At 61.5% G+C, this 57,671-nt stretch carries 47 protein-coding genes and 1 pseudogene (2 of these 48 cut by a window edge); 31 read left to right on the plus strand and 17 right to left on the minus strand.

Annotated elements, in window-relative coordinates:
* The 3 genes from M3484_RS11205 to M3484_RS11215 form a co-directional block, all read right to left on the minus strand.
* Window positions 1-1,997, minus strand: partial view of a type I secretion system permease/ATPase gene (locus M3484_RS11205; protein ID WP_249496924.1) — the 5' portion only. Its footprint begins 133 nt before the window's first position; only the first 1,997 of its 2,130 coding nucleotides appear in the window; it begins with the start codon at window positions 1,995-1,997; its stop codon lies off the left edge, out of view.
* 38 nt (window positions 1,998-2,035) lie between these two features.
* A complete protein-coding gene (locus M3484_RS11210; protein ID WP_171909646.1) occupies window positions 2,036-3,211 on the minus strand; it encodes a TolC family protein in 1,176 nt (391 codons plus the stop codon).
* A gap of 96 nt (window positions 3,212-3,307) precedes the next feature.
* Window positions 3,308-4,192, minus strand: a complete 885-nt coding sequence (locus M3484_RS11215; RefSeq protein WP_092902992.1) for a hypothetical protein — start codon at window positions 4,190-4,192, stop codon at window positions 3,308-3,310.
* Between the two features lie 427 nt (window positions 4,193-4,619).
* On the opposite strand from M3484_RS11215, the gene M3484_RS11220 reads away from it, so the two are divergent.
* The 14 genes from M3484_RS11220 to M3484_RS11285 all read left to right on the plus strand — a co-directional run bounded on the left by M3484_RS11220 (window position 4,620) and on the right by M3484_RS11285 (window position 19,791).
* Window positions 4,620-5,402 carry a tetratricopeptide repeat protein gene (locus M3484_RS11220; protein WP_249496925.1) on the plus strand — a complete coding sequence of 261 codons (783 nt, stop codon included), beginning with the start codon at window positions 4,620-4,622 and terminating at the stop codon, window positions 5,400-5,402.
* A gap of 103 nt (window positions 5,403-5,505) precedes the next feature.
* Entirely contained in the window at window positions 5,506-5,754 is a 249-nt protein-coding gene (locus M3484_RS11225) for a hypothetical protein (protein ID WP_249496926.1), read from the plus strand.
* Window positions 5,755-5,891: 137 nt separating this feature from the next.
* Window positions 5,892-6,617 (plus strand): CpaB family protein, encoded by a 726-nt coding sequence (locus M3484_RS11230; RefSeq protein ID WP_143040557.1) that lies wholly within the window; start codon window positions 5,892-5,894, stop codon window positions 6,615-6,617.
* Window positions 6,618-6,739: 122 nt separating this feature from the next.
* The gene (locus M3484_RS11235) at window positions 6,740-7,942 is read left to right on the plus strand and encodes a CpaE/TadZ family protein (protein WP_249496927.1); all 1,203 of its coding nucleotides are present in this window, start codon (window positions 6,740-6,742) and stop codon (window positions 7,940-7,942) included.
* Entirely contained in the window at window positions 7,942-9,339 is a 1,398-nt protein-coding gene (locus tag M3484_RS11240; RefSeq protein WP_092902982.1) for a TadA family conjugal transfer-associated ATPase, read from the plus strand. Before M3484_RS11235 ends, M3484_RS11240 begins: the two co-directional genes overlap by 1 nt.
* 2 nt (window positions 9,340-9,341) lie before the next feature.
* Window positions 9,342-10,301: a type II secretion system F family protein gene (locus tag M3484_RS11245; RefSeq protein WP_249496928.1), complete on the plus strand. Its 960-nt coding sequence runs from the start codon at window positions 9,342-9,344 to the stop codon at window positions 10,299-10,301.
* A 31-nt stretch (window positions 10,302-10,332) separates the two neighbouring features.
* Window positions 10,333-11,196 (plus strand): type II secretion system F family protein, encoded by an 864-nt coding sequence (locus tag M3484_RS11250; protein ID WP_249496929.1) that lies wholly within the window; start codon window positions 10,333-10,335, stop codon window positions 11,194-11,196.
* A 135-nt stretch (window positions 11,197-11,331) separates the two neighbouring features.
* On the plus strand, window positions 11,332-13,710 hold the full coding sequence (locus M3484_RS11255; protein ID WP_249496930.1) for a response regulator: 2,379 nt from the start codon (window positions 11,332-11,334) through the stop codon (window positions 13,708-13,710).
* Between the two features lie 133 nt (window positions 13,711-13,843).
* The gene (locus M3484_RS11260; RefSeq protein WP_249496931.1) at window positions 13,844-15,508 is read left to right on the plus strand and encodes a pilus assembly protein TadG-related protein; all 1,665 of its coding nucleotides are present in this window, start codon (window positions 13,844-13,846) and stop codon (window positions 15,506-15,508) included.
* Window positions 15,509-15,714: 206 nt separating this feature from the next.
* Window positions 15,715-16,257: a hypothetical protein gene (locus M3484_RS11265; RefSeq protein ID WP_092902972.1), complete on the plus strand. Its 543-nt coding sequence runs from the start codon at window positions 15,715-15,717 to the stop codon at window positions 16,255-16,257.
* A 702-nt stretch (window positions 16,258-16,959) separates the two neighbouring features.
* Window positions 16,960-17,514 carry a sigma-70 family RNA polymerase sigma factor gene (locus M3484_RS11270; RefSeq protein WP_249496932.1) on the plus strand — a complete coding sequence of 185 codons (555 nt, stop codon included), beginning with the start codon at window positions 16,960-16,962 and terminating at the stop codon, window positions 17,512-17,514.
* Window positions 17,511-18,215, plus strand: coding sequence for an anti-sigma factor (locus M3484_RS11275; protein WP_249496933.1), 705 nt, complete (start codon window positions 17,511-17,513; stop codon window positions 18,213-18,215). The genes M3484_RS11270 and M3484_RS11275 overlap by 4 nt, the downstream gene beginning before the upstream one ends.
* Before the next feature lie 145 nt (window positions 18,216-18,360).
* Window positions 18,361-18,918, plus strand: coding sequence for a fasciclin domain-containing protein (locus M3484_RS11280; RefSeq protein WP_092902964.1), 558 nt, complete (start codon window positions 18,361-18,363; stop codon window positions 18,916-18,918).
* Between the two features lie 111 nt (window positions 18,919-19,029).
* Complete coding sequence (locus tag M3484_RS11285; protein ID WP_249496934.1) at window positions 19,030-19,791, plus strand: DUF4394 domain-containing protein; 762 nt, start codon at window positions 19,030-19,032, stop codon at window positions 19,789-19,791.
* A gap of 265 nt (window positions 19,792-20,056) precedes the next feature.
* Here the strand turns inward: M3484_RS11285 and M3484_RS11290 are convergent, their stop codons facing one another.
* The 7 genes from M3484_RS11290 to M3484_RS11320 form a co-directional block, all read right to left on the minus strand.
* Window positions 20,057-21,685 carry a purine-cytosine permease family protein gene (locus M3484_RS11290; RefSeq protein WP_249496935.1) on the minus strand — a complete coding sequence of 543 codons (1,629 nt, stop codon included), beginning with the start codon at window positions 21,683-21,685 and terminating at the stop codon, window positions 20,057-20,059.
* Window positions 21,686-21,959: 274 nt separating this feature from the next.
* Window positions 21,960-24,047, minus strand: a complete 2,088-nt coding sequence (locus M3484_RS11295) for a hydantoinase B/oxoprolinase family protein (protein ID WP_249496936.1) — start codon at window positions 24,045-24,047, stop codon at window positions 21,960-21,962.
* A 31-nt stretch (window positions 24,048-24,078) separates the two neighbouring features.
* Entirely contained in the window at window positions 24,079-26,151 is a 2,073-nt protein-coding gene (locus tag M3484_RS11300; protein ID WP_249496937.1) for a hydantoinase/oxoprolinase family protein, read from the minus strand.
* Between the two features lie 373 nt (window positions 26,152-26,524).
* Window positions 26,525-27,250: an ANTAR domain-containing response regulator gene (locus M3484_RS11305; protein ID WP_249496938.1), complete on the minus strand. Its 726-nt coding sequence runs from the start codon at window positions 27,248-27,250 to the stop codon at window positions 26,525-26,527.
* 76 nt (window positions 27,251-27,326) lie between these two features.
* On the minus strand, window positions 27,327-28,517 hold the full coding sequence (locus tag M3484_RS11310) for a transporter substrate-binding domain-containing protein (protein WP_283258397.1): 1,191 nt from the start codon (window positions 28,515-28,517) through the stop codon (window positions 27,327-27,329).
* Window positions 28,518-29,087: 570 nt separating this feature from the next.
* Window positions 29,088-30,149, minus strand: coding sequence for a ParB N-terminal domain-containing protein (locus tag M3484_RS11315; RefSeq protein ID WP_249496940.1), 1,062 nt, complete (start codon window positions 30,147-30,149; stop codon window positions 29,088-29,090).
* A gap of 4 nt (window positions 30,150-30,153) precedes the next feature.
* Entirely contained in the window at window positions 30,154-31,554 is a 1,401-nt protein-coding gene (locus M3484_RS11320) for an AAA family ATPase (RefSeq protein ID WP_249496941.1), read from the minus strand.
* A 730-nt stretch (window positions 31,555-32,284) separates the two neighbouring features.
* Between M3484_RS11320 and M3484_RS11325 the strand changes: the two genes are divergently transcribed.
* From M3484_RS11325 to M3484_RS11345, 5 genes are all read left to right on the plus strand, one after another.
* Window positions 32,285-33,427: a replication initiation protein gene (locus tag M3484_RS11325; protein WP_249496942.1), complete on the plus strand. Its 1,143-nt coding sequence runs from the start codon at window positions 32,285-32,287 to the stop codon at window positions 33,425-33,427.
* Window positions 33,424-34,452 carry a GlxA family transcriptional regulator gene (locus M3484_RS11330; RefSeq protein WP_249496943.1) on the plus strand — a complete coding sequence of 343 codons (1,029 nt, stop codon included), beginning with the start codon at window positions 33,424-33,426 and terminating at the stop codon, window positions 34,450-34,452. The genes M3484_RS11325 and M3484_RS11330 overlap by 4 nt, the downstream gene beginning before the upstream one ends.
* Window positions 34,453-34,735: 283 nt before the next feature.
* Window positions 34,736-35,728 carry an ABC transporter substrate-binding protein gene (locus M3484_RS11335; RefSeq protein ID WP_249496944.1) on the plus strand — a complete coding sequence of 331 codons (993 nt, stop codon included), beginning with the start codon at window positions 34,736-34,738 and terminating at the stop codon, window positions 35,726-35,728.
* Between the two features lie 142 nt (window positions 35,729-35,870).
* Window positions 35,871-36,758 carry an ABC transporter permease gene (locus M3484_RS11340; RefSeq protein WP_249496945.1) on the plus strand — a complete coding sequence of 296 codons (888 nt, stop codon included), beginning with the start codon at window positions 35,871-35,873 and terminating at the stop codon, window positions 36,756-36,758.
* On the plus strand, window positions 36,751-37,791 hold the full coding sequence (locus M3484_RS11345; RefSeq protein WP_249496946.1) for a quaternary amine ABC transporter ATP-binding protein: 1,041 nt from the start codon (window positions 36,751-36,753) through the stop codon (window positions 37,789-37,791). The genes M3484_RS11340 and M3484_RS11345 overlap by 8 nt, the downstream gene beginning before the upstream one ends.
* A 93-nt stretch (window positions 37,792-37,884) precedes the next feature.
* On the opposite strand, the gene M3484_RS11350 is transcribed toward M3484_RS11345, so the two are convergent.
* The 5 genes from M3484_RS11350 to M3484_RS11370 all read right to left on the minus strand — a co-directional run bounded on the left by M3484_RS11350 (window position 37,885) and on the right by M3484_RS11370 (window position 41,838).
* Window positions 37,885-38,274: a hypothetical protein gene (locus M3484_RS11350; protein ID WP_092902945.1), complete on the minus strand. Its 390-nt coding sequence runs from the start codon at window positions 38,272-38,274 to the stop codon at window positions 37,885-37,887.
* A gap of 21 nt (window positions 38,275-38,295) precedes the next feature.
* Window positions 38,296-39,129: a M15 family metallopeptidase gene (locus M3484_RS11355; protein WP_249496947.1), complete on the minus strand. Its 834-nt coding sequence runs from the start codon at window positions 39,127-39,129 to the stop codon at window positions 38,296-38,298.
* A gap of 87 nt (window positions 39,130-39,216) precedes the next feature.
* On the minus strand, window positions 39,217-40,299 hold the full coding sequence (locus tag M3484_RS11360) for a DUF475 domain-containing protein (protein ID WP_249496948.1): 1,083 nt from the start codon (window positions 40,297-40,299) through the stop codon (window positions 39,217-39,219).
* Between the two features lie 199 nt (window positions 40,300-40,498).
* Window positions 40,499-41,131, minus strand: coding sequence for a 3-oxoacid CoA-transferase subunit B (locus tag M3484_RS11365; protein WP_092902939.1), 633 nt, complete (start codon window positions 41,129-41,131; stop codon window positions 40,499-40,501).
* Window positions 41,131-41,838 carry a CoA transferase subunit A gene (locus tag M3484_RS11370; RefSeq protein WP_092902937.1) on the minus strand — a complete coding sequence of 236 codons (708 nt, stop codon included), beginning with the start codon at window positions 41,836-41,838 and terminating at the stop codon, window positions 41,131-41,133. The genes M3484_RS11365 and M3484_RS11370 overlap by 1 nt, the downstream gene beginning before the upstream one ends.
* Before the next feature lie 104 nt (window positions 41,839-41,942).
* On the opposite strand from M3484_RS11370, the gene M3484_RS11375 reads away from it, so the two are divergent.
* The 9 genes and pseudogenes from M3484_RS11375 to M3484_RS11415 all read left to right on the plus strand — a co-directional run bounded on the left by M3484_RS11375 (window position 41,943) and on the right by M3484_RS11415 (window position 53,337).
* A complete protein-coding gene (locus M3484_RS11375) occupies window positions 41,943-42,542 on the plus strand; it encodes a LuxR C-terminal-related transcriptional regulator (protein ID WP_249496949.1) in 600 nt (199 codons plus the stop codon).
* 289 nt (window positions 42,543-42,831) lie between these two features.
* Window positions 42,832-43,890: an agmatine deiminase family protein gene (locus M3484_RS11380; RefSeq protein ID WP_249496950.1), complete on the plus strand. Its 1,059-nt coding sequence runs from the start codon at window positions 42,832-42,834 to the stop codon at window positions 43,888-43,890.
* Window positions 43,887-45,569, plus strand: a pseudogene (locus tag M3484_RS11385) (amidase); the annotation flags it as partial. The gene M3484_RS11380 and the pseudogene M3484_RS11385, both read left to right, overlap by 4 nt.
* 483 nt (window positions 45,570-46,052) lie before the next feature.
* A complete protein-coding gene (locus M3484_RS11390; RefSeq protein WP_092902931.1) occupies window positions 46,053-47,048 on the plus strand; it encodes an iron ABC transporter substrate-binding protein in 996 nt (331 codons plus the stop codon).
* 14 nt (window positions 47,049-47,062) lie between these two features.
* The gene (locus M3484_RS11395; protein ID WP_249496951.1) at window positions 47,063-48,661 is read left to right on the plus strand and encodes an ABC transporter permease; all 1,599 of its coding nucleotides are present in this window, start codon (window positions 47,063-47,065) and stop codon (window positions 48,659-48,661) included.
* Window positions 48,658-49,671 carry an ABC transporter ATP-binding protein gene (locus tag M3484_RS11400; protein WP_249496952.1) on the plus strand — a complete coding sequence of 338 codons (1,014 nt, stop codon included), beginning with the start codon at window positions 48,658-48,660 and terminating at the stop codon, window positions 49,669-49,671. The genes M3484_RS11395 and M3484_RS11400 overlap by 4 nt, the downstream gene beginning before the upstream one ends.
* A gap of 68 nt (window positions 49,672-49,739) precedes the next feature.
* Window positions 49,740-51,443, plus strand: a complete 1,704-nt coding sequence (locus M3484_RS11405; protein ID WP_249496953.1) for an ABC transporter ATP-binding protein — start codon at window positions 49,740-49,742, stop codon at window positions 51,441-51,443.
* Between the two features lie 82 nt (window positions 51,444-51,525).
* Window positions 51,526-52,233: a GntR family transcriptional regulator gene (locus tag M3484_RS11410; RefSeq protein WP_092902925.1), complete on the plus strand. Its 708-nt coding sequence runs from the start codon at window positions 51,526-51,528 to the stop codon at window positions 52,231-52,233.
* A 147-nt stretch (window positions 52,234-52,380) separates the two neighbouring features.
* Window positions 52,381-53,337, plus strand: coding sequence for a dihydrodipicolinate synthase family protein (locus M3484_RS11415; protein WP_249496954.1), 957 nt, complete (start codon window positions 52,381-52,383; stop codon window positions 53,335-53,337).
* Window positions 53,338-53,456: 119 nt separating this feature from the next.
* Here M3484_RS11415 and purU read toward each other — a convergent pair whose 3' ends face one another.
* Together purU and M3484_RS11425 are read right to left on the minus strand one after the other, a co-directional pair.
* A complete protein-coding gene (gene purU / locus M3484_RS11420; RefSeq protein WP_092902921.1) occupies window positions 53,457-54,341 on the minus strand; it encodes a formyltetrahydrofolate deformylase in 885 nt (294 codons plus the stop codon).
* A 277-nt stretch (window positions 54,342-54,618) separates the two neighbouring features.
* The gene (locus tag M3484_RS11425) at window positions 54,619-55,650 is read right to left on the minus strand and encodes an Ldh family oxidoreductase (RefSeq protein ID WP_249496955.1); all 1,032 of its coding nucleotides are present in this window, start codon (window positions 55,648-55,650) and stop codon (window positions 54,619-54,621) included.
* A 348-nt stretch (window positions 55,651-55,998) separates the two neighbouring features.
* On the opposite strand from M3484_RS11425, the gene M3484_RS11430 reads away from it, so the two are divergent.
* The 3 genes from M3484_RS11430 to M3484_RS11440 form a co-directional block, all read left to right on the plus strand.
* Window positions 55,999-56,808, plus strand: a complete 810-nt coding sequence (locus M3484_RS11430) for a transporter substrate-binding domain-containing protein (RefSeq protein WP_092902917.1) — start codon at window positions 55,999-56,001, stop codon at window positions 56,806-56,808.
* An 87-nt stretch (window positions 56,809-56,895) separates the two neighbouring features.
* The gene (locus M3484_RS11435) at window positions 56,896-57,609 is read left to right on the plus strand and encodes an amino acid ABC transporter permease (protein ID WP_092902915.1); all 714 of its coding nucleotides are present in this window, start codon (window positions 56,896-56,898) and stop codon (window positions 57,607-57,609) included.
* A 12-nt stretch (window positions 57,610-57,621) separates the two neighbouring features.
* A protein-coding gene (locus M3484_RS11440) for an amino acid ABC transporter permease (protein ID WP_092902913.1) crosses the window boundary here: on the plus strand, window positions 57,622-57,671 show its beginning. It continues 604 nt past the right edge of the window; only the first 50 of its 654 coding nucleotides appear in the window; it begins with the start codon at window positions 57,622-57,624; the stop codon falls past the right edge of the window.

The following is a 57,671-nucleotide window of genomic DNA, read 5'->3' on the forward strand; positions in this document are numbered from 1 at the left end:
TTATGCGTTGCGATGATCGCAGTGCGGCCTGCCAGCCAGGTTTTCAGGAATTGCACGACATGCTGTTCGGTCATGTGATCGAATGCCGCCGTTGGTTCGTCCAGGATCACCACCCTCGGATCCTGCAAAATGATCCTGGCAAGGCCGATGGCCTGACGCTGCCCGCCCGAGACATTGGCATTGCTGTAAAGCGCCATATCAAGACCGCGGACATGACGGCGGACATGGCGTCCCAGCCCGACGGCATCCAGCGCCTCGAACAGCTCTTCGTCACTGTGGAGCCCGTGATCAAGCTGCAGGTTCTCGCGCAGCGTGCCCTGAAAGAGCGCCGCGCTTTGCGGCAGATAGCCGATCTGGCGACGGCGGTCGATCGGATCGATCTGCGCCAGTGACAGGTTATCAAGCAGAACCGAGCCCGATGCCGGATCTGTCAGACCGGCGATCAGCCGCAGGAAGGTCGATTTGCCTGCCCCGTTTCCTCCCAGAAGCGCAATATGTTCGCCGCCCCTGATGGTGAGGCTTTTGATGTTCAGAACCTCGCCGCTTTCCTTGTCATGGGCATAGGTGGCATCCGTCACCTGATAGCTGCCGCCAATCTGCTGGGCGCGCAGATAATGGCGGTCCGCCGGGCGTTCCACCGGCATTTCCATAATCTTGTCCAGGTTGTCCATTGCGGCCCGAACCTGCTGCCAGCGGGTCAGAAGCCCGGCAACCTGACCGAGCGGCGCCAGCGTCCGGCTGGTCAGAAGCGTACAGGCGATCAGACTGCCGGTGGTCATATTACCGGCCGCGATCTGATAGACCCCAACCACCACGACCAGCCCGTAGCAGAGCTGCTGCGTGGAAGAGGCAATCTGCATCAGGAATGTGGTCTGCTCGCGCGCCTTCACGCCGGTTTCGGCCATGGTCGCTGTCAGCTGCACGTAAGCGCGGTGAAGCCGCCCCTCGGCCCGCGCCGCCTTCACCGTTTCCAGATTGGAAACCGCTTCCAACAGAAGGCCGTTCAGGGCAGCGCTTTCCCGGGTATTCTGGCGGGAGAGCGTTGCCAGCTTGCGCTGCATCAGCAGCCCCGGCCCTACCATCAGCACGCCGCCGAACAATACGACAAAGGCAACCGGGCCGCCGATATAGGCGATGATGCCGATAAAGATCAGCACGAAAGGAATGTCACAGATCGCCGACGCCGTACCCGAGGTGAAAAACTCGCGGACGGTCGAGAAATCCCGCACCTGGTTGGCAAAAACCCCGGTCGAACGCGGCTGATGCGACAGGCGAAGATTTGCGACCTGTTCAAACAGCCGTGCCGAAAGGGTCAGGTCAAGATCACGCCCCGACAGGTCGATCAGCCGCGAGCGCATCATCCGCAGGACAAATTCCAGCAGAATGGCAAGACCGACACCGCTGGCCAGAATCCACAGCGTATCGAACACCTGGTTCGGTACAACACGGTCATAGACCTGCATCGAGAACATCGCGGTCGAGACCGCCAGCAGCGAGGCCACAAAGCTCGCAAGGAAAACATCCCGATAGATCGACATGTTTCCAAGCACCGCACCGATGATCCAGTGCCGCCTGTCCGGATCGGTCTCGCCAAGCCGCTGCGACACAACATCGACCGGTTTAGAGGCAAGGAATCGGCCACCATAGGCCTCTTCCAGCTCTGCCCGGCTTTTATGCACGCGCCCGCCACCCGTCTCCGGCAGCACAAGAACAGCGCTGGTCTCATCCAGCTGTTCAAGCAGGGCGACTTCATCATCCTTGCCAAAGACAAGAACCGGCAGCGCTTCGGGCGGGATCGAGGAAAGCGGGCCGGCGGCAATCCGGCAGCTCAGGTTTACGCGGCGCAGCGCCCGCGCACTTGCGGTGATGCTGAGGCCGCCATGCGCCTCCCGCGGCAGGCCATCGCTCAGTCGTTCGACCGAGGCCGCAATACCATGTGCCCGACAAAGCTCTATCAGGCCGAGAACGAGCGCGTCCCTGTTGTCGCTGGCAGCCATAATGTCCCGCCTGAGTGCTGGAGGTCTTTAACGTTGGATCAACGGGTACCAAACAAAAGAGAGCCTAACATACCAACGGAGTGTGCGGCAGCATATTCCGTATGTTTGCGTTCTTTGTATGTCTCAATTTTGTCCATTTCGGCTTCGTAGTGATCGCGCCCCGTGGTCAGAAGGTCGATCAGCTCTCTTTTTCCGCCGATGAACTGCTGCTCATAGGCAGCCAGAACCTCTGCTGCCCGGTCAAGCTGGCGCTGCTGCGAGGCCTCATTGCCCTGCAAAACACGAATCTGTTCGACATAAACCCGAACCGTGTTCTGAAGATCGCGCTCCGCCGCTTTCAGCCGGGCTTCGGCTGCGGCCTTGTCCTGTTCAGCCGCGACCACCGCGCGTCCGCTGAAACTGCTGGAATTCAGATCGACGCCCGCGGTGATTCCCACGGCACCACTGCGACCGCGCCCGCCGGTCAGGTCCTGACGACCCTGAGCCTGCAGGGTGATCTTCGGCTTGTTGGATGCCTTGGCGGCCTTGATCCCCTGCAGAGCTATATCGAGATCGGCCTTCGCCTCGACATAGGCCGGAGCGATCACGACCGCTGCAATGATATTGGCGCTGGATGCAAACTGGTCGGTAAAGGCCAGATTCGGCGGGATGCCCGGATTGACCACCGGCTTACCCAGCAGGAATTCCAGCTGCGACGATGTGATCGTGCGATCCGCCTGCAGCTGCGTCATCCGCTCTTCCGCACGGGCGATTTCCAGCAGCGCGCGTGCGATTTCGGAACTGTCCGAAAGCCCCGCCGAGACACGGCTGCGCGAGAAACCTTCAATCCGGTTTGCGAAATCGATATAGACCTGCGTTTTCGCGATCTTGAGATCAAGCGTCTCAATTTCCAGATACAGCTCAGAGATCTCAAGGCTGAGATCCTCAACCGCCATTTTCAGCTGTGCCACGACCTTGATCCGGCCCAGCGAGGCGGCCGCAATCCTGCTTTTGACCAGACCCCAGTCGATCAGAACCTGCGAGACAGTCACTGTCAGAGCCGGATCATCATCGGTTGTGCTGGTGGCCCCCGAAACACTGAGCCGGGGCCGCTTGCCGTCTTTCGCGATCTCGATATTGGTCGTCTCGCGCGCAACAGCGTGTTGCAGCGCCTCGACCGTCGGGTCGCGCTCCGTCCCGATTCTGACCGCCTCTTTCAGAGACTGCGCCAGCACCGGTGACACTGAAAATGCACCAAGACAAAGCGCGAGAGCACCGGAACGGGCATGCCTAAACAGGGATGGAGCAAGGACCATATACAGATGCGCCGATCAGCCTTCCGGCGGGGTGTAGATCAGATCACCCAACAATGCCGAAAGAAGATCTGAGCCTGTATCATGCGAGGCGCTGCCATCTGCCGCGTCGGCCAGCAGAGAGACCGGCGCGGGAGATGTATCGCCGGCAAACAGATCGGTCTCAGCGTGGTCCGGATCAAGAATCGCCGCAAGAAGATCCGCAACATAGGGATCTGCCGGTGCATCAGTGCCGACCGTAGCGGGGGCATCTTCTGCAACAGGTTCTTCTGCAACGGTTTCTTCCGGTGCGGTCACCGGCGCAGCAGCTGCCACAGGCGCATGTGCAGGTGCGACATCATCATCATTGCCGCCGCGCAGCATAATGCCGACTGCCGGGAACATAGATGCTCCGAAAATTGCACCGTCCAGCGGCATTCCCGCAAAGAACGTACCGCCGCCGCCGGCGTCTCCGCCCGACGAGGATCCGGCATCCGCGCCCGCCGGTTCACCGCCCCCGACATTAACCTCGACCACGGTCTCACCGTCCCGAAGTGCCTCCGAAGGTTGCGCTGTCTGGGCTTTCTCTTCAACTTCCGCGACAGCGGTCTGCGCAGAAGGATCTGCCGGAACAAAGGGTTCCGGCGCAATCAGCCCGGTCACTTCGACCGCGCCTGCCGATCCGCCATCGCGCAGCCGGCTGTATTCTCCGGCAGGACCAATGACGAAGAAATCCCTGACCATGACCTCCTGCCCGTCCAGGAGTGTCACTTTCAGATCCGCCCCGGATTTCTCGTAGAAGGCGACTCCCGCAACACCGCTTCCGAAGTAAACTTCGGACGGAACCGAGAGCCGGACATCATTCGAAACGCTGCGGGTCGCAGCACCGGACTGGCCGCTTGCCGCCGTAAATATCTCAACCATGGGTATGGCCCTCCGGGGATTTTGTCACTGGCATAGGTCAGTCGGTCGATTCCCGCAATGCCATATAGAACGCAAACCCGACACGCCTCTTATCCCGGTTCGCCTGATAAAAAGGCTGCCGCAAGAAGCGGCAGCCAAGAGACGGAAACAGTAAGGCGGTTCCGCTTCCGGTAGATTCACTGCTTACCAACACCTATGGCCCGGTCATGTACATCCGACCCACTTCAGGCTCCAACACTGCTACCGGCAGTTGATTCTGCCAGATCCCGCTTAGCTTTTACCTGCATGATACAAACCTAAGAACTGATAAAGTAACTTTCGTATATGTCACTCGGTCGGACTTTGCAATATCCATAGACTCGAGGTGATGGACGTTCTGAAATCCGGCGACTAAACCTATAGTGGAATACAACTTATGAGGGCGGACATGTTTTCACGCTTGGCTGCGCTTCCGGTCATCCTGTGTGCATTGCTTGTGCTTTCCGGCTGCAGCCTGCCCGCAGTCATGGAAAAACAACCGGAAGGCGAAACCGAACAGGTTGCCGAGGCGGCCTGGTCCATCGGGGACTATGAGGAAGCCGCCCGCCTGTTCGAGCTCGCCTCTGCCAGAAATCCGAAATCGGTGACCGCCCTGGTCGGGCTTGGAAAGTCTTATACTGCGCTGGCCCAGTACAACCGGGCGCAGAATGCGCTGTTCAGGGCACGCGATCTGAACCGGCGCGCTCCCGAGGTTCACAACCAGCTTGGCAATCTCGCGCTCCAGGAGATGCATCCCAAGACCGCCATCGAGCATTTCGATACAGCTCTGCGGCTCGACCGGACCAATCTCGCGGCTCTCACCGGGAAAGCTGTCTCCCTTGACTACCTGTCCCGCCATGCAGAAGCGCAGGAGGTCTACACGCGCGCGCTGCAAACCTGGCCGACCAACTTCCCCTTGCTGAGCAACTACGCCCTTTCCCAGGTGCTGGGTGGCAATATCGGCGCCGGGATGAAGCTGATGGAAGAACTGCTGCGCGATCCTGCAAATGGCGACACCGTGCGCGCCAATCTGGCCATCGCCTATGCGCTGGACGGGCGCAGTCGCGATGCGAAAGCGATGTTGTCGGGCCTTATGTCGGACGCCGATATCGAGAAGAGCCTGCGCCATTACGCAGCGGCGCGGCAGGACTACCTTGCCGGTAAGCCGATCGGATACATGATCTTTCAGTGAAACAAGAGTTGCGTGACCTTACTTAGTATGTACCGTACAGACGACTGATCGGAATACCGCGCGAAGTGATGTTTGCGTCTTCCGGAAACGTGAGGAGGGCCAGGTGACAAGATCAGTAAGATTTGCGACCGGCCAGAGCGGTGCCATCTCTGTCGACTGGCTGGTGCTGAGCGCCGCAGCATTCGCGCTGGCCGTCGTTGCGGTGGTGCTCGTGAACAGCGGCGTTCTGGATCTGGCATCGGAAAAGCTCGCTCAGATCGTAGATGACGCAGTTGACGAAGTCGGAAATGACATCACAGATATAAACGTTAACTATACCCAGGGTTGCACGAAGCAATGCACGTCAAAATAATCGCACTGATCGCTTCCGGGATCGTCCTGGCGCTCGGCGGGGCATTCGGCACCTTTCATTATACAAGGGCCCTGGAACTCGAGCTCGCCTCGGCACGCAGCAGCTTGCGCGCCTTCGGTGATACTGTTGAGATACCCTTGGCGGCGCGCGACATCGCGCCTGGCACCGTGCTGACTGCGGAAAGCCTTGTTACAGCAAAAATTCCGGTCAGCTATCTGCCTGGCAACATCCTGCAAGGTCTGCCCGCGGTCGCAGAGGGCGAAAGCTTTGTGGCGCTGAGCGCGCTGAAAGCCGGGAACGCGATATTCGATACTGACATTGCGAAAACGGGCACAACGCCGGCAGGGGTGCTGCTGCCGGTGGGAAACGGCCGGATTTTTGCCATTACGCCGCGCAATCTGGCCGATTTCAGCGGCAAGCTTGCAAACGGCACCCGGGTCGACATTGTCTGGACCCAGGATATCGGCGCCGGAAAATCCGAGACCAGACTGATCGCGACCGGTTTGCGCGTCAGAACACCGCCCGCAAACGGGCAGCCTGCCGGGGCCGTGTCAGCGCTTGCTGACAAGCTGTTGCTGGAAGGAGAATTCACGGACGCCATTCGCGGTGTCGTGGCCAATCATCAGAGCGGCTTTATGAGCATCATCCTGTCTGATGGCAGCCGCAGCCTTGACGGTGATTTCGTGGTGTTTGGCCCGACCGACCTTGAGAAACTGCCACTGGCGGTGCGCGCATCCGGCAACCAGGACACAGGCGATTCATCCATACTCGGCAAGATCACCGGCGGGAACTCTTCCCGGGAGCGCTGTCCGACCGCAGTCATCAGAGGCGGTTCCAGATCGATTGCAGAAGTCCCATGCTGAGCAAACTCAGGGCCACACAAGAAACGCGCCTTTGCTCAATCTGCGATGGCGTCGACGCCGTGATGCTTTTTGCAGCCTGGTTTTCGCGCATTCCCCCCGGTGCGGTTCGCACGGATCTGTCGATGTCCGAGGCACTCGACCACCTGCAGCTTCATCGGGAAGACCGCTTCGACACCGTTGTTCTGGTCCCGAATGCCAGTAAGACGGCGCTGCCGCGGCTCTTGCAGGCACTTGTGGAAGAGGCAGGCCGGCACACGGGCGAAGTATTGGTCCTGCTGCCGCTGAAGTCTCGATTGCAGATCCCGGATGCCGCGCGCAAAGGGGTGAAGGTCCTTTACGGCCCCCCCTTCACCGACGCTGCCCCAGCTGACGGAGAAGACGCCCCCGCTGACGGGACAGCCGGTCCCGGACCAGACAGCGCAGCCGGTCCTGCGCCGGGCACAGGATTCTGGGGAAGGGTCTTTTCGCGCAAGGGGAAGACCAGGATTTCTGATCCCGCGCCGACCGATATAATAGTGCCGCCACCCGGACGCGATCTGCCTGACGCGCTGAAGACAATCATGGTGCTCCCCGTCTGCGGCGGCGCGGGCGCAACGACAATCGCCGTCAATCTTGCCACTGAACTGGCGCAGGCGCAGCAAGACCGCACTGTCTGCCTGATTGATCTGCATCTGCAATATGGCAATGTCGCAACCTATGCGGGCCTTACGGCGAATACGCGCATTCTTGACGCCTATCGCGGCATCGAGGCGCTCGACTCTGATGCTTTCGACATGTGTCTGCGCAGCACCGCCCCAAACCTGCACATTTTCTCGGACCCTGGAGAGATCCTGCCGGTCGACGGGATCAATGCCGCGCATTTGCGCCGTCTTGTCGGGCTCGCCCGCAATAAGGCGGATCTGGTGATTGTCGATCTGCCGCATCAGCTTCCGGACTGGAGCGGCGCCGCCTTCGATCAGGCCTCGGTCGTCCTGGCCCCTGCCCTGCTCGATGTCCGTTCCGCGCAGAACCTGGCGAAGCTGCAGGATCTTATCCGCTCCGAGGGGCTGCCCGGAGGCAAATTCCGCTGCCTGCTCAACCGCGCACCGCTGCGGCGGTCCCAGCTGTGGGAAGACTCTCTCGCCCGTTTTGAAAAGGACAATGAGTTCGGCGTGTTCAAAACCTTGCCCGACGGAGGGGATCCGGTTTCCATGGCCTGCAATGCCGGAATTCCTCTGGCCAGTCATGCGCCAGCGAATGTCTTCAGACTGGCGGTCCGCGACCTGGCCGCAGATATCCTTGCCAAGGCAGGGCCACGAGAGCTGTCCACGACGGAGGCTGGCTGATGTTTCGTAAATTTCGCGACAGCAGACTTGCAGAGCAAAACGAGGTTCCCCAGGAAAACCCGCTCAGCCATTTTCAGCCTGAAGCCGCGCTGCCGGCGGAAGTCCCCTCGGCAGAAAACCAGGCCGCACGCCAGCGCCGGCGCAAGCTGACCGAGATCCGGCAGCAGGCCCATCAGCAATTGCTGGAGGTTCTTAACCTTTCCGCTTTGGTGCAGGCCTCGGAGGCCGATATCAAAGCCGAGATTGCCGCGGTTCTGAAAGCGGTCATCCCGTCGCAAAGTGTTGCGGTGAGCCGGTCCGACCGCGACAGCCTGGTCAATGACCTTTATTATGAAGTCATGGGGCTGGGGCCGCTGGAAATCCTGCTCAATGAAGAATCCGTTTCTGATATTCTCATCAATGGACCCGAGCAGGTTTTCATCGAACAGGGCGGGCTTCTTGAACTGACCGATGTGCAATTCCAGGACGAGGCCCATCTGCGCCGCATCCTGCAAAAGATCGTCGGCATGGTCGGGCGCCGGCTGGACGAATCGACCCCTTATGTCGATGCCCGGCTTCAGGATGGCTCACGTCTCAATGCCGTGATTTACCCTATCGCGCTTGATGGCACGCTGGTTTCCATCCGGAAATTCCGCAAAGACAAGCTCAGCCTCGAACAGCTGACCTTTCTGGGCGCGATGAGCGAGAAGATGGCGATCTATCTGCGCGCCGCTGTTGCCTGCCGGCTGAATATCGTGATCTCGGGCGGGACCGGCTCGGGCAAGACCACGCTGATGAATGCGCTTTCTGCCTATATCGGCAAGCGCGAGCGCATCATCACGGTCGAAGATACCGCCGAATTGCAGCTTCAGCAAAAACATGTCGGCCGGATGGAAAGCCGCCCGCCCAATATCGAAGGCAAAGGCGCCGTCACCCAGCGGGACTGTCTGCGCAACGCCCTCAGGATGCGCCCCGACCGGATTATCGTCGGCGAGACCCGCGGCGATGAGGTGATCGACATGCTGCAGGCCATGAACACCGGGCATGACGGCTCGATGACGACGATCCATGCCAATTCGGCGCGCGACGCCACCAGCCGGCTGGAAAACATGGTTGCCATGGCCGGGATCGAGATCCCGCTGGCGGCTTTGCGCCGCCAGGTCGCCAGCGCGGTCAACCTCATCGTGCAGGTCAACCGTCTGCAGGATGGCAGCCGCAAAGTGACCTCGATCACCGAAGTGACGGGCTGTGAAGGTGATGTCCTCACCATGCAGGAACTGTTCTATTTCGAACATAGCGGCGTGACCCCCGATGGCCGTGTCGAAGGGCATTTCGCCGCGACCGGGGTACGCTCGGATTCGTCCGACCGCTTCCGCCGCTGGGGGATCACCCTGCCTCCCGACCTTTACGGGGCGTGACCATGAGCCTTGCTCTCATTTTTTCGCTTTTGGTCGGAGCAGGGCTGGGGCTGATTGTCGTTGCAATTTGCTATAGCCGCGTGCTGCACCGCCGCGCCTTTCTGCAAGCTGTCATCGCGCGCTTTTCAGGCCGGCCAGCGACCGGCGGGGATGCGCCCGCCCCGGATCAGGTGACGCTGCGCCGCGACGGGCCGCCATCCTGGTGGCGTCATCTGCTGCCCGGAAAATGGGACGACCTCAATATGGCGGCCTTCACCGCCGAAATGCGGCGTATTGCTCTGGTGCTGACGCTGACCATAACGACGCTGGTCATGATTTTGTTCAACGCGCTTCTGGATATCAATATCCTGATCGGCGCGGTGACCGGGCTGCTGCTGTCAGCGATCATATGGTATTTCTGGATGAAGATGCGCAGCACCAGGCGATTGCTCCGCATTGAGGAAGGCGTGCCCGAGGCACTCGATATGATCGTGCGCTCGCTCCGGGTCGGTCTGCCGGTCAGCTCGGCGCTCCATGCCGTCGGGCAGGAACTGATCGGCCCGCTGGCCGAGGAATTTGGCGAGACCTCGCGCCGGATCAGTTATGGCCAGGAACCGGTAAGCGCTTTGCGTGAAATGGCAGATCGCTGCAAAAACCAGAGCCTGCGGTTTCTGGCCGCCGCGGTGGCCCTGCAATCCTCGACAGGTGGCAATCTGGCCGAAGTGCTTGAACGTCTTTGCGCCATCGCGCGGGGCCGGCAACAGTTGCAGCGCAAGGTACGCTCGATCACGGCCGAAGCAAAATGGTCGGGGCGTTTTCTGTCTTTCTTCCCGATCGGCGCCACGGTGATGCTGCTGGCGATCAACCCTGACTATTTCGCCGAGATCTCTGACAAGCCCTTCTTCATTCCGATGCTCTGCGTCGTCGCCGGCCTGTTGTTCATGAACATGATGTTCATGCGCTGGCTCGTGAAAATCGAATAAGGCGGGGGACTGATATGACAGAGGGCATCGAATGATCGCTATCAGCTCCTGGATCCTGTTGGGATGCTTCATCGGCTGCGCCCTGATGTTCGCAATGGCCCTGCTGATGTTGCAGCGTGCCCCCGCGACCCCTCCTGCGGCACCGGCGAAGTCTGTTCCGGATATGCCCCTTGTCATGGCCGAGGCGGAATCCGACAATTCCGAACTGCGCAGACAGTTGTTCCAGGCAGGCTTTCGTCATCCGAAAGCCATGCGCTGGTTTCTTTACGCCAAGGTCGGTTTCGCGATTGTCGCCCTGATCCTTTCGGTGATCCTGCTGCGTGTGTTGCCGCAGTTGCAGGATCTGGATCCGCTGCCACAACTGGGCTTTCAGCTGATTATGGCGGTGCTGGGCTATTTCATTCCCGTGATGATCGTTGACAGACGACGAAACGCCTGGCTGAAACGGATCGAAATCGCGCTGCCGGATGCCCTGGATTTCATGCTTATCTGTGTCGAGGCAGGGCAATCCACCGATGTCGCGGTTATGCGCGTCGCAGAGGAACTCGCCCCTGTCCATCCGGACCTGTCCGCCGGGCTTGTCAACCTGACCGAAGCGCTGGCCGCAGGGGCGGACCGCCATGAAGCCTGGATGAAACTGGTCTATGAGACCGGCAATCAGGATCTGCGACAGCTCGCCAATATCATTCTGCAATCCTCGAACATGGGCACGCCGGTCGCCCAGACCCTGCGCGTGTTCAGCGCAGATCTCCGCGACCAGCGCGTCCGAAAAATTGAAGAACGTGCCAATGTGCTGCCGACCAAGATGACGCTCGGCACGATGATGTTTACCGTACCCCCCCTTTTGATCCTGCTGCTTGCCCCGGCCATATACCGGATCGTCTCTTCATTCTGACATGGACTGCGGACCCTGACATAAATGCCAATTTCGACATCGCAAATCAGCCGCCACAAATTCCGCTGGGTCTCCGCGCTCTGCCTGGTCCTGACGCCATGTCTTGGGGCCCAGCTTGTATTGGGCGGGCGCCCCATGCTTGCGGTCCCGGATCTGTTGCTGACCAGCGTCATGGTCTGGTCAACCATCGTGCATTTTGTTCTGGCCGGGCTTTTCGCGGGACATGGTCGGGTGATCGGGGTCCCGACGATCCTTGCATCCTTTATCGGCCTGGTCCTTTTGCCAGGAATGCCGCTTGTGCCATGGCTCGGTTTCGCCAACGCATCGGCCTATTCCACCGCCGATACACTCACCGCCATATTCTTCTGGGTTTCCGGCATCGGGGCGGTTCTGATCAGCCGATCCACCTGGCCGCTGATACCAAGCCGCCTCAGCAGTTTCAGCCTTGCGCTTCGCAACCCGGTGCATCTGACAGCGACAGCGCTGGTTCTGGCCTGCTGCTTCCTGCTGGCTACATCCTTGCGCCCGCTCATCGCCGGCGAGCTTCCAAGGCTCGCCTCGGTGTCGGGGGCCTTTGTTGACGCGCTTTACGCGCTGACGGCCGCAGCACTGGCCCTGCAGGGGATGGAGGTTCTGCGCGAAACCGATTCCGACACCCGCCCGGCGCCACTCATGGTGGTGCTGGCTTTTCTGAGCGCCCTTGCCGCGCTTGCCTTTGTCATGGCGCTGCCCGAACTCGCACCTTACGGTCAGGTCGGAGGGGTCGGGACGGTGCTTCTCACCGCAACGCTGGCAAGTGTGGTCCTGTTCCGCCGCCCCGCCCTCTTGCTCTGGGCCGGCATCCTTCTGACGGCGGCAACCCTGGCTTTCAACGCCTCGCAAACGGTTGGAGGCCCGGTTCTGCAATCCGTGTTCCTGGTCCTGCTGATCGCGGTTCTTTTCAGCATCGGCCAGCCAACTGCCGGGGGCAACGATCCCGTGGGCAATGCAGGCCTGCCTCCGGTGGCTGTCACCCGGCAGTTCCACAAGGCGGCCCAGTCATGGATCGTCCGCGTCAATCTTGACGACCGCACGCTGCGCTTTGCAGGTGGCAGCGGCGAAAGCCTTGGCTATGGGGAACTGGTCCGGTTCGACGAGGCCTTTTCGGGTTCGGATTTCTCGGGCCTGATCGACCTGGTCCAGTTGCTGCGCAGCGACAGCAAGCGACCGGCCCCACCCGTCAGGATCCAGCTGACCCGTGGCGGCAAAGATCCCGAGAAGAACACCACGCCCCGGCTCATGACATTCGAGGCACATGTGCTGAGCAAATCTCCTCCCGAAGCCTGGCTTGCACTGGTCAGCCAGGAGCGCGAGAAAGATCTCTCCGACCGGCTTGCCCGTTACGAACAGCTGCTCGGGGAGGCGATCCTGCGCGAAGAGCGCCTGCTCTCCATCGCCTCGCATGAATTGCGCACCCCGATCGCCATCCTCTCCATGCTGGGCGAAGAGCTCAAATCCGGCACCGACTGGGAGGATATCGGGGCGGGTTACGAAAGAACCCTGGACCGGATCATCGCAATTCTTGATGATCTTCGGGCGGGCAGTGGTACCGGCGCCGGCCATATCGCCAATACCGGCTTTACCATCCGTGAGATGGCGCAGCAGGTTCTCGACATCTTCTCAACGGTTGCGGTCAGCAATGGGATCAATCTGACCTTCACCGCCGGGAAGGACAGCGACACCCTTTTGCAAAGCGATCACAACCGGGTCTTCATCGCATTGTCAAAACTGGCCCATAATGCGATCATCCACTCCCGCGGCCGGGAAGTAATGATCGACGCCTTCGTGACCAGGGGGACCGAAGACGAGCGCATTGTCACCTGGCAGGTTGCGGACGACGGTATCGGGGTTGAACCCGACCGGCGTGAGACGATTTTCGAGCCCTTTGAATCCAGTGCGGACAATCCTGACGAACGGCCCGGTCTCGGGCTTTATACTGCCCGTAAAGCGATCCGCCTGATGGGCGGAGATCTGACCCTTAACGATGACGGCAATGGCAGCCGGTTTGTTCTGACACATCCGGCCCGGATAGCGCGCCAATTGGTACAGCCGGAGCAAAAGGTAATATCGATGAACGACATCACTCCGCTCTACGAGGATCGCAGCGTCCTTCTGGTCGAGGACAACAAGCTGGTCGGCGAAATCACCGTAACCAGATTGCGCAAGCTGTTCAGGCAGGTTGACTGGGCGGAAAGCGGTGATGCCGGGCTGAAGCTGTTCCGCGAAAACAAATATGACATGGTGGTCGTCGACCAGTTGCTGCCCGGCCTGATCGGAAGCGAGCTGGTGCGCGAAATACGGCAGACCGAAAAGACCATGCCGATCATTGGCATCACCGCCTCGACACTTGGGTCGGAATGCCGCGATCTGGAGGAGGCAGGCGCCAATTATGCGCTTGAGAAGCCTCTCAGCTTCGGCCAGCTCAAAAGCCTCGCCGATGAGTTTTTCGGAGATGTGGCCAGGGCGGGGACATGACCTGACCCCAGGCTGGTCAGCCGATTGCAAAGCCGCAAACGCAGCTTTTTCCAGGAACATGCAAACTTAAGGTTGCATTCTGCAACCTTAAGACTAGTACTCATTCGGGGGCGTAGATTTCTTGGTTTACGCGATGACTACGCTGAAACGGTTTCTCAAAGACGCCTCCGGCGCAATTTCGATTCTTTTTGTCCTTCTGATGCCTCTCCTGATGCTCATCGGTGGGGCTGCGACCGATGTTTCGCTTCTGAACGCGCAGAAAAGGTTTACCCAGTCTCAGGCTGACCTCGCCGCACTCAGTGCGTCGCGCTATCTCCCGGATCCGGTGGCAACCCGCCAGGCCGCGCGGGAGGTTGTTTTGCGCAATGACAAATTCGGGCAGATCACCCTTGCCGATTCCGATATCCGCATCGGACGTTATGATCCGGTCAGCGGCGTCTTTACGCGGGCGCCAAATCAGGCGCGGCCGGAATTTGCCAGCGCGGTTCAGGTTGTTGTGCCCTCACGGTTCCGCCCGTTTCTGTTGTCACCGATCTTAAGCGACGAGAATATCGTCATCAGACGCGCGGCGATCGGGGTGCAGCGCGGGGTCGTTGCTTTCACATTGCGCAACCGGCTCCTGTCTTTGCACACGGACCGCGCAATCCTCGGGCGGGTGCTGGGGCCATTGGGCCTCGGGCTGAATACCGAAGTGCTTGGCTATATGGGCCTCGCCACCACAAAAGTCAGCCTGAACAACCTGCTCGGCCTGATTGCCGGAACCGAGGTCGGGCTTGATGTGTTCAGCTTCAACGATGTTCTCAATCTCCAGGTCGGGCGCCTGGCCCTGCTGAACCATCTGGTGACGCTCGGCGGGCTTGCGAAGATCGACATTAATCCAACCCAGGTCGGGACCGGGCCTTTGACCCTCGGGCAGATCGTAGGGGCGTCTCCGGGCCTGCTGGGCCTGAACGCTGGTGACATCCTTCCTGATATCAAACTGAATGTCTTTGACCTTGTGATGGCAATGGCCGGGCTGGCCGCAGACCCGAAACAGCGGCTGAGTGTCGAGCTGCCGGTCAATCTTGGGAAACTGGTCAATATCTCGGTCTCGCTTGGCCTGATCCGCCCGCCGGTGATCGCCGTTGGCTATGTCGGTGACACACCGCCGCCAAAGGCTTCGGTGGCGCAGGTGGACGCGCGGGTCCTGGCAAATGTGCTCGATTTCGGCGGAACCGGTCTCCTGACGGTCTCGCTGAATGTTGCGGCTGCCACGGCAACGGCAGTGCCGGTCAGTCTGAATTGCAGCGCTCAGGCGCCGTCGGACCAGCTGGCAGTGTTCTCGGTCCAGACTGCGCCTGCGGAACTGGCCCTGCGTGTGGGCCTCCTGGACAGCCGGGCTGGCGTAGACCCGAAGGATATGGAGAGGGTCAGCCTCGGCGGCGGAACGCAGCAGGTGGCAATCCGGCTGAGCGAGCTTGGCAAACCGGTTCCCGTCAGAAATCCGCTGACGCTTTCCGGCCTGCTCAGGGATACTGCCAGCTTCCTTGAGAGCGTCAGAAAGGATCTGCAGGACCAGGTGAACAAGTGCGGCGGGCCGCTTGGCTTCCTGTTGTGTCCTCTGCTCGGGCTGGTCAACCTTACTCTTTCTCTGCTGCTCGGTATTCTCGGCGCTCTTGTGAACAGCCTTGGAGAGTTTCTCGCATTGCTCGGCATCGACGAATTCCTGCAGAGCCTGCTTGATCTGCTGGGAATAGGGGTCGCGCAGGCGGATCTCATTCTCGACAGCTATTCCTGTGGCGCAGCTCTCGCCCGGTAACGCCTGGAGCCGTCCAGCCAGAACGATCCGTTTGACTGCCTGCGCAGCCCTCGCAGGCGGCCCGCCGTTTTGGCTGCACGCCACGACGCCACATTCTTGACGCAATCCGAAAAGAACCCGCCACAAAAAAGACAGATGGCCAAAGGATACATACTTTCGACACAAAAGACTCAAAAGAGCCGGATTATGTCCATAAGGAGAGACCCGTGCTGAGACTGACCAAAAGCCATCAGGCAAGCATTCGCCCCGCAGAGAGCGCGATGATTATGCGCGTTCCTCCGGCTGCGGAGACCGAAACAAATGTGGCTTACAGTCTGAAAACCTCATCGCTGATCGACGCACCGCTCTGCCCCAAGGGTCTGATCCTGATGTGCGGGCAGATGGGCGCCCTCTCACGCGATCTCAGCGACTGGTCGGACCGGATGCGGGCGGTGGTCATGGTGGTTTCCGAGAACGGCATGACACTCGACTGGCTGCGGGAATATGCGCCGAAGCTTGATTTTCTGCTGGTCGATTCCGATTACCTTGGCGACACCGAGAGCACGATTGATTTCTGTATGCAGGTACGCCGGGCGACACCCAGGCTGCCTCTGGTGCTGGTCTCAAGCGAAATCCGGTCCCATGACTTCACCTGCGAGCGGATGATGGCCTGCGATGTAACGCTGAAACCCCCGCTGCTGCATACGGCCCTGACGCTGGGTGTACAGGCGGCGTATCAGAACAACGACTATTACCAGAGATCCCGCTGAACGCCCTGCGCCAGGCGCTCCCCCTTCCATAGGGCGTGTCGGAGGCGGCACCGGGAAAAGCTCACCAAAAAAAGCCCTGCCGCACAGATGTCGGCAGGGCTTTCGGTTTCCTTAGCCGCGACAGTCAGGCGGGGTCTCAGACTGTTGTCACAGCCGCCACATCTGCCGGATAATCTCTTGCTTACCAGCAGGCAAAGGCGAGCGAGGTTCTGGTCGGCGAGACTTCCTTCGCCACAACCCATTGAGCTTGCTTCTGCTCTTTCGCACAAGCCTGCGTTGCAAGCGGCTGGGCCGCAGTCACGAGACGCTCGAACGAAGTCCTGGCAGGCGCTTCAACAGAGATCCTGATCAGGTCAGCGTCCTTTTCAGCAGGCATACTGGATACGCATCCGGAAACAAACATGCACCCGATTATGGCAAGTTTATACTTCACTATGCAGCACCTCTCTGATTACATACTATATGATATATCTATAGTTCTTTATGGTCAATATTGATTGCAATATAGTCCTTTAGGATATGTTGCCACCAGGCGAAGCCGTGACATGATACCGGCCCTGCCGCCGGAGCCGTGCCATCACCCCCCTGCCCCGGTGCACTCCCGAACGGCGGCAAAAAGCAATTTGCGTCCCTATCAGCCTCCTGGTCCCTTGTACGGGGGCCCGCCCCGGCGCATGATCGGGCGAACCGGCCGGAGGCAAGATGACATCTGACCCTACCCGTGACCACATCTCTGCTCTGATCCTCAGGGTGGCCCTTCGGGACCGGGTTGCGTTCAATATGCTCTACAGCTCAACCTCCGCGAAACTTTTTGGCACCTGCCTTCGTGTCTTGAAAGACAGGGCAGAAGCCGAGGAGGCGGTGCAGGACGTGTTCATCAAGATCTGGCTCAGAGCGGACAGGTTTGCGGTGACCGGGCAAAGCCCGATGTCCTGGCTGATTGCGGTTGCCCGGCATCAGGCCATCGACCGGCTGCGCGCAAGGCGGGAAGCGGCCTCTGCGATCGATGATGTGGCGCTGGAGATCCGTGATCCGGCACCGGGGCCTGAGGCCCGCGTCGTTGCCGCAGGAGCGCGGCGGCAGCTTGACGACTGTCTGGATGAGCTGGAGGCCGGGCGCGCCGATGCCGTGCGGTCGGCCTATCTGGAGGGCGACAGCTATGCCGATCTGGCCGCCCGCCATGATGTGCCGCTGAACACGATGCGAACCTGGCTGAGACGCAGCCTTATGCGGCTGAAGGAGTGTCTGCAGAGATGAGCGACACCGATATGGACAAGGATTTCACCGAAGGCGGCGACGAGCTGCTGGCCGCCGAATTCGTGCTGGGTGGCCTGCCCGTTGCGCTGCAGGCAGAGCTTGCCCGCCGGGTCGAAACCGATACCGGATTTGCCCGGCTTGTCGCCGAATGGGAGGAGCGACTGTCTCCGATGGCCGAGGGGTTCGTCCCGGCCGACCTGCCGCCAGCCGTGAAACGCGCCCTGGATCTGCGGCTTTTCGGAAACCTGCCGGCCCGGCGCGGGATCTGGTCAAGTCTTGCGCTCTGGCGCGGGCTCGCGGGGGCGGCGACCGTGGCTTTTCTTGCCGCGGTGACCCTGCCGGCCCTGTCCCCCCCGACGGCAACCGACCGGCTTGCCGCGTCTCTGACCGCCGAGGGCAGCAGCGTGACCTATCTGGTGCTTTATGATGCGGCCACGGGCAGCGTCAGCCTGGCCCATATGACCGGCGATCCGGTCGAGGGGCGCGATTTCCAGCTCTGGATCGCGCGCGGCGCCGAAGCGCCCGTCTCGCTTGGCGTGATCCCGGCGGGTGTGTCGACCAGGGTCGGGACCACCGACCAGATCCGCGCCCTGATGACCACGGCCGCGCATATGGCAATCAGCCTGGAGCCGCCCGGCGGCTCTCCCACCGGGCAGCCGACAGGGCCTGTTCTCGCTGTGGGCGACCTTCTCGACATCTGATTCCGGTGGTCTGAGCGTGACGGATTTCGGCGCGGCCCTAAGGCTTTATAAAAAAATCGCACCGGTCTGAAACTTTCTGCAACCCGCATCCGTGACTTCCTGTGTCCCCCGATCAACGGGATCGACATTTCCGGGAGGAAGTCAGATGAAGACCCTTACCAAAGCAGTCATCGCCGGATGCTTCGCACTGGCAACAGCCGGGGCGGCACTGGCCCAGGACAATCCGAAAGTCGGCGGCGCTGCGATGTTCGCCGATAAAAACATCGTCGAGAACGCCATGAACTCGGCGGATCACACCACGCTGGTCGCCGCTGTGACGGCAGCCGGCCTTGGCGAGACGCTGCAGGGCAAAGGGCCCTTCACCGTCTTCGCCCCCACCAATGCCGCTTTCGAGGCACTGCCTGCGGGAACCGTCGAGACCCTGCTGAAACCCGAGAACAAAGAGATGCTGGTCAAGGTGCTGACCTGCCATGTCGTCGGTGCCAAAGCGCTGGCAGCCGATGTGCAGAAGATGGTGGCCGATGATGGCGGCAAGCATGTGATCGAGACGCTCGGAGGCTGCAAAATCACCGCCGAAGCCAAAGACGGCATGGTTACCCTGACCGATGAAACCGGCGGCGTAGCCAATGTCACCATCGCCGACGTGATCCAGTCCAATGGCGTGATCCACGTCATCGACAAGGTTCTGCTGCCGAAGGGCTGATCCCTCCGGCACAGACCGGGCCATGTTTCGCGCGGTCTCTCCCTCCCGCACGGACATGGCCCGTTATCGCCGGGATGACCGGCAAACCCCAACCAAAGAAGGAACTTTCCGATGAATGCGATCAAATCGGTCACTGCGGGCCTCTTGCTCTCTGCCCTCGCCGCGCCGGCCATGGCTGCCACAGTTGTCGGCCTTTCGGGTGAAAACGAGTTGCACTGGCTCGACACCGAAAGCTGGACCCGCACCGGCGGCGTAACTGTGACCGGCGTCGAGGGACGCCTGCTCGGCATTGATATACGCCCGGCGGATGGCATGCTGTACGGGGTCTTTGCCGATGGCACCCTCGCCACCATTGACCCTAAAACCGGCGTGGCGACAAAGGTCAGCACGCTGGCCACCAGGCTGGCAGATGGCGTCGCGGCCACCGTCGATTTCAACCCGGTTGCCGATAAATTGCGGGTGATGGGCAGCGATGGCACCAGCCTGCGCGTGACGGTCGAGACCGGCGAAGTGGTGACCGATGGCAGCCACGCTTACGCCGATGGCACCGCACCGAACATCATCGCCGGGGCCTATACCAATTCCTACAAGGGCGCCGAGAAAACCCAGCTCTTCAATATAGACGGGGCTGCCGGCTGGCTGGTGCTTCAGGATCCGCCAAATGACGGCACACTGAACCCGGTGGGCGAGATCGGCGTGAAGCCGGCCGAGGCAGGGTTCGACATCGCCTCGGATGGCAAGGGTGGCAATGCGGCCTGGCTGGTCGTCGAGGGGGGCTTCCATTCGGTCAACCTGGAAACCGGCGCCACCACTGAGGCAGGCCGCATCGATGGCGCGAATGTCCGTGACATCGCCATCCTGCCCGGGATGTAAGTAACCAGTGCAGGAGTTCAGTTCTGTATGAGTGACGCGGCCCGAAGCTTAAGGCTTTCGGGCCGCTTGTGTTTTCCCGGGCATCCCCCTTACGGGCTCTGCCCATACCTGGCATCAGCCCCCGGAAATTCCGCAGTGACGCCTTTCCAGAGCCAACCGGCAGAACCGCGACGCCCGTCACAGCGCGCTCCCGCATATGGGGATGGCCCGGCGTCACAAAAAAGGGCCGCATCAGATGCGGCCCAGTTCTCGGGATGCGCCTTGTTTACTGTCTGACCAGTTCCTCCATGCTCAGATTTCCGCTGCTGGTGCGCGCCTCGGCACGGGCCGCAACCAGAAATTCGCTGCGATCCGAGGCACAGGCCAGGCAGATCGGCTCATGGCCGGCGGAAGGGTCGCGGTCCATCTCATGCGCGATATAGGCCTGATGGCAATGGTGGCAGCGGATGCGTGCCTGCCAGGGATCATCGACTTCCTTGCGGGGATCACCGGGCCGTTCCTCGACAAACCAGTTGCGTTGCGCCACCATCAGCGAGGCGGCATAGATCACCACCGCGATGCCCAGCGTGACCGGAGGCGCCCAGACCCCGCCGAAACTGCCGCCAAAGACCATCATCAGGCAACCAGTGGCCGAGGCAATGACCCAGGCCCCTAGACCGCCCGGATTGACCAGAGGCACCCGGCCCGGCCGGAATTCCAGCTGATCCGCCCTGATGCCGCGCAGGCTGCACCAGGCGATATGCGTCATGGCAACCCCCACCCAGGCCACGATGATCACGCCCTGGAATTGCAGCGTCAGCAGCAGATAGCCAAAGACATCGGTCAGCATCACCAGAAAGATAACCACCGTCATGATCCCGACCCAGACCGTCCGCGGCCAGGATATCTTGAAGGCCCTTGCGAAGAAGTTCTGCATATTGGTCGACGACAGGTAGAAATTGATGGTGTTAATCCGGGTCTGACTGGCCCAGACCAGCAACACTCCGAAAGGCCCCATCAGCGCGACAATGCCGATGATCGCCGAGGTCTCGCTCAGCGCGCCTTCAATCGGAATGGTGAAGGTGATGAACATGCCGACCGCGCCATTGATCAGCAGCGTGACCACATAGAAGGGAATGCCAAAGGTGATGCGTCCGTTGAAAGGCGCGTCTTCCTTGCGGCCAAAGCGGGCGACATCCCAGGTCATCATCACCACGACCCAGACGCCCATATAGACCGTGAAGGCAAACCACCAGCCAGGGACGCCGACATCGACACCGCCAACAGGCATCTGGGTCAGCCAGGCCCCGGAATATCCATGTTTCGCGGTCGCCCAGATCACACAGGCGACCAGCCCGAACACATAAAGCGGCAGCAGAATGCCATTGATCCGGTCAAGCCAGGTCCTGACACCACGCATCACGAGGGGCGCGCTGTAGAGACAGACGATGAAATACCAGAGGCTGATCGGGCCGCCAAAGTAATCCTGCAGCGCGATAGCCACGATCGAGCCTTCGGCGATGGCATAATAGGTGATCGTGACCCCAAAGAGCAGCGCGGCGAAGGTGGCGCCGACCTGGCCGAACACCGCGCGGGAAAACAGCGCGACGCTGGTGCCGCTGCGGGCGGCGAAGCGCGCGGCAATGCCGCAAAGGATGCCGTAGACGATGGTCGAAAGTGCGATCCCGATCAGAGTGTTGATGGTGCCGACCGTCAGGGCGACCATACTGCCGACAACGACCCAGAACATCGCGCTCATCAGCCCGAACCAGGCCATCGAGAGCGAAAAGCGCGAACTTCGCCAGCTGGGCGGCACGATATGCAGCGAGAAATCTTCCGCTGCGGCCTCGCGCAGCACCTCGGGCTCGTCATGGTAAATGATGTCGGGGGCAGGATATGTTCTGGCAGTGCTCATGAATTCCAGCTCCTCATGGGGTTTCTCTGAAATCGGAAAACCGGCTGTAAGCAGAGAAGAGGCGGCGCCTGGCGGATCGTCAGGCCATGTGCCACAAGTCATTCGCGGGCTGCCCTGACCAGGTTTCGCCCCTGGTCACTCAGGACGGGCAGGCTGGCGAAATCCCCTGAGGCTGCAGTGGAAAACCGGTATCCGTCTGAATTTGGTCTTGTCTGGCAGATCAGTGCAGAAACAGGGCGGCGGATGATCCCGCCGCCCTGGACAGTGATGCTTTTCAGGCGGCGGCTTTCAGCCGTTCGCCGGCCTCCTCGCTCAGCACCGCGAGCGTTTTGCCCCAATAGGGCAGGACGCGGCGCTTCATCATTTCGCGGAACTGGGTGGTTGTATTGGCGAGAAGCTCGCCATTGCCCCAGTCAAGGATGACGCCATATTGCCGGACGCAATCCATCTCGTTGAACTCGCCCGCGCGATAGCGTGCCGCGACTTCGGCGGGATCCGTGTCGAGCCAGCCGGGGCGTTCGGCGGCGATCCGGGCGCGTTCCGCCTTTGTTGCAGCCTCGTCGACCTCATATTGCGCGAGATCGGCATCGACGACGCGGATGACCACGCCATAGTCGATCTGCGCCCGCCGCACGCTGACATATTCGTCAGCCACATCCTCGCAGACCAGGGCCGGATCGCGCAGCAGGGGGTCGCCCACCCCGCCTCCCCCGGCCGAAGGGCGGGTGAAGACGTCATCAAGCTCGATCGGCAGGTTCGAGAAGATCGAGCCGAGATAGCGCTCGCGTTCTGTCCCCTTGTTCAGCCAGACGCCATGCGGGATCGAGGGCAGACCACCCCACATCCCCCAGGTGACCGAGCGCTCGCGGTCGCAGCAATAGGAGACAACGATGCGTTCGCCCTCAAAGACCGAGCCACCTTTTTCGGCGCCAAGCCCGCCGCGGGATTCGCCGGGTCCGGCGGAATCCTGCACGAAATCATGGCACTTGGTCAGAACGGGGGCGAGCCGCTCCTGGCCCTCAAGCGGCTGGATACCATATTGCGCGCCAAAGACAGGTGCGGTGGCGTTAAAGCCATCGCGCCCGTTCCGGCCGCCCCAGCCACCAGCCATCCAGTCATACCACATGAAATAGGGCTTGCCCTCGAGCCTCGTGTCACGCCCGCCAACCAGCAGATATTCCAGGTTAAAGGCGCAGCCCATGGTGCGTTCGGGCATGATATCGGCCCAGAGCCCGAAGACCGAATTCATCAGTTTCTCGAACGGGCCGGAACAGAATCCGGCGCAGGGGCTGGGCCAGTTGGCATTCACCACCGTGCCCGGCTCGCCCACATTGACGGTGACCGCGCGGTAGAGGCCCGAATTCAGCGGCAGATCCGGGAACTGGTATTTCGTGCCCGCGACGATCCCCGCGAAAGACCCGCCATAAGCCGCGTTGAGGAAGGTCGAGATCTGCGGATGCGAACCGGAAAGGTCGTAATGGGCGTGATTGCCTTCGATGGTGAACTTGATCTTGATCGGGATCAGCCCTTCTTCGAGCTTGGGATCCTGATCGATATAATCCTCGGCATACCAGGTGCCGTCGGGCAGTTCGGCCAGACGCTGGCGCATCAGCACCTCGACCCAGTCCTGCACTTCGCGGAAGGCGATCTTGATGGTTTCGACACCATACTTGCCGCAAAGCCGCAGGATTTCGCGTTCGGCCACGGCGGTGGCCTCGGCCTGGGCCTGCATATCGCCGATCACATCGCCCGGGTTGCGGGTGTTGTTGGCGATCATCTTCGCCACGTCTTCCAGCCAGACACCCTTGCTCCAGACGCGGGTCGGCGTGATGCGCAGCCCCTCGCCCATATGGTCAAGCGCGGTGATGTTGAACGATCCCGGCGTCGCGCCCCCCATATCAGCCCAGTGACCATTGGCCTGGGACCAGCCGATCAGCTCACCCTCATAAAACATCGGGCGCAGGATGCGGGTATCGTTGAAATGGCTGCCGCCGCGGAACGGATCATTGATGATGAAGACGTCGCCGGGATGGATATCGCCCTCAAAATCCTCGATCACCGCCTTACAGGTGTAATGCAGCGTGCCGACATGGGCCGCGATATCGCCGGTGCCCTGCATCACCAGATTGCCCTCGGGATCGCTGAGGCCGGATGAGAAATCGCGGCAATAGATCACGAAGGAATAGCAGGTGCGCAAAAGCTGCTCGGCCATCTGGTCAACGATATTGACGAAGGCGTTGCGCAGCACCTCGAAGGTGATCGGATCAAGCTGCGATTTGAACTCGGTCATCCGCTGCTCGGGGGGCGGCGGGAACTGGATGCCCTTGTCGGAAAGGCTGAGAGATTGTTTTTTGCCGGTCATGCCGGGATCCTCCTGATGTTGGGGGGCGCGCTTATGCTGCGCCGAGCCGGATCTGGATGTTGAGCCATTCGTCGATATAGGCCTCGTCACCGGGCGGGATGACGGTGGTCGAATCGAGCTGGTCGATGACGGCGGGGCCTTTGATGGTGACGCCGGCCGGCAGGGTTTCGCGGTCGTAAAGCGCGGTGGTCAGCGCGGTCGGATGATCATGGAACCAGGCCTCGCGGGTGCCTTTGGGAACCGCTTTCGCATTGGGATCGATGGTGATCTTCGGGAAAGACGGCTTCGGCGTGACGCCGATGGCGCGCACCGTCAGGCGGTAGATCTCGACCGGGAAATCCTCACGGCGGAAGTTGTGGGCCTTTTCATATTCGCTGTGGAAGATCGCCAGCGGCTCCTCAACCGAGGTGATTTCCCCCGGCACCGGCACCGCAAGCGAACGCCACTGGCCGCGGTAACGCATATCGATAAAGCGCTGGAAGGTCATATCCCCCGCCTTCACGCCATCCCGTTCCAGACGGTCACGGCCTTCCAGCTCCAGCTTGCGGAAGCCGGCCTCGACATCTGCGGGCTTCGCGCTGGCGGCATCCTCGAAATACATCTGGGTGACGTCATGCTGAACATCGACCAGCATACAGCCCACCGCCGAAGTCACGCCGGGATTGGGCGGCACGATGACCACGGGGATGTTGAGCTCGCGTGCAATATCAACACCATGCAGCGGGCCTGCGCCGCCGAAAGCCACCAGCGCAAAGTCGCGCGGGTCATGGCCCCGGGCAATCGAGATCAGCCGCACCGCATCGGCCATATTGGCATTGGCGACGCGCAAAGTGGCAAGCGAGGCCTCGACCAGATCCAGCTTCAGCGGGTCGGCGATCTTGTGCATCGCCGTCAGCGCCGCATCACGGTTGAGGGATTTCTTGCCCCCCGCCAGCGTGGTCCCGACCCGGCCAAGGATGATATTGGCATCGGTATTGGTCGGCTCGGTGCCGCCCGCCGCATAGCAGGCAGGCCCCGGCACCGATCCCGCCGATTGCGGCCCGTTGCGCAAAGACCCCGCCTTGTCGAGCCAGGAGATCGAGCCGCCGCCCGCGCCGATGGTCAGAACCTCGATCGAGGGGAAGCAGATCGGATGGCCCCAGTCGACCTCCCATTTGTCGGTCATACGGATATTGCCCGCCTCGGCCAGCGAGATATCCGCCGAAGTGCCGCCCATATCGAGCCCGATGGAGTTCTGATAGCCGCAAAGCTCCGCGAAATATTTGCTGGCGATGGCGCCGGCGGCAATGCCCGAGGCCGCAAGCCGCGCGGCATATTTCTCGGCAGTGGCCGGCGTCATTACACCGCCGCCGGAATGAAGCAGCAGCACATCGGCCTCATAGCCAGCCTCGGTGGTGCGGCGATCAATGTCGCGGGCATAGGGGCGGATGATCGGGGCTAGAATGGTATTGGCGACCGTGGTCGAGAACCGGTCATCCTCAAAGATCTCGGGATGGGTTTCATGCGAGGTCGAAATCGCAATATCCGGCCCCAGAACTTCGGCAAGGATCTCCGCCATGCGCAATTCATGCGCGCCATTCACATAGGCATTGATGAAACAGACTGCGACCGCATGAACCTCGCGCTTTTTCAGGATCCGCGCAATTTCGCGGGCGCGATCCTCATCCAGAGGCTCCAGAACCTCACCGCGGAAATTGATCCGCTCTTTCACCGCAAACCGGTCACGGCGGCGCACATAAGGCGGGGTCCCCTCTTTATACGCATCCCAGGGGTCTTCCCGCGTGCCACGCCCGATTTCCAGCACATCCCGGAAACCTTCGGTCGTGACCATGGCCACCGGCTTGAAATTGCGGGTGATCAGCGCGTTGGTGGCCACCGTGGTGCCATGGGTGAAAAGCTCGACATCCGCCCAGTCGATATTGGCAGCCTCGGCACCATTCATAATTGCGTCAATCGGGTTCTTTGTACTGGGAACCTTCGCAACCGTCTGATTGCCATTCTCATCCAGAACAAATACATCCGTAAATGTTCCGCCAACATCAATTGCAAGGCGCGTGCGCGCCCGTTGCGGTGCCGGGCCCGGGCCCGCTCCGTCCATGCTCATCATGCAATTCCTTTGATTTGAGCCCCGCAATACGGTCCGCGATATGCGGAATCGCAATGCGAATGGCTGCATCTGGGTTTTATTCTGAGAGGAAGTTTGTCACCCGCCGCATCCGGCATCTGGTGATCTGGCATTCTTTGTTGAATGCGTTTCACAACACTACGCGATGAATATATGTATCTCCAAGTGATTTTTCATCAGGATGCAGTGGCAGAATTAATTATGATAAATACAGGAAAAACAAAGAGGTGATTTCTGCCAAATCTTGCTGCACTGCAAAAACCAACCCGGCTTCGCGAATTATACGGGTGCGTATTTCCGGCATGGGTCAGCCGTCGCATCGCGCGCCGGCAGCTCACGGGGAAAAAACGAATCAGGCAGATTTGTCGCTGAGACCTGCATCACGCGCAGCCTCACCGGCCAGGCAAAGCGCCTGCCAGTCCGGCTTGTCAGAGAGCCTCGTTGCGGCGCCGCTGTCGCTCCAGCCGAGGCGGATGAGAACCTCGCTGGAAATGGCTTCGACGGTGGTCCGCCGCTTCATCGCAATTTCCCGCAAGACCGCGTAAGCCACCTTTTCCGGGTAACCTTCGGCCAGCATGACCGCCAGTTTCGCGCGCTCGACCACCCGGCAGGATTCCAGCTTTGCCTGCGCCCGTTCAAGGTTGAGACGGATGCGCTGTTCCCGCCGGTGATTGTTCACCGCAGCCAGCAGGTTTGTGAGAATTCCAAAGGGCCGTATCGGCAACCCAATCACGGCGTTGACGCGCATATGCAGCAGCCGGTCAATGGAAAGCGGGTTCTCGTAGTCAATGACGGCGATGAGAACGGCAGAGGGGGTGTCGGCCTGCCAGTGAAAGGTCTGACCGCTCTCGGTGACACGGTCGACCATTACGAAAATGATATCAATATCAGTGGGATATTTCTGCGGCGGCGGCCATATCTCCTGGACCTGACAGCCTATTCTCTCCAGATGCGATTTCAGCGCGAGGCCATCACTGTCCTGAGGCTGAACAAGCAGGAAGCTCAGGGATCTGAGATCCCTGATCAGAAAGGGCTGCACTTTTTCGCTGGCAAAAGGCTCGCTTCGTCCAGGCCGCATTTCAGATCCTCTTCCCCGAAGAACGTTCACTGAATACGATCGTACAAGATCACTTGTCACCCAAGGGCAGGCCGGTTCATTGCCTCAGGCCGGAGATCCGGGGCAAAGGTGTTGAGGGCGGCGCCGTATCGGGCGATACACCCGCGTCATCGGCAAATTCATAGGTCGTGCGATAGGGGTCCGGGCGGACTGCACAGTCTGTCTCGGCAACGATATCGAACTGGCCATCATCGCGTGCCACCCCGACCTTGGGCCAGACATAGCAATGCGCGTTCAGGGCATCGATGCTGACCAGCCCCTGCGGCGCGTCAAACGAGGCGCCAAGGATCCCTGACCGGATCGAACTGAGACTGTCCGGATCGCCGCCCCGCATGGCCTGGGCCACCACATGCGCCTGGGTATAGGCCGCGTCCCAGCACATATTGGCGTAGGGCTCCTCCTGATGCCGCGTCCTGAAACGCGCAAGGCAGGACTGGTTGGTGAGATTTGACTGTGATGCGAAATAGCTTGCGGCGGTGATATGGCCCGCCACTGCCGATGCTCCGATATCCCGTATATCCGCCTCACTCGTTGTCAGGCTGGCCACCATCATCCGCCTGGCATCAAGGCCATTTCCGATATAGGCCTCATAGAAGTTGCGGTTTGCCTCACCAACAAAGTTATTGAAGATTATATCAGGACCGGCTTTCCTGATCTTTCTGACAAGCGCGTCATAGTGAATGGGCGTGGCCATGTCGCCAAGATAGGTTTCACCGACGATCTCGCCGCCTCCGGATCGGATCAGATCCCCCATGATCCGCCCGGATTCACGCGGCCATACGTAATCAGAACCAACGATGTAAAGCCGGGGCGCCGGATCTTTCAGAAGATACTCGGCCAGAAAAACGCTGTTCTGGTTCGGAACGGCCCCGAAATACACGATGTTCTCAGAATACTCAAAACCCTCATATTGCGCGGCATAGCATAAAAGCGCCGATTCCCTGTCCACCACGCTCAGAACCGCTTTGCGCTGGCTTGATGTGTAGCAGCCCAGAATGACCCGAACCTTATCTTCTGACACAAGTCCGGCAGCCAGCTGCTGATAGGCCGATGGATCTCCCATTGGGTCGCGAATGACGGGGCACAGCTCGCGGCCATTAATACCGCCGCTGGCATTTATTTCTTCTATGGCAAATTCCGTCGCCGCAAGCATGCTGCGCTCGGTTACCGAGGTGCGTCCTGTTTCGGAAAAGAGAACGCCTATATGAATCGGCTGGTCGCTTGTCATTCGGAGCAAACCTTTCCGGGGGGAAATGACGGGCGATCAAATGCGATCACAAGCCCGCAGTACCGGGCAATGCTGGCCGGTTGATTATGAGTGTAGGGGAGCGCAGGAGACCGGTCAATATGACTTTGACACGTTGCGGCCATGAACCACGCCGGAAGTTCCGGAGACTGATCACTGTTGCCCCATGTCTGTATGCCCGTATGAGGACAAAGAGGATATGGCATTTGGCGCAAAGGGATCGGTCCCCTTGTAAGTCAGCCGCAGCCTGAGCCGGATAGTCTCTGTCATTGCGCGACACTGGCCATATGCCCCGCACCAATTCAGTCGCTAAGCGATAACAATCAGCAACCTCAGTTGTCACAGTCCACCAGTCCGACGAGTAATCGCCACATGCGCGGCACTTTCATCTGGGGCTGTGCAGCGCTCGATTACCGGAGAAGTGGTTTTGGCCTTTGTGAACTTACCGTGCCCGGGAACGCGGTGAGGCATTGGAGATTGCCGCAGCTTGGAATCACCTGGTCAGGCCCCTGCCCTTCCAGATGATTCCATTGATTATCAATATGTTAATTATCACCCAAGCGCCCGCGCCATCTCACGCATCACCCGTTCGACAATCTCACGCGTGGCCGCGCGGCCTCCAAGCCGGATTGACCAGCCTTTTGCATCTTCCTGGGCCTCAAGCCGGAAGCCAGATGGCGACAGCACCGGCGCCAGCACATCCCTCTTTGGCCGTCCGCCACGTTTCGGATCTGCCACCTTGGGCGCAAGACCGGCCAGGGCCTGATCCAGCAGCGTCGCCTCTTCCTCGGCATTGGCCGGCGTGCTCTGCGCCAGTGCCTCGCGCAAGGTACCCTCCGCGCCCTCGCGCAGCGCCGTGGCGAGCCGCAGCCCGTCTTTCTCACGCAACTGTTCGGGGAAGGAAAGCATGTCGCCAAGCTCTTCGAAGATCAGCGCGAAGGAACGGATCTTTGACCGTTTCCCCTTCGATGCCACCGGGAACAGCGCCTCAACCGCCGCCTCGACATTTGGGAAAGCGCCCTGCTGCGCGGCGAGCACCGCGATACGACCCCGCTCGAACTGGCTGAGACCGGCGCGGACCTCATTCTCTTCGACCATGGCGGCAATCGGGCCGCCCAGGGTTTCAGGGTCGCGCAGCACCGCGCGGATGCGGTCGTAACGGGCGTCGCCGCTCAGCGCCCGGAGCGCCCGGACCGCCATCAGCCGCCGATAGCCGGACAAGAGCCCATAGCCCCCTGAAGGCAGCGCGAAAACCTCGACCGGCAGGCGCAGCCCGTTCTTCGCGATGGAAAGCTTCAGCTCCTCCATCTCCTCCGCCCCGATCGAACTGCGGTCGCGCACCAGGGCATCGGCCTCGATCCCGTCGGTCGCAAGGTCGAGCATCACCAGCCCCTGCCCCTGCGCCTCGCGCCAGGCGCTGGCATCCTGACGATCACGCGCGACCTCAATCCGCTCTGCCGCTGGTCGTGGATCGAGCGCCGCCGCCGCCTCGGCCGCAACCGTCGCAATCGGGGCGGCACTCGGGCGCGGCAGCGAGGTTTCGCGACGAAACTCTTCCTCGACGCGGTTGATGTCTTCGGCCGAAGGCGGCACCAGCGTCCTGCGTTTTGCCATTGTCTCAGCCCTCCTCTGCCGCTTTGGCCAGCTGCTGATCGCGCCACCAGGTGCCGAGGATCAGCTCTTTCACCTCAGCCCAGGTACGGTCGAACGTCTCACGCCCGCGCACCCAGGTGTCGCGGTTATAGTCGCGGTAATCGGTTTCATAGATGCCCGAAACCTGCTCGCCTGCCTGGCCGACCATCGCCGTCACCTCCTGCCGGTAGGTGGTCATGAAATCGCCAAACCAGGCCTGAACGACATTGGCCAGATCGGTCTGTTGCGCCGCATCGAACCGGGTGATCAGCGCCCGGACGGCATCCCATTCGAACCGCATCTCGGGCAGGCCAGAGCCACGTCGCGCCCTGTTCTCACCCTCTTCGATCGAGGCGAAGGTGGAATAGATCATGTCAAAGAACCGCCCCGTCGAATCGAATTCGAGGAAGGACGCCCCAAGCGGCACCAGGAGAATATCCGCCGCCGCCAGCGCGTTGATCGTCAGATAGCCAAGTGCCGGCGGGGTATCGAGCAGCACGAGATCATACTCATCCAGCAACCCGCCTTCCGTGAGCGCGTTCGACAGCGCGTCCCAAAGTTGCCAGGATCTGAGCTGCATCCGCCAGACCGGCACCTGGAATTCGGCCCAGTACAGGTTCAGCTGCGCGCCAATCAGATCGATATTCGGCCAATGGGTCTTTTGCACAAGGTTTCGCGGCGAAACCTTCAGTGCCTCGGTCAGGGTTTCATCAAAGGTAAACGGCGCGTCCCCATTGGCAACACGCACCTCGTTTTCCTCCTGCAGCCGCAGCGCATAGTCACGGGCAAGCAGAGGGAAGACCGTTTTCCATTCATCCTCGACCTTGCCGCCCATGATCGAGGTCATCGAGCCCTGGCTGTCCAGGTCGATCACCAGAACCTTATAGCCATCGAGCGCGGCAGACATGGCCAGATGCGCGGCGGTGGAGGTCTTGCCGACGCCGCCCTTGAAATTCGCAATGGCGACGACTTTGGCGGGCAGGCCCTCGGGGCGCCAGGCGCGGTATTCACGACCCCGCGCGCCCTCAGCTGCGAAATGGTCGCGCAGCGCCAGCACCTCTTCGAGCGTGAACCATTTGGAACCACCCTCCCCTTCGCCCTGCGGCAGTTCCGGGTTCAGCCGCAGGACGCGCCGCAGATGGGCGGAATTGACCGGGATCAGATAGCGGCAGACTTCCCAGGTCGAAAACCGGCGCAGCCGTTTTTTGCCATCCGGCGCATAGCCCCGTTTCGCCAGATCATCGCGGCCCCGGCTGGCGAAAGCCGCGGCCTTGGCAAAGCGCGCGGTATCGATGGGATCGGCCAGCCTTGCCGCAGCCTGGGCAGGGTCGATGTTGAAATAGGGGGGGAGATCAGTCTTGCCCGGAAGCACTGGTTTCTGTGCCATTCTTTGCCTGTATGTTCGCAGTTTATGCTGATATTGCCCGAACTATGGCACATCATGGGCCAGAAGGGAATCATTCCTGGCCCTCTGATCGCTGATCTTTCTGGATTTTATCAAAAAGAGAGAACAAAGCGGTCCCTGTTTCATATTCTTTTTTCACTTTAGAGTCTTTACCAGGTCACTAATCCTGCAAAAACAGTGTCTTCTGGCAAGATGGGTGCCCCGATACGGGGCGATGGGTATCCGGTTTCAGGACATAAGGTATCCGTTTGCAGGAAGAGAGGTGCCGATTCCCGGGCGAGGGCGGAGTTTTGTGGATAAGTGACCCAGAAATGGCAGGCATAGAGCCTGTTTCCCCGAATCATCCACAGGCCGGACCCGGTTGGGCAGGGATGCTTCCTGCAAACGGATACCTTTCCGAAAGCTGCGGAACGGCTCAGGTTCCCGTTTACGGTGCGGCCTTCTGACTGCGGCTGAGGGTTCCCGTCCGGTTCTTGCATTTGGATACCTTTTGCCGGATGATCCCGCCATAACAATAGCGACAGACGGGATTCGGCGATGGGCCGGGCGTCTGCGCAATGACCGGATTACAGATCCGGCGCTGAGCGAGGGCAGGCCGATGCAGATCCCGGAACGGGTCACAGAAGACAGGGTTTCAGACAGGACTGGAACAGAGGACATTCCGCGCGACCGGCTGAGCGGGCCGCTCAGGCGTGGCGCAGTTAAGAAGCACGTGGCAGCGATCCATGTGTCGGGAAAGCTCAGCCTTCTTCAGCGCAAGCTGTCGAATGTGCTTCTTCTTAATGCCTATGACACGCTGACCTCACAGCCGCGCCATCAGATCGATGCGCGCACGCTTTGCCTGATGATCGGCTATAATTCGAATGATATGGAGACGCTGAAAGCGTCTCTGCGCGGGCTGGCAGAGACGGTGGCGGAATGGGACATGCTTGACGCCGATGGTCAGCAGGAATGGGGGGTCTCGGCGCTGCTAGCCTATGCCAAGCTCAAAGGCGGGGTTTGCGAATATGCCTATTCGCCGGCGCTGGCGGAAAAGCTGCATGACCCCAAGGTATTCGCGCTGATCAATCTCAACATCCAGCGGCGGTTCACCTCGGGCCATGCACTGGCGCTTTATGAGAATTGCTACCGCTTTATCCGCACCGGTTCGACCGGCTGGTGGTCGCTGGATATCTTCCGCCGGCTGATGGGGGTGGCGGACAGCCCCTATTATGATGAGTTCAAGCATCTGAACGCCAAGATCATTAAGCCTGCCGTGACCGAGGTGAACAAGACGTCGAATATCGTGGTGACACCGGATTTTCGCAAAATGGGCCGCCAGGTGACAGAGATCCGGTTTCTGATCGCAGAAAATCCGCAGCTTGCCATCCTTGATATGGATGATGGCGAGGGGCATCGCAATTCAGATGCCTATGCGCGGCTCAGGGCGCTTGGGGTCTCGGACCGGCTGGCGCGTCAATGGATCCAGGAACATGGCGAGGATCATCTGCGCCAGAAGCTTGACTATGTGGCGGGGCAGGGCGGCGTAAGAAATGCGGTCGGCTATTTGTCGAAAGTGCTGAAGGAAGGCGCCGCGAAAGATGCGGCGGAGGTTTCGCCGCGAAACCTTAGCGCAGCGGGCGCGCTTTCTCCGAGGGCGCAACGGCTCGCGAGGATCCAGGCGCTCGCCCAGGCGCGGACCCCAACGCAGCGTGATGCAGACCGGCGGCTGTTTCAGGCACGGCTTGACGGTGCGGCCCGTGATGATTTTGAACGCCATGGCTGGATGTCGGCGCTGAACGCTGCTGCTATTCTTGTGTTTTGGGAGGAGGTCTCGCCCGGGGCCTTTGACGGTATCGCAGGAGGGGCGGAGTGAGCGCACGGTCTTTCGTCTCGCGCGGCGTAGCCCATATCGACGTGCCGCATCAGGGGGCGCCGGTCTCGGTCGGGTTTGTTCTTCTGCCGCAATTCACCATGCTGGCTTTCACCTCGGCGGTGGAGCCCCTGCGGGTGGCGAACCAGCTGGCGGGGAAGACGCTGTTCGAATGGGCGGTCTGGTCATCTGAAGGCGAGCAGGTCACGGCCTCGAACGGGATGCGGGTCGGGGTCGATGGCGGGCTGCCGCCCGAGGCGCCCTCGGGCTATGTGCTGATCTGTTCCGGGACCGAGCCGGAGATGACGACGACACGGCGGATGTCGGACTGGATCCGGGTGCAGTGGCGGCGCGGCCGGACGGTGGGAAGCCTGTGCACCGGGGCCTATACGCTGGCGAAAGCGGGGATCCTAAAGGACAGGCAATTCACGCTGCATTGGGAAAACATTCCCGGGTTTATCGAGACCTATCCAGAGCTGGAGCCGCTGCGCCGGGTATTTTGCATCGACAACCGGGTGATCACCTGTGCCGGCGGCATCGCTTCGGCTGAACTGGTGGTCAAGCTGATCTCGGAACATTACGGGCCGGCTTTGGCGCAGGCGGTGATGGATATGTGCCTGCTGACCCATATGCGGCGCGAAAGCGATGATCAGATGACCTCGCTCGCCTCGCGGCTGGGTACGAGGAACGAACATGTCGTCAAGGCGGTGGCCTGGCTGGAAGGGCGGCTGTCCGAGGATTTCCTGCTGGAGGAATGCGCCGATCATGTCGGGGTCACGCCGCGCCAGATCCAGCGGCTGTTCCGGCGCTATCTTGGCGTGACGCCGGTGCAGTATCTGAACGGGCTGCGGCTGTCGCATGGCAGGCTTTTGCTGTCAGAAACCAATATGACGGTGATGGAAGTGGCCGTGGCCTGCGGCTATGTTTCCTCGTCGCATTTCGCGCGCAGCTTCCGGCAGAAATATGGGGTTTCGCCGAACAAGTATTCACATTTCCCCGGCGGCGCCCGCAGCGAACTGCCGGTATAGGCCGGGGCCGCGCCCGCCACAGGCGGCGATGTACGAAGGGAAGAATCTGCTAAATCCGGTGATTACCGGACAGGGGTCGCAATTCTGCCACTGGTGTCGTAAATTGCGCTGTGACCTGGCAGAATATGCGCTGACCTCAGGAAAAAGGGACTCACCGGCCGGCAGAAGGGCAGGGCGGGAAACCGCCCCTATCCCGGACCATGTCGGACGGCATCATCCAATCTGCAGACATGAGCGGTACCGTCTGGAGATCCTTCAAACAAACCGCAACCGGGAGATGACCATGAAAAAATCCGTCGCAACTGTCGCACTGTCGCTGGGGCTTGGCGCCACAGCGGCTTTCGCTGATTGCGGTGATGTGACCATCGCAAGCATGAACTGGCAGAGCGCCGAAGTGCTGGCAGCACTTGATGCGATCATCCTGTCCGAAGGCTATGGCTGCAACGCGACCGTGATCACCGGCGATACGGTGCCGACCATCACCTCGATGGTGGAACGCGGCCAGCCCGATGTCGCGCCCGAAGGCTGGATTGATCTTGTCCCGGAAGTGATCGCGCGCGGCACCGAAGAGGGTCGTCTGGTGAAAGGCGCGCTGGCGCTGTCGGATGGCGCGGTTCAGGGCTGGTGGATCCCGAAATATCTCGCGGATGCGAACCCGGATATCAAAACCATCGATGATGCGCTGGCGCATCCGGAACTGTTCCCCGATTCCGAAGACCCGTCCAAGGGCGCGGTCTTCAACGGCCCGCAGGGCTGGGGCGGTACGGTTGTGACCACGCAGCTCTTCAAGGCTTATGGTGGCGAAGAAAAGGGTTTCAAGCTGATCGACACCGGTTCGGCGGCAGGCCTCGACGGTTCCATCGCGCGCGCTTACGAAAACAAGCAGGGCTGGGTCGGCTATTACTGGGCCCCGACCGCGCTTCTTGGCAAATACGAGATGGTCAAGCTTGATCATGGCGTGCCCTATGACGCTGAAGCCTGGACGGCGTGCAACGCGAATGCCGATTGCGCCGATCCGCAAAAGAATGACTGGCCGGGTGACACCGTCCAGACCATCATGACCTCGAAATTCGCCGAAAGCGCTCCGGCCGAGGTGAAGGCCTATCTCGACACCCGTTCCTGGTCGAATGCCACCGTCAACGGGCTGATGGCCTGGATGACCGACAATCAGGCGACCGGCGATGATGGCGCGCGTCATTTCCTCAAAGAGAATGAGGAGATCTGGACGAAATGGGTGAGCCCCGAGGCCGCCGAAAAAATCAAGGCCGCGCTCTGAGCCTTTGACCGGCGGCCGTGATGCCGCCGGATCCTGCCCGCGCCGGTTAACACCGGCGCGCGCGCATTCGTATCTTTTAAGATCAACAGGTCCGCTAAGGACCGGCCACCCGTTAATCACGGCATCTGACAGGGACACCAGCATGGATTGGCTGACCAAATTCCCCACCATGGAAACAAGTGCGCTGCGCGATCTGCGCAAGGGGATAGACGAGAATTTCCGGGCCTTTACCCGCGCCTGGGGCGATACATTCGAATGGCTTTTCGAGCCGCTGCGGCTGTTCCTGATCTGGTCTGAAAACCTGATGCTGAAGACGCCCTGGCCGATTGTACTGCTGGTGATCGCGCTGATCGCCTGGTTTGCCAGCCGCAACTGGAAGATCACGGCCTTTGCGGTGGTCTCGCTGCTGGCGATCGGCTGGTTCGGCATGTGGGATGACACGATGCGGACCATTTCGATGATCTTCGTCTGTACGGTGGTGGCGATTGCGGTCGGGATCCCGGTCGGTATCCTGATGGCGCGGTCAAACCGGATGCAGGCTGTGGTCAACCCGGTGCTTGATGTGATGCAGACCATGCCGAGTTTCGTCTATCTGATCCCGGTCGTCATGCTTCTGGGGATCGGACGCGTGCCGGGCGTGATTGCGGTGGTGATCTATGCCATCCCGCCAATCATCCGTCTGACAAACCTTGGCATCCGCATGGTCGACAAGGATGTGCTCGAGGCGGCGGATGCCTTTGGCTCGTCCTCCTGGCAAAAGCTGAAAAATGTGCAGATGCCGCTTGCCCTGCCGACGATCATGGCCGGGATCAACCAGACGATCATGATGGCGCTGGCCATGGTGGTGATCGCGGCGATGATCGGTGTGCAGGGGCTGGGTCAGCCGGTGCTGCAGGCGATCAACAACCAGTATTTCTCGATCGGCATGTTCAACGGCTTCGCCATTGTCTGCATCGCCATCATCTTCGACCGCGTGAGCCAGGCTTACGGGCGCCGTCTGCAAAAGCATCTGGAGATCGTTCATGGGTGATACTGCTGCAATCGGCATCGAGATCCGCAAGCTTTACAAGATCTTCGGCCCGCATGCGGCTGATATGGTCGCCCGGGTTGAGGCGGGCATGACCAAGACAGAGCTGAATGAGAAACATGGCCATGTTCTGGGGCTGAGGGATATCAATATCTCGATGCCCGCCGGTGGCATCCAGGTGATCATGGGGCTTTCCGGATCGGGCAAATCGACCCTCATCCGCCATATCAACCGGCTGATCGATCCAACCTCGGGTGAGGTGGTGGTCGGTGGTGATGATGTCGTCAGAATGAACCCGGATCAGTTGCGCCGGTTCCGCCGGCATCAGACGGCGATGGTGTTTCAGAAATTCGCGCTGCTGCCGCATCGGAACGTGCTGGAAAACACGGTTTACGGGCTCGAGGTTCAGGGGGTGGACCGTGCGGATCAGGTGAAATCCGCGACGATGTGGCTGGAACGCGTCGGGCTGAAAGGGTTCGAAAAGAAATACCCGAACCAGCTTTCGGGCGGCATGCAGCAACGGGTGGGCCTTGCCCGCGCGCTGGCAAATGACGCGCCGATCCTTCTGATGGACGAGGCGTTTTCTGCGCTCGACCCGTTGATCCGGGTGGATATGCAGACGATCCTGCTGGATCTGCAGAAGGATATCCGCAAGACCATCGTCTTCATCACCCATGATCTTGACGAGGCGCTGCGGCTGGGCGACCGCATTGCGATCCTGCGCGACGGCAATATGGTGCAGCAGGGCACAGGCCAGGAGATCGTGATGACCCCCGCCGATGACTATATCGAAAGCTTCGTCGAACACGTCAATCGCGGCAAGGTGATCCGGGTCGAAACCGTGATGCAGAAGGGCGCGGAAACCGGGGGCCTCGCGACCATCCCGGCCACCGCGCTCCTCGAAGATGCGGCAAAGCAGCTGATCGCCGGCAATGCCGCCCGCCTCGCGGTCACCGACCCGTCAGGTCGCCCCCTCGGCACTGTCGATATGGCAGCGATCACCCGCGGCATGTTCCCGACCCGGGCCGCCGCCTGAGCTTTTTCATCTGTCCTTAAATATCCCGGGGGAGGGGGCCGGAAGGCCCCCTGGGGGCAGAGCCCCCGAACCCGGTTTCCGGACCCGCCAGGCTCAGCGGAAGACATCCACCGAGATGTAATTCCCGACACCGCCCTGGCCCCAGATCTGCACCTGGACCACCGCGCCGCCATTGACGATGGCCGCGCGCGCGCTTTTGGTCATGGTGCCGCCCATCAGCATCTTCTCCATCGCATCGCGGTTCTTCACATCGCCGAAAAAGCTGTCCCATTCATCACCGGGATCGCCCTTGCCGAATTTGTGGAAATTCGCGCGGTCCTGGCGCAGGATCTGCCAGGGCTGCGTCAGCCGTTTGCCTTTCGAATTCACCAGATCGGCCGGGCCGATAAAGGCGGTGTATTCTTCCAGCAGTTCCTGCGCCGAGGCGGGCGCGACGAAGCCAAGGCCGATGGCCGTGGCGGCAGCAAGAAGCGACAGACGCATGTGGGTCTCCTGTCTGGGATGTCAGTCGGATTGCGCGCCGGTCAGGCGGGCGTAAAGGATGAGTTCGGGCCGGTATTCGAAATGCATACCATCGAAATGGTGCCATTTGCCGCCCCAGATAAAGCCATAGCGCTCCATCTCGTGCACCAGCGCTTCGGGATAGCGGTTGTCATAGGGGCCGACCTTGCCCTCGCGCGCGCCGGACCAGCGCCAATAGCCGCCCAGCTCGGTGTTGAAATCGACCGCAATGCCGAAACTATGCCCCGAGAGCCGCGTGGTGCCTGCGATCACGCGCCAGTTGAAACTGCCGCCGATGGTCTGGAAATAGACATTCATTTCCGGCCCGATGGCGTGGATCGCGGCCAGGGCCGCGCGCAGCTGCGTGGCGGCGCAGGTCTTTTCCGACATCATGAAGACGGCTTTGGCATCCCCCGGCCAGCGCACCTCTTCTAGCCCCGCCGCAGCCTCGGCTTCGCTGTTGCCGTAAAGCGCGCGGAAGAAGGGTTCGTTCCGTGCGCGACCCGGGTCGAACCAGGGCGCCTCGCGCAGGGTCAGATCAAAGGCCAGCGGATAGGTCTGCAGGAACTGTTCGGTGATGCTGGCATCTTCCAGCCGTTCCTGCGGCGACAGCGGCACGTCACCGAAGCCGGTCGGCAGCTTGCGCCCGTCTGCGAGGATCAGGGTCTGACGGTTCGCGCTGACCTCTGTGCCCGGATAGGCCAGTTCCAGCGCGTCAATCCAGGGCAGATCGGCTTTCGCAGGCAATTCGGTGGTCAGGAAATCCCTGACTTCACAGGCCCCGGCCGGCCCGGCTGCCAGCAGGGCCAGAACCAGAAGATTGCGCAAAGTCACCATAGGACCATCCTTTCCCCTGCCTGGCTCCTGATACCAGGCGAAACCTGATCCGAACCGCGCATCGCGGCAAGTCCGGAGAGCCGGACCTTACTCTGCCCCGGGATTGGCGCGGTTCCAGCGGATCGACGACCAGAGCGAGATCCCGATCAGCACCGCACCGCCAAGCCCGGTGATCACCTCGGGAATATGCACGATGGCCTGGAGATACATGATGACCGAGAGGATCAGGATCGCCCAGAAGGCGCCGTGTTCGAGATAGCGATATTCCGCCAGCGTGCCTTTCTCGACCAGCATGATGGTCATCGAGCGCACATACATCGCGCCGATCCCAAGACCGATGGCGATGACAAAGAGGTTTTGCGACAGAGCGAAAGCCCCGATCACCCCGTCGAAGGAAAAGCTCGCATCCAGCACTTCAAGGTAAAGAAACGCGCCGACGCCGCCCCTGGCCGCGCCTTCCAGCATCTCCTGGCTGCGGTCGAGAATGCCCCCCAGAACCTCGACCATCAGAAAGGTCAGAAGACCCCAGATCGCGGCATGGAAGAAGGTATTCGAGGCCGCAGGCCCGAGCGCCGGATCGTTCCCGATGATCTTCGAGAAAATCATCATGACCACCAGCACGAAGGCGATTTCGATCCCCTTGACCGACGAGAAATTCGCGGCTTTCTGTTCGATCCAGCGCACCCAATGCACGTCTTTTTCATTGTCGAAAAAGAAAGACAGGCCGACCATCATCAGGAAGGTGCCGCCAAAGGCCGCGATGGGCAGATGGGCCTCATGCATGATCTCGGCATAGCGTTCGGGCTGGCTTGCGGCCATCACAAGCGCGGTCCAGGGGCCGACATTGGCGGCGATGACCACGATCAGCAGCGGGAAGACGATCCGCATCCCGAAAACGGCGATGATGATGCCCCAGGTCAGAAAGCGGCGCTGCCAGAGCGGCGTCATATCCTTGAGCTTATTGGCGTTCACGATGGCATTGTCGAAGGAAAGCGAGATTTCCAGAACCGCCAGCACCGAGACGATGAAGAAGATCTTCAGCGCGCCGAGCGTGGTATGTTCGGAGGAAAAGCCCAGCCAGAGCCCCAGCCCGAGCCCGATTGCCGTGACCACGAAAGCTGCGGTGAAATAGGACAGGGTTGTGCGTTCTGAAATGCCTGGGGCCGCCATCGGAGTCGCTCCTGCGAAAATCTCACATGTCTGTTAACGCGGCGGCTATGGCCGGGCCAGTGGGATTTTGCTGCGGCAGCAGTGCGGTTTCGGGGTCCAGGCAGCTTTGTGCCGGCGAAGGGGGCGGGTTCATATTGAGACGGAGGCCACAGAAAAGGGGGCCTGGTGGCCCCCTTGTGTCAGTCTTGCAGTGGTGGGATCAGCCAACGATGGTCGCCTCGGTCGCGGCGCGCAGCTCGGCCTCGCTGATGCCCGGGGCGCATTCGACGATTTTCAGCCCGCCTGGCACCACATCCAGCACCCCGAGGTTCGAGATGATGCGGTCGACCACCGATTTGCCGGTCAGAGGCAGGGTGCAGGCTTTCAGCACTTTCGACTCGCCCGCCTTATTGGTGTGATCCATCACCACGACCACCCGGCCCACGCCCGCGACAAGGTCCATCGCGCCGCCCATGCCCTTCACAAGCTTGCCGGGGATCATCCAATTGGCGAGATCGCCGTTTTCCGCGACTTCCATCGCGCCGAGGATCGCCATGGCGATCTTGCCGCCACGGATCATCGCGAAGCTGGTGGCGCTGTCGAAAAACGCGGTTTGCGGCAGCTCGGTGATGGTCTGCTTGCCGGCATTGATCAGATCGGCGTCTTCCTCGCCCTCGAACGGGAAGGGGCCCATGCCAAGCATGCCATTTTCCGATTGCAGCGTGACCTCGATGCCCTCGGGGATGTAATTCGCGACCAGCGTCGGAATGCCGATGCCGAGATTCACATACCAGCCGTCCTGGAGTTCCTGCGCCGCACGGGCGGCCATTTGGTTACGATCCCAGCCAGCCATTATGCCTGCTCCTTCTGGCGCACAGTGCGTTGTTCGATCCGCTTTTCATGGGCGCCCTGCACGATCTTTGTCACATAGATGCCGGGGAGGTGGACGCTGTCGGGGTCCAGGGCGCCAAGCGGCACGATTTCCTCGACCTCGGCGATGCAGACGCGGCCGCAGGTGGCGGCGGGGACGTTGAAATTCCGTGCGGTCTTGCGGAAGACGAGATTGCCCGAAGGGTCGGCCTTCCAGGCTTTCACAATCGCCAGATCGGCGACGAGGCCGCGTTCCAGGATATAGGTCTGGCCGTCGAAATCGTGGTGCTCTTTGCCCTCGGCGATCACGGTGCCGACGCCGGTTTTGGTGTAGAAGCCGGGGATGCCGGCGCCGCCCGCGCGCATCCGCTCGGCCAGCGTGCCCTGCGGGTTGAATTCCAGCTCCAGCTCGCCCGAGAGATACTGGCGCATGAATTCGGCATTCTCGCCCACATAGGACGAGATCATCTTCTTCACCTGGCGGGTTTCCAGCAATTGCCCGAGGCCAAATCCGTCAACGCCCGCATTATTCGAGGCGACGGTCAGCTCTCTGGTGCCCGCATCGCGGATTGCGGCGATCAGCAGTTCCGGAATGCCGCAAAGGCCAAAGCCGCCGGCGGCGATCAGCATCCCGTCTTTCAGATGGCCGTCCAGCGCTTCGGCGGCGGTATTGTATATCTTGTTTCCCATGATCCCTCTCCGGACTCTGGTCCGATCCCCGGTGATGCTGATGGATTGCAGGCCGGGCCGGAATCCGTAGAAATACGTAGGTGCCCAGGTATAGCGAGACACCGATGCCGTCTTCTGCCCCCGATGACCTTGCCGCGCTGGCCTTTCTGCATGCGCCGGAAGCCACGCTGGTGCTGAAGGACCGGGTGATCTGCCGCGCCAATCTGGCGGCGGGGCGGGTGTTCGGCTGGGACCCGGGCGCGCTTGAGGGCTGTTCGATGCGGGTGCTTTACCCTGGCGAGACCGATTTCGAGCGGCTGGGCCAACGCGCGGAAGAGGCGCTGCGGCTGCGACCGATGATCCGCGATGAACGTTTCATGCGCCGCCAGGATGGCCAGCTGGTCTGGATGGAGGGCAGGGGGGTGACGCTGACCCCGAAAGCACCGCATCGCCTGGCGATCTGGATCTATCGCGTGATCGAGACCGGGGCGGCGCCGGGACTTCTGACGCCCGCCGAGATGCGGGTGGCGCGACATATGGTCGGCGGCATGACCTCGAAGGAAATCGCGCGGGTGCTGGACTGCTCGCCCCGCACGGTCGAAGTGCACCGGGCCTCGATGATCCGCAAGCTCCGGGTCAGAAACAGTTTCGAGCTGATCCGGAGCCTGCTGGATTCCGGAGCGGCGCCGGTCGAGGCGGGATCAGAGGGTGGCCCTGAATCGTAAGAACAGTCCGGCCTGGCTGGAAATCCCGCGCCTGGGTTAAGCCTTGTTGCGATGGACCTTCACCGCGCCTTCGCGGCTTGCCAGGCGCAAAGCCAAGGCGAGGGCGATCTTTGGCGATGTCTTTATCGTCACAAATGTCAGGGCGCGCCGCGAATGGGGCCAGACGCCGCCATGTCACCGCCCGGGAGCCGGAGCGCTGTGCCGGGGCGGTCGGACCCTTCTGCGCGCCCTCTTGCGCCAGCGGCGCTTTCTGGCATCTGATCGGGCAACAGTCCGACAGGAGTTGCCGATGCCCGTGGTGCCGAAGAACTGGTTCATGCCCGCCGAGACCGCCCCCCAGGACCGGATCTGGATGGCCTTCCCGCGTGAGAGTGCGACGCTGGGCGAGGGCATGGTCGCGCGCGAAGCGGGCTACCGCGCCTGGGCCGATGTCGCACTGGCGATTGCGCCGTTTCAGCCGGTTACGATGATCGTCGACCCGACCGAGATGACACGGGCGAAGGCGATGCTTGGCTCTGCCGTTGAACTGGTCGAGCGCCCGATCGAGCATTTCTGGACCCGCGATTCCGGCCCCACTTTCGTGCAATCGGCAGACGGGTCGATTGCGGCGGTCGATTGGATCTATAACGCCTGGGGTTCTGATGACCCGGCGGAATGGCAGAATGACCGGGGCCTCGCGCGCTTTATCGCCGGGCTGGCGGGGGTGCCGGTGGTGTCTTCCTTGCTGGTCAATGAGGGCGGCGGCATCCATGTCGACGGCGAGGGCACAATGTTCGCGACGGAAACCGTGCAGCTTGACCCGCGCCGCAATCCTCTGGCCGACCGCGCGCGGGTCGAGGCGGAATTTGCGCGCACGCTGGGCGCGGAAAAGGTGATCTGGCTGCCACAGGGCCTTACGGGCGATTACTGGGAATTTGGCACCAATGGCCATGTCGATATTGTCGCGACCTTCCCCGGCCCCGGCACGGTGCTGCTGCATGATCAGCGCAATCCGGGCCACCCGGATCACAAGGTAATGGCCAATATCCGCGCGATCCTTGAGGGCGCGACGGACGCAAAGGGGCGCCGGTTCGAAATCATTGATGTGCCCGCGCCCGAGACCATTACGGATGCACATGGCTTTAACGACTGGTCCTATATCAACCATCTGGTGCTGAATGGGGCCGTCATTGCCTGTGGCTTTGGCGAGCCGCGCGCCGATGCGCAGGCGGCTGAGATCCTTGCCGCCGCCTATCCCGGGCGCCGTGTCGTCACCGTCGATGCCCGCGAGATCTTTGCTCGCGGCGGCGGGGTGCATTGCATCACCCAGCATCAGCCCGCCCCGCTTCAGGCCACGGCCCGGGCATGAACCTCCACGGCGCCAGTATCGCAGACCTTCGCCAGGCGCTGGAGGCGGGAGAAACCACCTCGGTCGCACTTGTCGCAGGGTATCTGCGCCGCATCGCCGCCTATGACCACCAGGGGATCAGGCTCAATGCCGTGCCGGTGCTGAACCCGGCGATGTTCGAGGAAGCCCGGGCCTCGGATCTGCGCCGCGCGTCTGGCGCGGCGCTTGGGCCGCTCGACGGTATCCCCTATACCGCCAAGGACAGTTACAAGGTCAAAGGCCTGACGGTTGCCGCAGGCTCGCCCGCCTTTCAGGATCTGGTCGCGGGCGACGACGCTTTTGCGATCGGGCGACTGAGGGCGGCGGGGGCGGTGCTGATCGGGCTGACCAATATGCCGCCAATGGCCAATGGCGGTATGCAGCGTGGCGTTTACGGGCGGGCGGAATCGCCCTGGAATGCCGCTTACCTGACAGCGGCTTTCGCTTCCGGTTCATCAAACGGATCAGGCAGCGCGACGGCGGCCTCTTTCGCGGCCTTCGGATTGGGCGAGGAGACCTGGTCTTCGGGCCGCGCGCCGGCGGCGAATAACGGGCTTTGCGCGCTGACACCATCGCGCGGGCTGATTTCGGTCCGCGGCAACTGGCCGCTGGTGCCGACGATGGATGTGGTGGTGCCACATACCCGCAGCATGGCCGATCTGCTGGAAGTGCTCGACGTGATCGTGGCCGATGATCCCGAGACGCGCGGCGATCTGTGGCGGTCGCAGGATTGGGTTGCGCTGCCGCGCCCGTCCGCGATCCGCCCGCACTCCTATCCGGCGCTGACCGCCGCGCTGACGGGCAGGCGCTTTGCGCTGCCGGCAATGTATGTGAACCAGGACGCAGAGGCCGGGAGCGGGGAAAGCCCGGGGATCGGCGGGCCGACCGGGCAGCGGGTCGAGACCCGCGCCTCGGTCATTGCGCTGATGGACAGGGTGGTCGCAGCGCTGCGCGCGGCGGGGGCAGAGGTGGAGATCTCGGATTTTCCGCTGGTTTCGAATTATGAAGGCGACCGGGCCGGCGCGCCGAAGATCGGGACGCGGGGGCTGGTGTCGCCGGAATATCTGCGGCGCGAGATTGTCGATCTCTCGGTCTGGGCCTGGGATGATTTTCTGGCCGCCAATGGCGATCCGGGCCTCAGCCGGCTGGCGCAGGTCGATGGTGCGGCGATTTTCCCGCAGCCCGACGGCGCGCTGCCCGACCGCTATACCGGCTTTGGCGATGATATTGCCGATTACCCTGCCCATGCGCGCGCGCATCCGGTCGCGGATTTCCGCGAGATCCCGCATCTGGAAGACGGGTTTCGGGGGCTTGAGGAAACCCGAAAGCGCGATCTGGAAGACTGGATGGACAGGCATGGCTATGATGCGGTGATCTTTCCGGCGGTGGCGGATGTGGGGCCGGCGGATGCCGATGTGACCCCGGCCTCGGCGGATCTGGCCTGGCGCAACGGAACCTGGGTCGCGAATGGCAATCTCGCGATCCGGCATCTGGGCGTGCCGACGGTGACGCTTTCGATGGGGGTGATGGCGGATACCGGGATGCCGGCCGGGCTGACGCTTGCCGGGCGGGCCTGGGAGGACAGCACGCTGCTGGCGCTTGCCCGCGCGATGGAACCGCTCTTGCCGCCGACCGGCCTCGCCCCCCGTATACCGGAATTGCCGCCGCTGCCCGCGCCGGGCCTCGCGCAGCGGCTGAAGCTGAGCGTTGCGGCCAGCACCAGCGGGGCGGGAGAGACGCGGCTGGAGATCCGCATCGACACCGATGCGCCCCGGCTGCGCCTGACCGTCGATGGCGCGCCGGTGGAGACAGTGGTGGTGCCGGATGGCTTTGCGGCCCTGGTCATCCTGCCAGAAAACACCCATCGCCACAGCGCCTTTCAGCCGCCGCGGGGGCCCCTGGTGATCGCCGAGACGGCGACGCTTGCCGCCTTTGTCTGCGCCGGCTGAGGCCTCGATTTTTTCATCAGAAACAGCCTGCCGGGACCGCGAATAGCATTTTGGTCAGAATTGCGGTTTTCATCCGTGATTACCGATGATAATTGTCAGGATAGCTATTACGACAATTTGCGACAGATTCACGATCCGGCCTATCCGCAGGCGCAGAACGCGTGGGCGGCGGGGCATAATGGAGGAGTCCTTCTGATGACATTCGCACCCGGAAAATTTGTGGCTGGCATTGCGCTTTCGCTCGGGATCGGCTCGATGGCCGCGGCGGATACGCTGACCATCTATTCCGGCCGCGGCGAGGCGCTGGTTGCGCCGCTGATCGCGCAGTTCGAGGCCGAGACCGGTATCAGGACCGATGTCCGCTATGGCTCGACCTCGGAAATGGCGGCATTGCTGCAGGAAGAGGGCGCCAACAGCCCGGCCGATCTGTTCTGGGCCCAGGATGCCGGCGCGCTTGGCGCTCTGGCTCCGGTTTTCGCAGAGCTGGCGCCAGCCGAGAATGAAAAAGTGCTCGAGGTCTTCCGCGATCCGTCGAACAAATGGGTGGCGACCTCGGGCCGGACCCGGGTGCTGGTTTATTCGACCGAGCGGGTCGAGCCGGGCGCGCTTCCGGCAAAGATCACCGATCTGACCGATGAGAAATACAAGGGCCGCGTGGCCTGGGCGCCGACCAATGGTTCTTTCCAGGCCTTTGTCACGGCATTCCGCCTGACCCATGGCGATGAGGCGACCCGGGCCTGGCTGGAAGGCATGATCGCCAATGACGCCAAAGTCTACAAAAACAACGGCACCCAGATCGAAGCCATCGCCGCCGGCGAAGTCGATTATGGCCTGGTGAACAACTACTATCTTGGCCGCTATACCGCCAGGGATGACGCCTTCCCGGTCGATCAGGCGCATTTCGAAGCCGGTGACATCGGCAACCTCGTGTTGGTTGCGGGCGCAGGCATTGTCGAGGCCTCGGCCAATAAAGAGAATGCGCAGAAATTCATCGACTATCTGCTCTCGCCTGCTGCGCAGCAGTTCATCACGCTGCAGGGCTATGAATATCCGGTTGTCACGGGCGTGATCCCGCATGCGACGCTGGAAAGCCTTGAGGCGGTCCAGGCGATCAGCCCGAAGGTCGATGTGAACCAGATCGGCGATCTGGAAGGCACGCTTGCGCTGCTGCGTGAGGTCGGGCTGCTCTGAGCTTGTCGGGCATCGTGACATCATCAGGGCGGGCGGGGCGCAGGCCCCGCCCGCCGCTTGCCTTGCTGCTTGCGGCGGGGCTTGTGGGCGTCGGCACCTGTCTGCCGGCGGCCTATCTGGTGATACGCGCCTTCGGGGCCGAGCCGGCACAACTGGCAGAGATCGTCTTCCGGTCGCGCAATCTGATGCTTCTGGGGAATACGCTTGCGCTGGTGGCGCTGGTTCTGGGGATCGGCACGCTGATCGCGGCGCCCATGGCCTGGCTGGTGACACGCAGCGATCTGCGGGCGCGCGGACTGGTGACATTTCTGATGGCGCTGCCGCTGGCGGTGCCGGGCTATGTGATGGCCTATGCGCTTTTGGGCCTCTCGGGCTATTACGGTTTCGCGCGGGAATGGTTCGGGGTCTCACTGCCGCCATTGCACGGGCTCTTGGGGGCGGGGCTTTCGCTGTCGCTTTACACTTTCCCCTATATGTTCCTGAATTTGCGCGCCGCGTTTCTGGGGATGGATCCGGGGCTTGAGGAAAGCGCCGCCTCGCTGGGACGCGGGCGGGTGGAAATCATGCGCCATGTCGTGCTGCCGCAGCTCTGGCCGGCGCTGGTTTCGGCCTGGCTGGTCGTGGGGCTTTATGTGATCGGCGATTTCGGGGCCATCGCGCTGATGCGCTATGAGGTGTTTTCCTACGCGATCTATACGCAATATGCCGGTGCCTTTGACCGCACCTATGCCGCCTGGCTTTCGCTGATGCTTTTGGGCGTGGCGGCGCTGGCGCTGTTCGCGCAGGCGCGGCTGACGCGGAGCCGCCGCTTTGCCCGGGTCGGGACCGGGGTGCAGCGGCGCGGGCGGCCGGTCCGGCTTGGCGGCTGGGCGGTGCTCGCCTGGGGCTGGGTCATTCTGGTAAGCCTCGCTGCGCTCGGATTGCCCCTGGCGGTGCTGGGCCACTGGATGCGGCGCGGCATTGGCGAGATTGACTGGGGCCAGCTGGGCCAGGCGGCGCTGAATTCGGGCCTGGCGGCGGCGGTGGTCGCGGTGCTGACAGTCGCGCTGGCGCTGCCGGTGGTTTTGCTGACGCTGCGCTGGCCCGGCTGGTTTGCGAGCCTGACCGACCGGCTGGCCTGGATGGGCTATGCGACGCCGCCCCTGGCCTTTGGCCTCGCGATGGTGTTTTTCACCCTGGCGGTCATTCCCTTTGCCTATCAGAGCCATGGCGTCCTGATCTTCGCCTGGGTGATGACCTTCCTCGCGCTGGCGCTCGGGCCCTTGCGGCTGGCGCTGATGCAGATCGGGACCAGGCCGGAAGAGGCGGCGCGCGCGCTTGGGGTCGGGCCGGGCCGCGCCTTTGCGCGTGTGACGCTGCCGCGCCTGAAAGGGCCGATGGTGGCGGCGGGCCTCCTGGTCTTTATCGCCGTGGTCAAGGAATTGCCGCTGAACTGGATGCTGGCGCCCACCGGATGGCGCAGTCTTTCAACCACGGTCTTTGGCCGCACGGTCGAGGGCATGATGACCGAAGCCGCGCCATTCGCGCTTGCGATCATCCTGTTTTCGGCGTTTTTCGTCGGGCTGATCCTGAAATATGAAGGCGCCGGTCGCAAGGAATTGGGAAGAAGATGACGGTTGAGCCGCTGCTGTCGCTTTCACATCTGAGCCGGTCTTTTGGCGCAGGCCAGGCCGTGGTCGATGATCTTTCACTGGATCTGGCGGCGGGAGAGATCCTTGCGCTGATCGGGCCTTCGGGCTGTGGCAAGACCACGACGCTCCGGATGGTCGCGGGGTTCGAGACCCCGGACCGGGGCCAGATCCGGCTGGCGGGACGCGATGTCACCGGTATTGCGCCGGAAAAGCGCGGCATCGGTATGGTGTTCCAGGACTATGCGCTCTTCCCGCATATGACCGTGGCGCAGAATGTGCTGTTCGGCGCGGCCGACCGCGCGCCCGCAACTGCCGCGCGCTATCTGGAGATGGTTGGCCTTGCGGGTTACGGCGCCCGCTTTCCCGATGAGCTTTCCGGTGGCCAGCAGCAGCGCGTGGCGCTGGCGCGCAGCTTTGCCGCCGCCCCGGCGGTGATCTTGCTTGATGAGCCGTTCTCGAACCTTGATGCCGGGCTGCGTGCCCGCACAAGGCGCGAGATCCGGGCGCTCCTGAAGGCGAGTGGCATCGGTATCCTGTTCGTCACCCATGACCAGGAAGAAGCGCTCAGTTTCGCCGACCGCGTGGCGGTGATGAAAGACGGGCGTCTGTTGCAGTGTGGCCCGGCGGCCGAGGTCTATGACCGCCCCTCCGACCCGTTTGTCGCGGGCTTTCTGGGCCGCACCAATCTGATTACCGGCGAGGCCCGGGGCGAAAGCTGCGACACCGTGCTGGGCCCGATCGCGCTGGAGCGCCCGGCCAGTGGCCCGATCGGGTTCTCGTTGCGCCCGGAACGGATCGCCATTCGCGAGGCCGGGGCAGATGAGCCGGCCCGGGGCCGCGTCTCCTCGGTCGAGTTCAAGGGGCATGATCTGACCTATTGGGTCGATTGCAACGGCACCGAGATCCAGGTCGATCAGATGGGCGGCCCGAGGCTGAGCGAAGGCGCAGAAGTGGTGCTTTCGGTCACAGGCAGGGTGGCGGCTTTCGGCTGAGGGCTCTTGACCATCCGGCTCTTCGGGTCCAGGCCTTATCTTTGCCCCGAAGGCTGACAGAGTGAGCCATGCTGCGCGATTTCCTTAACTATTACCGGCCCTGGAAGACCCTGTTCTGGGTCGATTTCGGCTGTGCCGTCCTGTCGGGCCTGCTGGAGCTGGCGTTCCCGCTCGCGGTCCGGGGCTTTATCGACGTGCTTTTGCCGGCGGGGAACTGGTCCCTGACGCTGATGGCGGCGGCGGTGCTGATGGCGGTCTACCTGGTCAATACCGGGCTGATGGCGATTGTGACCTATTGGGGCCATATGCTCGGGATCAATATCGAGACCGAGATGCGCAGGCGCGCCTTTGACCATATCCAGAAACTCTCCTGGAGTTATTTCGACAAATCGCGCACCGGGCATCTGGTATCCCGCGTGACCCGCGATCTGGAAGAGATCGGCGAGGTCGCGCATCACGGGCCGGAAGATCTGTTCATCGCGATCATGACCTTTATCGGGGCATTCGCGCTGATGCTCTGGCTGCATGTGCCACTGGCGATCATGACGGTGGTGATCGTGCCGGTGGCGGTGCTGATCGTCTCGGTCTTTGGCGGGCGGATGACCGCGACCTGGCGCGCGATCTATTCCCGGGTGGCGAATTTCAACGTCCGGATGGAAGAGAATGTCGGCGGTATCCGTGTCGTTCAGGCCTTCGGCAATGAGGAACATGAGAAAGCGCGCTTTGCGCATGACAATGCCATGTACCGGCGCACGAAACTCGACGCCTATAAGATCATGGCGGCAAGCCAGGCGCTGAATTACATCGGGATGCGCGGCGTCCAGGTACTGATCATGGTTGCGGGCGCGGGCTATGTGCTGGAAGGCAGTCTGACGGCGGGTGGGTTCGTCGGCTTCCTTTTGCTGTCATCGGTGTTCTTCCGGCCGCTGGAAAAGATCGCCGCCGTGCTCGAAACCTATCCCAAAGGCATCGCCGGTTTCCGCCGCTATCAGGAATTGCTCGCGACCGAACCCGATATCGCCGACCTGCCCGATGCCCGCCCGGCACCCGCGCTGAGCGGGGCACTGCGGTTTGAAGCGGTGAATTTCGGCTATGACCCGGCGCGCCCGGTGCTGCGCGACATCACCTTTGACGTGCATCCCGGCGAGACCCTGGCCTTTGTCGGCCCGTCAGGGGCGGGGAAGACCTCGCTTCTGGCGCTTTTGCCCCGGTTCTACGAACCGGCCTCGGGGGCGATCACGCTTGATGGGCATGATATCACCGGCTTTACCCTCGACAGCCTGCGCCGCCAGATCGGGATCGTGAGCCAGGATGTTTATCTGTTCGGCGGCACGCTGCGCGAGAATATCGCCTATGGCCGGCTCGATGCGAGCGAGGCCGAGATCATCGCGGCGGCAGAACATGCGCAGCTTTCCGAGATGATCGCGCGGCTGCCGCAGGGTCTGGATACCATCGTGGGCGAACGCGGTGTCATGCTGTCGGGCGGCCAGAAGCAGCGCGTCGCCATCGCCCGGGTCTTCCTGAAAAACCCGCCGATCCTGATCCTCGACGAGGCGACCTCGGCCCTGGATACCGAAACCGAACGCGAGATCCAGGCCGCGCTGGAACGTCTGGCCGAGGGCCGCACCACGCTGGTGATCGCGCATCGGCTGGCCACGATTCGCGATGCCGACCGGATCATCGTGATGGAAGAGGGCCGCATCACCGAAATGGGCACACATGCCGAATTGTCGGTCAGTGGCGGGCGCTATGCGCGGCTTTCGGCGGCCTGACCCCGCCCCGGTGCCTTGTCGCTGTTGATCGCGGAAAAACAGTGGCGTATTCCTTTTGTCGACATGAAGGGGATCCGCGCCGATGACAGCCAGCGAAACGCCTGCGGGGCAGGACCGTAAACGCGGCTCCGGCGTGCGGATGGTCTATGAACTTTTGCGCGACCAGATCCTTGATCTGGAACTTCCGCCAGGCTCCATTGTCGATGAGATCCAGCTGGCCGACCGCTTTGGCATGTCACGTACGCCGATCCGCGAGGCGCTGGTGCGACTTGCGGCCGAAGGGTTGATCGACACGCTGCCGAACCGCTCGACCATGGTGTCGCAGATCGATTTCGCCAATCTCCACACCTTCTTCGATGCGCTGACGCTGATGTATCGCGTCACCACAAGGCTCGCGGCGGAATATCACACGGCGGAAGATCTCGACCGCATTCGCGCCTATCAGCGCGCTTATGAAGACCGCTGTGCGGCAGGCGATGAGATTGGCATGATCGCGACCAATCGCCAGTTCCACCAGACCATCGCCGAGGCCGGGCGCAACCGCTATTACCTTTCGCTGTTCAGCCGGTTGCTGGATGAGGGGCGCCGCCTGTTGCGGCTTTACTATTACAGCAGTTTCGAAGGCGATATGCCGGCGCTCTGGCTGCGCGAACATGAGCAGATGGTCGCGGCGATTGCGGCCCGCGATATCGCTGCCGCCGATCAGGTTGCACGCGCCCATGCCGATCAGATCATCCGGCAGATCCAGAAAGCGATCACCCGCGACCGTCGTCAGGACATTTCCATCTGATCTCTCCGGGGGAGGACAGGCTGCGCGCGGTTCTGCGCCTGAACGGAATTTATGTCGACAAATAAAATACAAACTCTATACTCACGGCTGAACCATGGAATCGCACCGCCAGACCTTTCGCGCGGCCCCAACAGAGGAACCAGCCAGATGAGCGATATCTTCACCGGCACCATCCCCGCCCTGATGACGCCCTGCAAAGCCGATCGCAGCCCCGATTTCGACGCCCTGGTCAAAAAGGCGAAAGAGCTCGTCAGCCTTGGCATGTCCTCTGTGGTCTATTGCGGCTCGATGGGAGACTGGCCGCTCCTGACCGACGCGCAGCGGATGGAAGGCGTCGAGCGCCTGGTGCAGGCCGGCGTCAAAGTGATCGTCGGAACCGGTGCGATCAATACGGCCTCGGCCGTGGCGCTTGCAGAACATGCCGCAAAGGTCGGCGCGCATGGCCTCATGGTGATCCCGCGTGTTCTGTCGCGCGGCGCGGTCCCAGCGGCGCAAAAGGCGCATTTCAAGGCGATCCTCGCGGCTGCTCCGACCCTGCCGGCCGTGATCTATAACAGCCCCTATTACGGGTTCGAGACCAAAGCCGATCTCTTCTTCGCCCTGCGCGCGGAACATCCGAACCTGATCGGCTTCAAGGAATTCGGCGGCGATGCCGCGATGACCTATGCCGCTGAACACATCACCTCGGCCGATGACGATGTGACCCTGATGATCGGCATCGATACCTCGGTCTTCCACGGCTATGTTAATGCGGGCGCAACCGGCGCGATCACCGGCATCGGCTGCGTGCTGCCACGCGAGATCCTGACGCTGGGCAATCTGTGCAAAGCCGCCGCCACGGGTGATGTCAAAGCCCGCCGCCTGGCCAAAGAACTCGACACTGCCTTTTACGAACTGGCCCGCGTCGATGGCGGCCCCGATCTGGTCCTCTTCTTCAAACATATGATGGTGCTGAAGGGGAACCCGGAATACGCGCTCCACTTCAACGCCGATGATACGCTCTCGCCGAGCCAGGCCGGTTTCATCGAAAAGCAGCTGGCGCTGTTCGACACCTGGTATGCCGGATGGTCGAAACTCGACGAGGTCAAACCCTGGCTGGCCTGATCCGGCCCGGCTTCACAAAACAAAGGGTGCTCCCTGAAAGGAGCGCCCTCGCTGTTTTCATCTGTCCTTAAATATCCCCGCCGGAGGCCTCCGGCCAGTGATGGCCGGACCAGCTGCCCTCAGCCCATCCGCTCCGAGGCATAGGATCCGGGCGAGGCCGGGAACACGACCGTCTTCTCGCCATTGATGAAGACCCGCCCATGGACATGGGCATGGATGGCACGGCTCAGAACCGAGGCCTCCACATCGCGGCCAAGGCTGACATAATCCTCGCCCGACTGGGCATGGGTGATCCGCACGATATCCTGTTCGATGATCGGACCCTCATCCAGATCGGCGGTGACGTAATGCGAGGTCGCCCCGATCAGCTTCACGCCGCGTTCAAAGGCCTGCTTGTAAGGATTGGCGCCTTTGAAGGAGGGCAGGAAGGAATGGTGGATATTGATGATCCGCCCCGACATCTCGCGGCACATCTCGTCTGAGAGCACCTGCATATAGCGCGCCAGCACGATCAGTTCGGCCCCGGTTTCGCGCACCACCCGCATCTGCTCGGCCTCGGCCTGGGGTTTGTTCTCTTTGGTGACCCTGATGCAGTAATAGGGGATGTCCTGGTTCACCACGACCTTCTGGTAATCCATATGGTTCGAGATGACGGCCACGATCTCGATCGGCAGCGCGCCGATCTTCGAGCGGTACAAGAGGTCATTCAGGCAATGGCCAAAGCGCGAGACCATGACGATGACCTTGCGCTTGGCGGATTCGTCGAAGAAATCCGCTTCCATATCGAAGGGTCTCGCAACCGCGGCAAAGGCCTCGCGCAGGTCTTTCAGCGTTTTGCCCTCTTCGCTGCGAAAGCTCACGCGCATGAAGAAGCGACCGGTATGGGCATCATCGAACTGGCTGGAATCGGTGATATTGCAGCCCTGACCGGCGAGGAAGGACGAGATGGCGGCGACGATGCCGCGGGTCGAGGAACAGGTGACGCGGAGGGCGAGTTTGGACATTGTCGATCTTCATGCCTGGAATATGGGAGGAGGGACGGCGGCAGGCCGGTGGGTGAAGGAGGGGCGGCGACAGGTCTCCTGGAAAGCGCCGGGAATGGGGCCAGCCTATGCCCCGGGAGGGGAGGAATGTCATGCGAACATTCCGCTTTCCTGTATCAGAAAAGCGAAATGCCCAAAAATCGGTCGGAAAAAATGTTGAAAGAAACCATATAGGTAAAATTAGTTTCACCTGAATATGTGCAAGGCAAAGCCCCGGCTGGGCCGGGGCCTGCAGGATTCAGACCGCGTCGAGGCCAAGCCGCTGGAATCGCTCCAGCTGGGCAACCTCATCGGCACTGAGCGTGATGCCTTCCGCTGCCGATTCCGCCCTCGCGCGGAAGCGGCGCTGCGAGGGCAGGCGGGCGCCCTGGCCGATGATCGCATCAAACAGCGTCTCTGCGCGCGCAAAGGGGTCGCCGGGGCGGCCCTTCGCAAAGGCCTCGGGCGAGAAGGCAAGGATCAGTTCGCCATGGCGCGGTGCCAGCGTGGTCGAACCGAGGTAGTCGAGAACTTCGGGGCTGGTCAGGTCGCCGATCATGATCCCGGCCAGAAGCTCGATCATCGTCGAGATCGCAGAACCCTTATGGCCACCAAAGGGCAGCATGGCGCCGGCAAGCGCCGCTTCGGGATCGGTGGTCGGATTGCCGTCTCTATCCAGCGCCCAGCCCTCGGGCAGGGCTTTGCCGGCGCGGCGGTGGAGTTCGACCTCGCCCCGCGCAGCGACCGAAGTGGCGAAGTCAAAGATATAGGGGGCGCCTGCGGGGCGCGGCCAGCCAAAGGCAAAGGGGTTGGTGCCCAGAAGCGGATCGGTGCCGCCGGTGGGTGCAACGGTCGCATAGCTCGGGCACATCACCATCGCGGCAAGGCCATGGGCGGTGACCGCCTCAACCTCGGGCCAGAGCGCGGCGAGATGGGTGCAGTCATTGATCACCATCGCCGCCATGCCGAGCTTTTTCGCCCGGGCGGCAAGTTCCGGCAAGGCGAGTTCAAAGGCGGCATTGGCAAAGCCGCCCTGCGCATCTACCCGCACAAGCGCAGTGCCATCATCGGGCGCCAGCACCGGTACGGCCTGCGGGTTCACCTTGCCCGCCTTCACCGTGCGCAGCGTACCTTCGATCCGGTAGATGCCATGCGATTTGCAATGGTCGCGCTCGCCCGCCGTCAGCACCCGCGCCATGGCGCCGGCCTGCGCCGGATTCATGCCGGCATGGACAAAGACCTGCTCGATTCGGGTGCCGAGTTCCTCGATCGAAAGGGGGGTGGTGGTCATCTCTGCTCTCCGTTTCGGGCCGTGATCTCAGGGATCGCGGGACAGCTGCTGGCTGTGGTGATAGTCATGCCAATGGTCATTCTGGGCGCCTTTTGCGAGAATCGCCATCCCCGCGGGCAGGCATTCCGGCTCCCCCTGGCCCTTGTTTCATGTCAAAAGCCCGGTCAGGCGCATTGGTTTTCGGGAATAATGCCTGAATCGGCCCAAAATGCAGCCGGATCGCCTTCCAATCCCTGCTCTGACAGGTCTCTTGTATACTAATTGTATTTTTGATTTGCGTCGAGACCAATGACACATGATAGTGTCACGACGTGAATCAACAGCAAGAACAACTCAGGGAGAGCCTGCATGAAATCCAAAGTCCTCGCCTTTGGCCTTACGGCGGCCACTGCTTTCGCCGGCCCGGCCATGGCCGACAAGCTTGACGACATCATCGCATCGGGCACGCTTCGCTGCGCAGTTGTCCTCGACTTCCCGCCGATGGGGTCGAAAGATGCTGACAATAATCCGATCGGTTTTGACGTCGATTACTGTAATGACCTTGCCGCCGCGCTTGGCGTCACCGCCGAGGTTGTCGAAACCACCTTCCCCGAGCGTATCCCGGCTCTGATGTCGGGCCGCGTTGATGTGGCCGTTGCCTCGACCTCGGACACGCTGGAGCGCGCCAAGACCGTTGGCGTCTCGGTTCCCTATTACGCTTTCGAGAATGCCGTTGTGGCCCGCCCGGGTCTGGAAATGGCATCCTGGGAAGATATGAAGGGCAAAGTCGTCGGCGCCACCGCCGGCACCTATGAGGCGATCTGGCTGGAAGGTCAGGTCAAGGCATGGGGCGAGGGCGAGTTCCGTCCGTTCCAGAACCAGGCTGACGTCTTCCTTGCGCTGAGCCAGGGCCAGCTGGATGCGACGGTCGGCACGATGGAAGTCGCCAATGCCAACGTCGCTTCGGGCAATTTCGGTGACATCAAGGTCGTCGACAAGGCGCCGATGGTGCCGGACTATGTCGCGCTGGTCACGCTGCGCGAAGAATATGGCCTGATCAACTACATGAACCTCTTTATCAACCAGCAGGTCCGCACCGGCCGTTACGCCGAGCTTTACAAGAAATGGGTTGGCGAGGGTGAGCCCGCCAATCTGACGATCAACGGCGTCTATCGCTGATCTATCCGCTGATGCGGCGGCGCGGAGGGAAAACCCTCCGCGCCGCTTCTCCGTTCAAAGATCCCGTTCAGAAACTGGGAGGCGGATATGTTCAATTACAGCTTTCGCTGGAATCAGGCGTTCCAATCGCTGCCTGATATGTTGCAAGGGGCGCTGGTGACTCTGGAAGTCGCGGTGCTTTCGATGATCCTCGGGATCCTCTTTGCAATTCTTCTCACCGCCTTCCGGCTCTCGGGCAACCGGGTGCTGCGCGGCATCACGACCACCTGGGTCGAAGTGGCGCGCAATACGCCTGCACTTTTCCAGATCTATATGGCCTTTTTCGGCCTTGCGGGGCTTGGCATCGCGATCACGGGCTGGACTCAGCCGCAGCTGGGCTTTGCCGTCGATCTGCGGCTCTCGCCCTATATTGCGCTGCTCGCCGGGATCACGTTCAACAATGCCGGCTACCTGCATGAGAATTTCCGTGGCGCGCTGAAGGCGATCCCGGACACCCAGACCCGTTCGGCGCGGTCGCTGGGCATGAGCGCGCCGCAGGCCTTTGGCTATGTGGTGATGCCGCAGATGCTCAGGATTTCTTTCCTGCCGATGACGAACCAGTTTGTCTGGGCCATCCTGATGACCTCGCTGGGCGCGGTGATCTCGATGAATTCGGATCTCTTTGGCGTCACCGACAACCTGGTGAAGATCAATTTCCGCACCTTCGAGATGTTCGCCATTGCTGCGGTAATTTTCTATGTGATGACCAAGATCGTCACGCTCTCCGCCCGGCTGATTGCAGCCCGGCTGTTCAGATATTGAGGGGAGCGGGACATGTTTGAAACAGCAATGACCGCCAAAGACTTCTGGATGCTGGTCCAGGG

The organism is Pseudomonas sp. GX19020, assembly GCF_023371075.1.
In the GTDB taxonomy this organism is placed as follows: Bacteria; Pseudomonadota; Alphaproteobacteria; order Rhodobacterales; family Rhodobacteraceae; genus Pseudogemmobacter.

What these genes read in the sequence shown, in the direction of transcription:
- M3484_RS11425 (WP_249496955.1), bottom strand. Translation starts at nt 55,650, where the DNA reads ATGACCACCACCCCCCTTTCGATCGAGGAACTCGGCACCCGAATCGAG.
- M3484_RS11245 (WP_249496928.1), top strand. Translation starts at nt 9,342, where the DNA reads ATGAGCCTTGCTCTCATTTTTTCGCTTTTGGTCGGAGCAGGGCTGGGG.
- M3484_RS11350 (WP_092902945.1), bottom strand. Translation starts at nt 38,274, where the DNA reads ATGCGTCTGTCGCTTCTTGCTGCCGCCACGGCCATCGGCCTTGGCTTC.
- M3484_RS11380 (WP_249496950.1), top strand. Translation starts at nt 42,832, where the DNA reads ATGCCCGTGGTGCCGAAGAACTGGTTCATGCCCGCCGAGACCGCCCCC.
- M3484_RS11340 (WP_249496945.1), top strand. Translation starts at nt 35,871, where the DNA reads ATGGATTGGCTGACCAAATTCCCCACCATGGAAACAAGTGCGCTGCGC.
- M3484_RS11430 (WP_092902917.1), top strand. Translation starts at nt 55,999, where the DNA reads ATGAAATCCAAAGTCCTCGCCTTTGGCCTTACGGCGGCCACTGCTTTC.
- M3484_RS11355 (WP_249496947.1), bottom strand. Translation starts at nt 39,129, where the DNA reads ATGGTGACTTTGCGCAATCTTCTGGTTCTGGCCCTGCTGGCAGCCGGG.
- M3484_RS11410 (WP_092902925.1), top strand. Translation starts at nt 51,526, where the DNA reads ATGACAGCCAGCGAAACGCCTGCGGGGCAGGACCGTAAACGCGGCTCC.
- M3484_RS11250 (WP_249496929.1), top strand. Translation starts at nt 10,333, where the DNA reads ATGATCGCTATCAGCTCCTGGATCCTGTTGGGATGCTTCATCGGCTGC.
- M3484_RS11390 (WP_092902931.1), top strand. Translation starts at nt 46,053, where the DNA reads ATGACATTCGCACCCGGAAAATTTGTGGCTGGCATTGCGCTTTCGCTC.
- M3484_RS11400 (WP_249496952.1), top strand. Translation starts at nt 48,658, where the DNA reads ATGACGGTTGAGCCGCTGCTGTCGCTTTCACATCTGAGCCGGTCTTTT.
- M3484_RS11375 (WP_249496949.1), top strand. Translation starts at nt 41,943, where the DNA reads ATGCCGTCTTCTGCCCCCGATGACCTTGCCGCGCTGGCCTTTCTGCAT.
- M3484_RS11305 (WP_249496938.1), bottom strand. Translation starts at nt 27,250, where the DNA reads ATGCGGCCTGGACGAAGCGAGCCTTTTGCCAGCGAAAAAGTGCAGCCC.
- M3484_RS11280 (WP_092902964.1), top strand. Translation starts at nt 18,361, where the DNA reads ATGAAGACCCTTACCAAAGCAGTCATCGCCGGATGCTTCGCACTGGCA.
- purU (WP_092902921.1), bottom strand. Translation starts at nt 54,341, where the DNA reads ATGTCCAAACTCGCCCTCCGCGTCACCTGTTCCTCGACCCGCGGCATC.
- M3484_RS11300 (WP_249496937.1), bottom strand. Translation starts at nt 26,151, where the DNA reads ATGAGCATGGACGGAGCGGGCCCGGGCCCGGCACCGCAACGGGCGCGC.
- M3484_RS11270 (WP_249496932.1), top strand. Translation starts at nt 16,960, where the DNA reads ATGACATCTGACCCTACCCGTGACCACATCTCTGCTCTGATCCTCAGG.
- M3484_RS11290 (WP_249496935.1), bottom strand. Translation starts at nt 21,685, where the DNA reads ATGAGCACTGCCAGAACATATCCTGCCCCCGACATCATTTACCATGAC.
- M3484_RS11275 (WP_249496933.1), top strand. Translation starts at nt 17,511, where the DNA reads ATGAGCGACACCGATATGGACAAGGATTTCACCGAAGGCGGCGACGAG.
- M3484_RS11335 (WP_249496944.1), top strand. Translation starts at nt 34,736, where the DNA reads ATGAAAAAATCCGTCGCAACTGTCGCACTGTCGCTGGGGCTTGGCGCC.
- M3484_RS11255 (WP_249496930.1), top strand. Translation starts at nt 11,332, where the DNA reads ATGCTTGCGGTCCCGGATCTGTTGCTGACCAGCGTCATGGTCTGGTCA.
- M3484_RS11370 (WP_092902937.1), bottom strand. Translation starts at nt 41,838, where the DNA reads ATGGGAAACAAGATATACAATACCGCCGCCGAAGCGCTGGACGGCCAT.
- M3484_RS11220 (WP_249496925.1), top strand. Translation starts at nt 4,620, where the DNA reads ATGTTTTCACGCTTGGCTGCGCTTCCGGTCATCCTGTGTGCATTGCTT.
- M3484_RS11415 (WP_249496954.1), top strand. Translation starts at nt 52,381, where the DNA reads ATGAGCGATATCTTCACCGGCACCATCCCCGCCCTGATGACGCCCTGC.
- M3484_RS11240 (WP_092902982.1), top strand. Translation starts at nt 7,942, where the DNA reads ATGTTTCGTAAATTTCGCGACAGCAGACTTGCAGAGCAAAACGAGGTT.
- M3484_RS11285 (WP_249496934.1), top strand. Translation starts at nt 19,030, where the DNA reads ATGAATGCGATCAAATCGGTCACTGCGGGCCTCTTGCTCTCTGCCCTC.
- M3484_RS11310 (WP_283258397.1), bottom strand. Translation starts at nt 28,517, where the DNA reads ATGACAAGCGACCAGCCGATTCATATAGGCGTTCTCTTTTCCGAAACA.
- M3484_RS11360 (WP_249496948.1), bottom strand. Translation starts at nt 40,299, where the DNA reads ATGGCGGCCCCAGGCATTTCAGAACGCACAACCCTGTCCTATTTCACC.
- M3484_RS11235 (WP_249496927.1), top strand. Translation starts at nt 6,740, where the DNA reads ATGTCCGAGGCACTCGACCACCTGCAGCTTCATCGGGAAGACCGCTTC.
- M3484_RS11345 (WP_249496946.1), top strand. Translation starts at nt 36,751, where the DNA reads ATGGGTGATACTGCTGCAATCGGCATCGAGATCCGCAAGCTTTACAAG.
- M3484_RS11435 (WP_092902915.1), top strand. Translation starts at nt 56,896, where the DNA reads ATGTTCAATTACAGCTTTCGCTGGAATCAGGCGTTCCAATCGCTGCCT.
- M3484_RS11405 (WP_249496953.1), top strand. Translation starts at nt 49,740, where the DNA reads ATGCTGCGCGATTTCCTTAACTATTACCGGCCCTGGAAGACCCTGTTC.
- M3484_RS11295 (WP_249496936.1), bottom strand. Translation starts at nt 24,047, where the DNA reads ATGACCGGCAAAAAACAATCTCTCAGCCTTTCCGACAAGGGCATCCAG.
- M3484_RS11260 (WP_249496931.1), top strand. Translation starts at nt 13,844, where the DNA reads ATGACTACGCTGAAACGGTTTCTCAAAGACGCCTCCGGCGCAATTTCG.
- M3484_RS11320 (WP_249496941.1), bottom strand. Translation starts at nt 31,554, where the DNA reads ATGGCACAGAAACCAGTGCTTCCGGGCAAGACTGATCTCCCCCCCTAT.
- M3484_RS11215 (WP_092902992.1), bottom strand. Translation starts at nt 4,192, where the DNA reads ATGGTTGAGATATTTACGGCGGCAAGCGGCCAGTCCGGTGCTGCGACC.
- M3484_RS11365 (WP_092902939.1), bottom strand. Translation starts at nt 41,131, where the DNA reads ATGGCTGGCTGGGATCGTAACCAAATGGCCGCCCGTGCGGCGCAGGAA.
- M3484_RS11315 (WP_249496940.1), bottom strand. Translation starts at nt 30,149, where the DNA reads ATGGCAAAACGCAGGACGCTGGTGCCGCCTTCGGCCGAAGACATCAAC.